Raw genomic sequence first — 54,526 nt, 5'->3', positions numbered from 1 at the left:
ACCGCCGGGTCGTTGGTCTTCTTCGCGGTGACCGCCTCGCCCACCGTCCGCACCGCGGCCCAGACCTGGTAGTCCAAGGGACGCATCAGCCGACCGGAGAGGCGGCGAAATCGGTTCTGCGCCTGCGCGGCACCCCAGGTTTCCAGAACCGGTGACCACGTGGTCGGGGTCAGGGCCTGCGTGCCGCCCACCGGACGCGGATCGACCGTGCGGTAGGGGACGTAGTCGCCCCAATCCCCCTCCTCGTCGGCCACGATCGCCATGTCGTAGTCGAGCCCCCTGGTGAACACCATGGCCTCCGCCCGGGTCGGGGTGTCGCCGCGCGCCTTGGCGAGGGGTCCGAAGGTCCAGGGCTTTTCGGCCGTGATCTTGAGGGCGAATTTCCGAGCGGAGTTGCGCACCGCCTCGGCGTAGGCCTTGTCGGCGTCGGTCGGGCCGACGATCAGGAAGAGCTTCCGCCAGCGCATGACCGTGAGGTACTGCGCGAGCGCATCGGTGAGCATCGCCCGGGACGGCAGGATGTGGAAGACGTTCGCCCGACAATCGGCGCCCCGGAGCCGGTCGTCCGAGGCGCCGGCATTCAAGACGACCGTGCCCGTGTCCTTTACGGCGTCCGACACCGCCAGCACAGCGTCGGCGGGCAGCGCCAGGATGAGGTAGCGCACGCCCTTGGCGACCAGATCCCTGGCGGCAGCCACCGGATCGGGCTTGTCGTCCGTCAGCGCCACCTCGTCCAGGGCGTAGGTCTGTTTGGTAAAACGCCCGGTTGTGTTGTTGTCTGCGATCCCCATTTTGGCGCCGGCCAAGCCCTCATCCTCGGGCGCCGCCTCGGCGTCGTAGGAGGAAGGCGCCGGCTGCGGGTGCCAGATCAAGCCAATATGCGTTTCGATGGGTTGCGGCGGCGGCTGCTGCGCCCGCGCGGCAACCGGTATCAGTCCCAGCAAGACGAGACCCGCGCGCAGCCAGCCCCGCCGTGCGGGCCGCGGGAAGACTGTCTCGGGTGCAGGATTGTGCATAGGCACGGCCTCTACCAGTTTCCGTCCCGACCGCTCAATCGCGGTATTCACTGGGGCTGTTCACGTTCCCGACGTTGCGGGCCACCCCTGTAGAGGTTCCTCGTGGATCAGGCCGATCGGGAAGTACATTGCCAAAGTGTCCCGCCGCCCGACCTATGCCGGACCGAGGTCGCCCGGAGCGGCCGGATCGTCGAGAGGATCGCCCCGCCCATGCGCCAACTGTCCTGTCCTGCGGCGATCGCGTGCGGCCTTGTTGCTTTGGCAAGCGTCCTGCCGGCCGCGGCTCTGGCTGCCGAGAAGGCGGCGGTGTTCCCCGTGGAACTGTTCGAACCCGGCGCCTCCTACGGGGCGAGGGCACGGCCGGCCGATACGAAGAAACTCACGCTGGTGACCGATGAACTGCGCAAGGCGCTGCACGATCAGGCCGGCTTGGAGATCGTCGATACGGCACCGAAGGCCGACATCGTGGCCAAGGAGGGTCCGCTCTACAAGTGCAACGGTTGCGCGGCGGACATCGGCAAGAGCCTGGGTGCAGACCTCGTCGTGACGGGTTATGTGGAGAAGGGGTCCGGCCAGATCTTCAACCTGAACGTCACCGTCGCCGAAGCCGATACCGGCAAGGTGGTGCGCGGCGGGCAGGTCACGATCCGGGCCGACACCGACGATACCTGGGCTCACGCGATGCGCTGGGTGGTGAAGAACCGCCTGCTCGCCGAGCCGCTGCCCGGGAAATCCTGAGGCGTTCCGTCAGATCCTTGAGTCATCCGTGCCCGCGTCGTCTCCTCCGATCCGCCCCCGGCCCCGCCTCCTCGTCAGCGTCCGCGATCCCGCCGAGGCGGAGGCGACCCGGCTCGCGGGCGCCGACCTGATCGACGCGAAGGATCCCGAGCGCGGGGCGCTCGGCGCCCTTGATCCGGCCTGCGTCCGGGAGATCGTGGACCGCGTGGCCGGCGAAGCTGTGACAAGCGCGGTGGCCGACCCGGCGCCCGCTGCCTTGGCGGCTATGGCCGCCACCGGCGTCGATTGGGTGAAGACCGGCCTCGACGCGGATCGCCGGCGCGATACCGCTGCCTTCGCCGCGCTCGCGGCCGCCGCGGGTGGACGCCTGATCGCTGTCCTGTTCGCCGAGGACGGGGCCGATGCCGGGCTGTTGCCGGCTCTCGCGCAGGCGGGCTTTGCCGGCGCGATGATCGACACCGCCGGCAAAGGCGGGCCCCGCTTGCCCGATCTGATCGAGCCCAGGGACCTCGCGGCCTTCACGCAGGCCTGCCGCGCCCACGGCCTGATGAGCGGCCTGGCGGGTTCCCTCCGGGTCATCGACATCGCGCCCCTGGCCGAGCACCGACCGGATTACCTCGGCTTCCGCGGCGGCCTGTGCCGCGACTTCGATCGACGCAACGGCCTCGATCCGCTGCGGATCGCCGAAGCTCTGCGCGCCCTGCGCCCGAACCAGCGGGATGCGGCGTGACGGTCGTCATCAAGATCGGCGGAAGCCTTGAGGCGGATCCGCACCGCCGGCGCGCCCTGCTGGCCGAGATCGCGGACGGGGCCGCGGGACGCTGCATCGTCGTCCCCGGCGGGGGTACCTTCGCGGCGCTGGTACGGGCCGCGCAGGCGCGGGAGGGTTTCAGCGACGCCGAGGCTCATCGCCGCGCGCTGGATGCGATGAGCGACGCGGCCGGCATCTTCCGCGGGATCGAGCCCCGGCTCGTTCAGACCCTGGAACCCTGGGCCGACACGTCATCCGCCACGGCACGCATCTGGAATCCGCGCACCCTGCGCGCCGGGCACCCCGACATTCCCGAGACCTGGGACGTCACCTCCGACAGCCTCGCGCTCTGGCTCGCCGTGCAGGTCGCGGCGAACAGATGCGTGCTGGTGAAATCCGTCGATGCGCCACCCGGGCAGGACGCGGCTGCGCTCGCCGCCCTCGGGCTCGTGGATGCCGCCTTCCCGACCTTCGCGGCGCGCTATGGCGGCCGTATCGAGATCTGGGGCCCGGGTGCCCGGGTCGCGGTGGAGCCGAGGGACGCAGCATGAGCGGGCCCGAGCACATCGTCTTCGTCACCGGCCGGCTCGCGAGGGCCCGTCTGGAGAAGGTGGCAGCAGGCCTCCCGGAAAAGTTCCGTTGGAGCATCGTGGATGCCGGCGTGAAGGTTGCCGCGTTGATGACCGAGGAGATCATCCGGCGCCGCGTCGTATTGCCCGAGGGCGCGACCCGGGTGATCCTGCCCGGCCGCTGCCGCGCCGATCCCGAACACCTCGCTGCGCATTTCGGTGTACCCGTGGAGCGCGGACCTGACGAGGTGGTCGATCTGCCCGCCTGGTTCGGGCTGACTGCCCGGAAGGTCGATCTCTCCCGCCACGACCTCAGGATCTTCTCCGAAATCGTCGACGCCTCGAAGATGAGCGTCGGGGAGATCCTCGCGAAGGGGCGTGACCTCGCGCGCCGAGGCGCCGACGTCATCGACCTCGGCGGCTTACCGGACACGCCCTTCCCCCATCTCGAGGACGCCGTACGGGCCTTGAAAGGCGCCGGCCTGAAGGTCAGCGTCGATTCCTTTTCGCGCGAGGAACTGGCGCGGGGTGCGGAGGCCGGGGCCGATTACCTTCTGAGCCTCAACGAGGAGACCCTCGACCTCGCCTTCGAGACCGAGGCGGTGCCGGTGCTGGTGCCGACGCGCCCCGACGACCTGCCCTCCCTCGATCGCGCCATCGCGCGGATGCGCGAGGCCGGACGGCCGTTCCTCGCCGACCCGATCCTGGAGCCGATCCACCACGGCTTCGTCGATTCGATCGCCCGCTACCACGACACCCGGGCCCGCTGGCCGGATATCGCCATGATGATGGGTACCGGCAACCTGACGGAGCTGACAGAAGCAGATTCGCTCGGCGTTACCGCACTCCTGGTGGGCATGTGCTCGGAACTCGCGATCGGGAATGTGCTGATCGTGCAGGTCTCCAACCACACACGCCGTACCGTCGAGGAGCACGATGCGGCCCGGCGGGTGATGTACGCCGCCAAGGCGGATGCAGCGCTACCCAAGGGCTACGGCCGGGCCCTGCTCGCCCTCCACGACAAGCGACCCTTTGTGCAGACCTCCGAGGAGATCGCCCAGGCCGCCGCGGAGGTCAGGGATGCGAACTACCGGATCGCTGTCGCGGAGGACGGGATTCACGTCTACAACCGCGACATCCACAGGGTCGGCACCGACGCGATGGCTTTCTTCCCCGAGCTCGACGTGGCTAGCGATGGCGCCCACGCCTTCTACCTCGGGGCCGAACTCGCCAAGGCCGAGACGGCCTGGAGGCTGGGCAAGCGCTACGTGCAGGACGAACCCTTGGTGTGGGGCTGCGCCGCAGACGCCGAAATCGAGGACGCCACCGCTTTCAAGAAGGCCGGCCACACCCGCCATTCCGGTCCCGATGCGCCGCCGCCCGGAACCTGGGACGCACGCTTGACGAAGCCGGATGCCGATGCGCGACCACCTGAGACGATTCCGGAGGACGTGGTACGCGCCGCGGCGGAGCCGGAGCGTCCGCGGGATTCGAAGACGAAGCTGGTCTGCGGCCGGCTCGTCCCGGCCGACCGGGCGTGAGCCGATGCCGCTGATCCTGGAAACCATCGTCACGACGCTTTCGCCCGCGGGCGAACTGCACCTCGTACCCTTCGGGCTGATCCATGAGGCGGATGGCTTCGTGCTGGCGCCCTTCCGGCCGTCGCCGACCATTGCCAACCTGGAGGCGAACCCCGCATTCGCGGCCTCCAGTCCCCGCGACATCCGCGTGATCGCGGGCGCAGTGACCGGCCGGCGCGACTGGCCGACTGCGCCCTGTACCGCGATCGCCGGTCGACGGCTTGCCGACAGTTTCGGCCACGCTGAATTCGAGGTGGCCGCGATCGAGAACCACGAGACCCGCCCGCGCTTCCGCGGCCGCATGGTCCATAGCGCCGCGCATGCGCCATTCATCGGTTACAACCGTGCGCAGGCAGCTGTTCTCGAAGGCGCTATCCTTTCGACGCGGCTCCACATGCTGGAACCCGAGAAGGTGTTGACGGAGATGGCCTACCTCGCCATCGCCATCGGCAAGACCGCCGGTCCCCGCGAGCGCGAGGCCTGGGGCTGGATCGAGGACAAGGTGGCGGCGGCCTTCGGCCCCGAGGCCCGGATCCTCGGTCGCGACGACCGCTGAGCGCGGGAGGAGAGAGACAAGATGAAGAAAATTACTTTGGCCCTGGCGGCGACCGCGGCGCTTGTCGCTGCGACCGCGCAGGCCCACGGCCCAACCCGGCGCAAAATCACCGAGTCGATCGAGATCAATGCGCCGGCTGACAAGATCTGGGCCGTGGTCGGAGACGTGAAAAACGCCGACTGGATGCAGAACGTCACCAAGACCGAAGTCACCGGTGATCCGCCGAACAAGTTCAAGCGTGTTCTAACCCTGAAGAACGGCGATCAGATCGCAGAGACGAGCAACAAATACAAGCCTGAGGACAAGATGTTCTCGTATTACATCGACAAGGTCGATGTGAAGGACTTGCCGGCCAACGACTATTCGGCCACGATCACGGTCGAGCCCGAGGGCGACGGCAAGTCGAAGGTCGAGTGGAAGGCGGCGTTCTACCGCGGCTACATGAACAATGATCCGCCGCCCGAGCTCAACGACGAGGCCTCCGAGAAGGGTGTCGGCGACTGGATCAAGGCTAGCCTCGCGAATCTGAAGGCCAAGGTCGAGAAGGGCTCGTGAGCGTGTTTCGGGGCCGGACGGCGTTTGCCGCCGGCCTCACCCTCATTGCGAGCTTGGCCCACGCCGAGCCGGCGCGGGAGGCGATCGTCACCGCGCAACTCGGCGGTGCGGTTGAAGTGGTCGATCTCGCTGCCGGCAAGGTGGTGCGCCGGATCCCCGTGGACGGGGCGCCAGCCGGCATCGCGTTATCGGCGGACCGAAAGCGCGCTTACGTTACCCGGCCCGAGGGGCACGGGATCGCGGTGATCGACCTCGATGCCGGCCGCGTCCTGTCGGAGGTGGCGCTGCCCGGAGGGCCGCTCGGCATCGCGGCGGGTCCACGGGGCGGCACGGTCTACGTGGCCGACTGGTACGGGCACCGGCTGTTCGTGCTCACCGAGCGGGACGGCACATTGGTTCCGGATGGAGAGATCGCGGTGGGCGCGTCGCCCTCGGGGATCGCTGTCGCGCCTGACGGATCGACGCTCTATGTCGCCAACCGCGAGGCCAACACCGTCTCGGTGGTGGAGGTGGCGGCGCGGCGCGAGACCAAGGTCATCCCGGTAGGCCAGCATCCGTTCGGCATCACCCTCGATGCCGCCGCGGGACGCGCCTACACGGCGAACGTGACGAGCGACGACGTCTCGGTGATCGACTTGGCGGCCGGACGGGAGATCGGCCGGATATCGACCGGCCGGCGCCCCTATGTGATCGCCCTCAGCCAAGGTCGAGGCTTTGTCACCGATCAATATGCGGGCAGCGTCACGGCCTTCGACCTGGCTACGCTGAAGCCGATCGCCGACATCGACGTGGGCGACCATCCCGAGGGGATCGGAGCCGACGCGGATGGTCGCCTCTGCGTCGCCAACTGGGGCGACAATACCCTCACGCTAATCGATGCCGCCACGCTGAAGGTGATCAAGACCATCCCGACGGGCGACGGACCGCGCTCCTTCGGCGCCTTCCTGCGCTGATCGCCGCTCGCTCGGAGCCGGACGACGATTTCACGGCCGCTCGATGTATTCGTTGGGGTGGCTGTAACCGTTATGACCCATTAAGCGCACGGTTGAGGGGCTCGCATCGGCGGCTTCGGCGCGAACGGTCGGACGCAGGCTCAGAGCGTCTCGCGTTGCGGCGCCCGCCGGTAGGCCACGCGTGCGACCACCAGGGCGCCGCCGAGCTGCAGGAAACCGGTCTCGCCAAGATCTGGGGGACCGAGATGGGCCTGGATCAGCAACCGTGTCAGCGCATTCAAGATGAGCAGGGCTACGCAGAACGCAGCAGCGGCGAGCAGGCTGGCGACGAACTCGGGCATGGATTCGCTCCCGTGTCGAACGGGATCAACCTAGCAAGCCGCGCGCCAAGGCCAAGCTACCGGGGCATCCCCATCATCGTGCGCCGGAGCCCATCGCGGAAGACTTGGCCGGCACTGGTGTCCGGGCCTGCGCTGGTGTCTTGACCTGAGCCGGAGGCTTGGGGGGCGTGGCCGGCGCCGGGCGCGGCGTCTCGACCGCGAGCCGCTTCACCGGCCAGCCGTCGCTCCAGCGCTCCATATCGGCGAGCCGCGGGTTATTCTTGAGCGATGTGGCGTCGGAACCGGCAAAGGCCGCCGCGGCGGCAAGGTCGAAGGTCTTCCAGAAGCCGAGATAGTCGAGCGCATCGACCCGGGCGAGGTTGACCTGAGACACCAGCGTCTGCTGCTCGCCCGTGAGCGCCATATCGGCGGACCACCGGAAAGGCGGCGGCTTCGCACCGTCCTTCGGCTCAGGACTCGGCTTGATGGCGCCGCCATCGTAGGCGGTATCGACACCAGCGGCTGATGCCAACGTCGCGGTGAGCGCCGGAAACCCATGATCATCCGAGAGGACCCGTACGAACAGCTTCCGCTCCAACGGAACTGCGCTCGCCTCGCGCAGCAGGCGGCGGGCTGCCGCGTCGGCCGCGCGCGTATCCTTGTCACCCACCATGGTGACGAGCATCGTTGATGTGTCGATCTCCGAGAGATCGGCGAGCACGATACCCCGCGATTTCGGCCCGCTGGCGATGCCGCCGGGCGTCACCGCGAAGATCAGCTTCGGTACAGGCAGATCCCGTGTCTTGGCATCTGCGGCCAAGTCCATGGCGAGCGGTGCACCGGCCAGATGACCGATCAGCGCCACCCGGGCCAGATCGGGCTTGGCATCGGCGTCCGACGCGAGATCAGCCAGGGTGGACTTCACGAGCGACTCGGCGATCGCGGGCGCGTCCGCGGGGCGGGTCCGGTTCACCTCTTGAAAGCGCGGCATGATCACGAGCCAGCCCTGGCGGGCCAGATGATCGATCCACCCCCCATAGCTCTGTGGATTCACGATGCCCCAGCCGTGAAGAAACACCACGACGGGCCGGCCTGCCTCGGGGCTGCTCCCCGCTGTGTAAAACGCGTAGCTGCCGGATGCACCGCGCCCGATCAGCCGTTTCACCACCGTCGCTTTTCGATCCCCGACGCTGCCCGGTCCCTCGGCGGGCTGAGGCGGGGGTGCCGCCGCCTGCGCCGACACAGAGCCGGCCAGTATCAGGATCGCGACCGCAGTCAGCGCTTCGCGAAGTACGGTGGGACGCATGAAGGGCTCGATTGAGAAACGCGCTGCACCGGCAGAATGGACAGCGCTGAATAGCAGATTCCCGAGCGTTGGCGACTCGGTGCCTGTCGTTGCCGCAGCCGTTATGCCCATTCACCTCGGCCAGGCCGACAACATTAGCGATGCCGGTTCAACGGAAAGGTGCCTTGAGGTGCGTCAGTGCCTCTCAGCGTGTGCCACACCCGACAGAACCGGGGTGGCAGAGCGCTTCTATCAGGTCCCGTCGAAGGGTCGTAATGTCCGAAACCATGCGGATCAGTCGGCTGGCTTCCGACTGGGCCATTCTGGAAGCGAAATGCTCAACTCACGCGATCGCCGAGCGCCGGGCCTGTGTAATCGAGCCTCTGTGCCAGCATGGCGAGTTCCCGCGGTAGAACATCGTCGCCTTCGCCAAAGAAGTTAAGCAGTTCTTCGCGGACCGTATCCACGATCGACGCCTCACCGGTATCCCGTTCTCCCGGGCGGCGCAGGGAATCGGCGTAGTTGGCAGAGACGATCTTCATGGCAACGCTTGGGGTCCGCTGTTCTGCGAGGGGCTGAGCGCCGCGCTGCAGGAGTGGCGTATAACGACGAAGCTGCTTCAAGTTTCCAGGCCTGGACTGATAATCGTACCCCCCGGGCCGATAATTGACGGCCCGCCAGCGGTGGATGTACGGCCCGCGGCCTGCTCGACCCAGGCCAGGATATCCTCGGCACGCCAGGGCTTCGGGATGAAAGTGGCCGAAACCCTTAGGTCGCTCGGCTGGTCGCCGGCATCGCCGGATGTCAGCAGCACCCGCACCCTCGGCCAAGTCACTCCGATAATCCGGGCCAGTTCGAATCCGCCGATCGGCCCGGGGGTGCGCACGTCGGAGAAGACGACGCTGACCTCGTCGGCCCGGTCGTTCAGAATGGCGAGGGCGCGGTCGGCCGTTTCGGCCTCGATCACGGTGAAGCCCGTATCCTCGAGCAAAGTGGCCGCGAGAAATCGCTCGTCGGGCTGGTCCTCCACGACAAGGATCACGGGCTTCTGGGCGGTCTGCACCGAATCGCTCATGGGCCGGGACACTCTACAAGGGCTGAACGGCGGCCGCCGCAATCGGTTCAACGCTTTATCGCGACGGTGGGCCGGACCCGCGCAGGCACAGGGCCTCCTTTGATCCTTGCATAATCGAGAGGTTGCCGTTGTGTCCTGAGTAACACAGCCCCTCAGGAACGCTTGGATACACCCCGGTGAGGTTCGTCAGCACATCAATTCAGCCGACACCATGCGCTTGCAGAAAGGCAAGCGCGCGGTTCCAGCCATCTTCTGCGGCCTCGCGTCGGTAGCTCGGACGGTAATCCGCGTGGAAACCATGCGGCGCATCCGGGTAGATCACCAGTTCGACGTCCCTGCCGGCCACCTTTGCCCGGTCCCGTGCTTCCTCGACCGAGGCGACGGGGATGCCCGTATCGGCGCCGCCGTACAGGGCGAGCAGGGGCGCCTTGATGTCCGCGGCGACATCGCCGGCCGTGCGCAGCTGGATGTCGGTCCGCTCGCCGCCGAGGGGGCCGTACCAAGCGACGGCCGCCCTCAAATCACGGCGATGGGCTGCGTAGAGCCACACGTCCCGTCCACCACGGCACCAGCCCATCACCGCGAGCCTCTGGGGATCGCCCTTCGCCGCGGAAGCGGCCCAGGCCGCGGTGGCATCGAGGTCGCCGATCCATTGCGCATCGGGTGTTTTCGCGATGACGTCCCGGATGATCGCCTTCGGGTCCGTCATGGTCGAGAGGTCCCCCTGCCGTGCGTAGAGCTCCGGGGCAACGGCGCAGTAGCCCAGCTTGGCGAGCCGACGACAGATGTCCTTGATGTAGTCGTGGACGCCGAAGATCTCCTCGACGACCAGCACGATCGGAAACGGACCTGCGCCCTCCGGCATCGCGCGGTAGGCCGGCATCGGCCCATCGCCGGCGGGGATCTTCACCTCGCCGGCGACGATACCGGCCGCATCGGTATGGATGACCTGCGCCTCGACCCGGGTCGTCGCCAAGGTCAGACCGCTCATCAGGCTGGTCATCACGAAGCCGCGGCGTGACAGGGGAGGTATGATCAGACCATCGAGCCCTGCTGCACCGTCCGTCCCGTCCCGATCCGCCATGGGGGTCACTCCCTCGCTACGCTCACCAGGGGTATCGCGTTTGCGTGCGGACGTCTTCCCATAGTTGAATTGCGCTTGGACCCGCCAAAGACCTCCTTCGCTGGCTCTTCCGGGATTCAACCGCGGCGACAGCGCTCTTGCGGAAGTGGACGCCCGTTCGGGGATGCGAGCGCGTCAGTGCACGGCTTTCAGGGTTGGATCGAAGGACGAGGAGACAGCACCTTCGCTCGCCTCCGGAACGCGACGATCCGGCTCTCTCAAGCCCCAGCGGCGCTGAGGAGGCGGGCGGCGGGCCGGGCTGCCGGGCGAACGCTGGCATATACATCACGCGGCTGCAGCATGTCCGCCAGAGTCACGAAGCTTTCGGCGGCCGGAGAGACCACGGCCCGAATCCCGTAGCCCAACGCGAAGGAGCGGATCAGCTCCGCGTCACGGGGGATGCCGAAGCGGTCCAAGGCGACCAGAAACGCCTCGCGGAACAGGCTGGGGCGGCACCAGCGCTTCTCGGCCATCTGCAGCGGCCAATCCCAAAGGCCCTCGGCCCGCCGTGTCGCGAGTGCTGCGCGCGCTATGAAGTACCCGGTGTCGCGGTGCTCGATCCCGTCAGCCTGCACTGACCAATCATCGTTGCCGAACAGCTCGGCCTCGGCCACGTCGCTCATCGTGTTCTCCGCGCTGGCTCGGCGTTCCGAAGCACCGGAACATTGCCGGAACACTGGCGCGGATCAGAGCGTTGGTCAAGCCGCTTGTTCCCGATGCGTTCACTGTTCGCAGGATCGTGTCACCGGTGGCGGAACATCGCGTGCTCGACCCGGTCACCCGGCTGGATGCCGAGCTTGGCGGCGATCCCGGCATTGAGTTCCAGCACGGCGAGCACGGGGCCGCCCGAGGGGATGATGGCGGTGGACAGTGGCTCGGTGTCGGCCGCGATCCTGCTGATGGTACCGTCCGGCCGGATGAAGACCATGTCGAGCGGGAGATAGGTGTTCTTCATCCACATGGTCACAGGCTCGGCACGCTCGAAATCGAATAGCATGCCGTGATCGGCGGCCATGTGCCTGCGGAACATCAGCCCGCGGGACCGGCTGGCATCGTCGCGCATCACCTCGACGTCGAAGCGCTTCGGCCCCGATTGTGTAACGATCGTGAGCAGCTCGGCCTTTGCGGTGGCGGCGCTGGCGGGGGCCTGCGCACGGGCGGAGGGAATCGGGCCGACGGCAACCAAGCCGAGTCCGGCGACGGCCAGGGCCGCCGCGAGGCAGGATAGAATTTTCACAGGCTCAAGCCTCTCGTGAATGATACGCAGCCGGTGCCGCCGAGCGCTGACATAGGCGAGGACGTTCGCCGGGGGAATCCGTAGGTGCCCGGCGGCCCGGCCCGGTGAAAGGTCCGACAGCCGGCATCGACCGTCAGTGCGAAGCCGGAAGCGCCCCGTCAATCAGCCGAACCTCCGCGGCCATCACGCCCTTCGAGCCGTCGCCGTAGCGGACCAGAACCGCGTCGCCGGGCTTCAGCTCCGCGATTCCGTAGCGGCGCAGCGTCTCCATGTGCACGAAGATGTCCGGTGTGCCGTCGCCCCGGGTCAGGAAGCCGAATCCCCGAAGCCGGTTGAACCATTTCACCACGGCGGTCTCTAGCCCGCTCGTTGGCGTCACAGTCACGTGTGTGCGCGGCAGCGGCATCTCCGAGGGATGAACGGCCGTAGCCTGATCGAGCGAGATCACCCGGAAGGCCTGCCATCCGCGCGGCCGTTCCACCGCCTCGACGACGATGCGCGCGCCTTCGCTGGCGGCCTGGTAGCCGTCCCGCCGCAGGCAGGTCACATGCAGCAGGATGTCCGGCGCACCATCGTCCGGCACGATGAATCCGAACCCCTTGGAAACGTCGAACCACTTGATGTGGCCGGCCACCTCCACGAGGTCCAGAACCTCGTCCTCCCGCAGGCCAGCCTCAAGGGTACGAGCACGGGCTTCCCCGTCAGGGTTGTCCGGCCCGGATCCGCGTTCGTCAGACATGGCCGAGACACCTACCCTGAATCACGCCGCGCACTTTCCCGGCAAGATTAACGAAGTCCTGACTCCCGGGAAGCCCGTTTCGCCGGTCAGCGAGCTTGGCCGAGTTGCAATCTCGATGCCTGTATGCGCGGCGGCAACAGTCGTTCCGACGCCGCCTGGGGGCCTATCGGCCTTTAAGCGCCGGAACATAGGGGCGGATTGTGGAACTCGTGGTGACCGCCGGGCTCCGCACGGCCCACCACCGGTGCGTTTCACGTTTCCGAGAGGGCGCGACCGTCGCGTCTTCGCGGTTTGCCGCGTGGCGTGGTGCCCTTGGCATCGTGTGGGCCGGCATGGTTTGGGTTGCGGGTGATGTCCTCCGACACAGCCGCCGCTCCGCGCCCGTACGCCCCGCCCGCTAAGGCCCAACGGAATCGCCTTCCGGTGATCGATGCGGCGCGGGCGATCGCCCTCGTGGCGATGGCGAGCTTCCACACCGTCTGGGATCTCGGATATCTCAGGCTGACGGCCGAGAACTACGCCGCGACCCGTGCCGGGCACATGGCCGCCGAGCTGATCGCCGGCAGTTTCCTGATCCTCGTCGGCGTCGGGCTGGTGCTCATGAACGGTCGGGGCATCCGGCCGCGGCCGACCCTGCTGCGCCTCGCGCGCGTCGGCGGCGGCGCCCTCTTAGTGACCCTCGGCACGTGGTGGGCGTTTCCGGATGCCTACGTGTTCTTCGGCATCCTGCACTGCATCGCCGTGTCGAGCGTGCTGGGGCTCGCCTTCCTGTTCCTGCCCGTCCTCGTAACGGCGCTCGCGGCAGCGCTGGTTCTGGCGGCGCCGTATCTCGTGCATGCGGCGTTCCTCGACGCGCCCGCGCTCCTCTTCCTGGGCCTCGGCGCGGTAACGCCGCAAACCAACGATTACGTGCCGCTGTGTCCGTGGTTCGGGTTGGTGCTCGCCGGGATCGTCCTTGGCCGGATCGGGCTGCCGACGCTGGCGGGTTCACGTCTGGGTGCCTGGACCCCGCGCTCGGCCCCCGGCCGCGGCATCGCCTTCCTGGGACGCCACAGCCTCGCCTTCTACCTGATCCATCAGCCTGTGCTGCTGGCTGTACTCACCGGTGTCGTGAGCGTGACAGGCGCCGACCCGCATGCCGGCCTGCGGGCGTTCCGCGCCGATTACACGAAGATCTGCACGCGCACCGGCGGGGAGCCGCCACTCTGCCGGATCGCGGCTCGCTGCACCTCGGAGGCCCTGCTCCGGGAGGATCTGTTCCGGGAGGATGGGCGGCCCTTCACCGTCGCCGAGCAGGTGCGCGCCCACGATCTCTCGCAGGCGTGCTACGGGGTCCTGGAACGGGCGCAGGCGGGCGTGGCGACGCCGGATCAAAAACCGTGATCAGGCCGGCGTCAGGCGGTAGAGCGCGGATCCATGGACGGGCAGCGTCGCCGCTACCCCGTTGCTGACAGTCCCGAGGTCGCGACCCGCCCAGAGATCCCGCACCTTGACCGTCCCGGTCAGCCCGAGCTGATCCAGGGGAATGCCCACTTCGCGCGGCTTGCGATCCGGATTCAGCTTGTCGCCCGGATGGAACAGCGCGACGTAGCGGTCCTCCGACCCTTCCGCCCGCGCCGACCAGATCCGCAGACCCCACGCGACGTCATGCGGGCGATTGTCGGTCGAGGCTTGGTTGACCGCGAGGACCTCGCGGTTCGTGAGTAGCGCCAAGGTCGCGTCGTCGAGATGGCGCAGATCGCCGCCCATGATCAGCGGCGAGCGCGCGATCGACCAGAGCGTCATCACCGTGCGTTGTTCGTCGGGGGTGAAGCGGGTGTCGCGCTGTCCGAGCGCGAGGCGTCCGAGCGGCAGCATGTCGGCGTCCGGCCAGGCGCCGGGCCGGCGATACGGCGTCCAGTTCTCCAGCCGGACGAACTGCGCCTCCAGCATCGGCCACTCGTCCCAGAAATCATCGGCGATCCGCCACATCTGCGCGTGGCGCGACACGTGATCTCCCTGAAGCAGGGGCGTCTCGCCGGGGGACAGGCTGAGGATGATCGGCCGGCCGCAGCGCTGGATCGCCGCGTGGATCGCCTCGATCTCGGCGGCGTGCCGGTCGTAGGGGTAGCTCATGTCGTCGACCTTGATGAAGTCGAGCCCCCAGGACGCGTAGAGCTTGAAGACGCTGTCGTAATAGGCCTGGGCGCCGGGCTTCGCCATGTCGACGCCCCACATGTCGGGATTCCAGTGGCAGCCGTTGGTCCGGTCGGCGATGTCGGCGGCCCGGTACGGCGTGCCCAGGATCGGCAGGTTCCTCTCGACGGCCAGCCTTGGGATTCCGCGCATCAGGTGGATGCCGAACCTGAGCCCGAGGTCGTGAATCTGCTGCGCGAGCGGCGCAAACCCCGCCCCGCCGGCGCTGGATGGGAAGCGATTGGGCGCGGGCAGCAGCCGACCGTATCCATCGAGGGTCGGCTGGGGCGTGGCGCTATAATCGTAGCTCGATGCGTTGGGTTCGTACCACTGGATATCGACCGTGAAGATGTCGTAGCCGGCCGGCAGCAGCTTCGCCGCCATGATTTGCGCGGTCTCCAGCGCCTGCGCCTCGGTGATGGTGGTGGCGAAGCTGTTCCAGCTGTTCCACCCCATCGGCGGCCGCAGAGCGAGCTGTGCGACCGCAGCCGATGGGACCGGCGCGGTGTCGCGCGGTGCGGCGATGGGTTCGGATCCCAGGGCGGCCCCTCCGGCCAAAGCAGCGCCGGTGAGCAGCAGGCGCCGCCGGTCGAGGACACTCGATGCCGTCATAGTCATGTTTCCCCCGCTGGAATGCTTCTTCCTTGCGGGGGCAAACTGCGTCAGGCCGCCGCGGCTTCCAACGCCTGGCGGGGGTCGCGACGATTATTTGTCTGACAAATGGGCGGCGACGTTAACCTGGTCGTCCGGGCGGCGCGGCGCGCTCAGTCTTTGGCGCGCTCGACGTAAGCCCCGTCCGCGGTCATGACGACCACGCGCGTCCCGGCCGCGATGTGTGGCGGAACGGTGGTGCGCACGCCGTTCGAGAGCGTGGCGGGCTTGTAGGACGAGGAGGCGGTCTGCCCCTTCAGGACCGGCTCGGTCTCGGCGACCTCGAGGGTCACGCGCTGCGGCAGCTCGATCGTCAGGGGCACGCCGTTGTGGACGGACAGCATGACGGCCATGCCCTCCTGAAGGTACGGCGCGGCATCGCCGACGACGTCCTCAGGCACGGCAATCTGCTCGTAATTCTCGGGGTTCATGAAGTGGAACCCTTCGCCGTCGCTGTACAGGAAGGTATGCTCGCGATCCTCCACGAAGGCGCGCTCGACCTGTTCGGTCGTCCGGTAGCGCTCGGACACCTTCACGCCGTCAGTGATCCGGCGCATGTCGAGCTGGGTCACCGGCGTACCCTTGCCAGGATGGATGTTCTCGGCGAACAGGATCACATAGAGCTTGCCGTCCTTCTCGACGACGTTGCCCTTGCGGAGCGTTGAGGCGATCACCTTCACGGAATTGCGTCCTGCATTGACATGGGGGGCGGCACGCGCCTAGCGCGGGCGCTGCATCTTGGACCTCGCCACTATCGCATCTGCGTCCCGGTTGCCAGCGGGCGGCCGAACGGGCGATGCGAACCGCTGACCGATACTGTCGCGACCTTGAAGCCCGGGCTCGAGGATGAGGATGTTGCCGACCCCCATGACCGGCTCACGCAGCCCGCGTCGGGACGACCCCGGTATCGGGGGCGCCGCGTGACGATACCGGCCTCACCCTGGTGGGCGGCGGATCGCCATGCCGATCGCCGGCCGGCGTTGATCCTGCGCAACCGCCTGCTGGCGGCAACCCGCGGGTGGTTTGCTGAGCACGGCTTCGTGGAGATCGAGGCGGCCTGCCTGCAAGTCTCGCCGGGCAACGAGGCGCATCTCGCGGCCTTCGCGACCGAGGCCCTCGGCGCGTGTGGCGCGCGCGCGCCGCTCTATCTCCACACCTCGCCGGAATTCGCCTGCAAGAAGTTGCTCGCGGCCGGCGAGACGCAACTGTTCACCCTTGCCCGGGTCTTTCGCAACCGGGAGCGCGGACCTTTGCACCATCCCGAATTCACGATGCTCGAATGGTATCGGGCCGGCGCGCCCTATACCAGGCTGATGGACGACTGTGCCGCGCTGCTGAAGCTCGCCGCAGCGACGGCCGGCGTGCGCCGCTTCAGCTTCCGCGGTCGGGACGCGAACCCGTATGCCGACCCCGAGCAGCTGACGCTGGCCGAGGCGTTCGATCGTTTCGCCGGGATCGACCTTCTGGCTACCGTGGCGGGAAGCGGCCAAACGGATCGCGATGCGCTCGCCCGCGCGGCGGAAGGTGCGGATCTGCGGGTCGCACCGGACGATACCTGGGCCGATCTGTTCTCGCGGGTCCTGGTCGCGCGGGTCGAGCCGCATCTCGGCATCGGACGACCGACCATCCTGTGCGAGTATCCGGTGAGCGAGGCCGCCCTGGCTTGCCCGGCGCCGCATGACGGCCGCGTCGCTGAGCGGTTTGAGCTCTATGTCTGCGGTGTCGAGCTCGCGAACGGGTTCGGCGAGTTGACCGACCCCGACGAGCAGCGCCGCCGCTTCGAGGTGGAGATGGCAGAAAAGCTGCGCGTCTACGGTGAGCGCTACCCGATCGACGAGGACTTCCTGAACGCCCTTGCGGTGATGCCCGACGCGTCCGGGATCGCCCTCGGCTTCGATCGGCTGGCGATGCTGGCCTGCGGCGCAAATCGCATCGAGGACGTAATCTGGACCCCCGTGGTGGAGACCCCGGCATGACCTATGCCCTTCGCAGTGCCGAAGATCTCGCCGCCTCCGGCCTGATCTCGCGCGCCGAGGCCGAGGGGCTGGGAGCGGTGCTGGCCCGCTACGCGGTCTCGGTGACGCCCGATATGGCCGAGCTGATCGATCCGTCGGATCCCGACGACCCGATCGCCCGACAATTCGTGCCCACTGTCGAGGAGGTCCGGGTCGCGCCCGAGGAGCGCGCGGATCCGATCGGAGACGATGCCCACGCGCCCGTGACCGGAATCGTTCATCGCTATCCCGACCGCGTGCTGCTCAAGCCGCTGCATGTCTGCCCGGTCTATTGCCGCTTCTGTTTCCGCCGGGAGATGGTCGGCCCGAATGGGCTTGGGACCTTGAGCGATGAAGAGCTCGAAGCGGCTCTGGCCTATATCGCCGGGGATACACGCATCTGGGAGGTCGTGCTCACCGGCGGCGATCCCTTCGCGCTCTCGGCCAGACGCCTCGGCCGCATCGCGCAGCGCCTGGCGGCCATCGAGCATGTGCGCGTGCTGCGGATCCACACCCGGGTGCCGGTGGTCAAACCCGGCAGCATATCCGACGACCTCGTGCGCGCCCTGCACGGCTTCAGGCGCGCGGTCTTCGTGGCGCTGCACGCCAACCACCCGCGCGAGTTTACCGAAGCAGCTCGCGCCGCCTGCGCCCGGCTGGTCGATAACGGAATCCCGATGGTGAGCCAGTCGGTACTCCTGCGCGGCGTCAACGACGATGCCGTCACCCTGGAGGCGCTGATGCGGACCTTCGTCGAGAACCGGATCAAGCCCTACTACCTGCACCACGGGGATCTCGCGCCCGGCACCAGCCACCTGCGCACCGGCCTTGCCGACGGTCAGAGCCTGATGCGCACCCTGCGCGGGCGCCTCTCCGGCCTCGCGCAACCGACCTACGTGCTCGATATTCCGGGCGGCTACGGCAAGGTGCCGGTCGGCCCCGGCTACCTGCGAGACACAGAGGCCGGGCAGACGGTCACGGATCCGGATGGGCGTGAGCACGCCTATCCGCCACACCTCGAGGAAGAAGGCTGACGATGCGTAAGCTCTGGGGACGGCTCACCTCGGTCAACGTGCAGAAGGCCGTGTGGGCGCTGGACGAGGCTGGGCTCGCCTACGAGCGGATCGAGGCCGGGGGCGCCCACGGGATCGTCTCCGACCCGGCATACCGGGCCCGGAATCCCAACGGCCTCGTGCCGACCCTGGAGGAGGATGAATTCGTTCTCTGGGAATCGAACGCGATCCTCCGCTACCTGGCGATGACCTGCCCGGCCCTGGCGCTGCCCCAGGATTCCCGCGCCCGCGCGCATATCGATCAGTGGCTCGACTGGCAGGCGACCACCTTCACGCCGGCGATGCGCGATGCGTTCTGGCAACTCTTCCGGTCTGCCGAGCCGGACCGCACCGTCATCGCCGCCTCCCTGGAGAAGACCGAAGTCCTTGCGGCGATACTTGATGCCCATCTGGCGGATCGGGACTACGTGGTCGGCGACTGCTTCGGCATCGCCGACATCGCGCTGGGCTGCGCGGCGCATCGCTGGTTGAATCTGCCTGCCGAACGGATCGAACGCCCAGCTTTGCGCCGGTGGTATGCGCGCATCGCCGCTCGTCCTGCAGCCGCCCGCTGCCTCGGCGAGCCTATCGCCTGAGATCCCGACGGACTTGCCGTTGGGCGCCCCGGATCCACTTGCAGCTACGACTTGGTAGAGCACCCGGCGCTGACCGGCGTTTTCAGGAACCCCGATGGCGATCGACCCGACCCTGCGCGACGCACTCTCTGCCGTGACACCGGCGAGCCTCGCCCGAGCCCTCACGCGGGCCGGCGTCAAGGCGTTCAGCCCGAGGGGCTTATCGGCCCGCAGCAGCAATAGCGCGATCGGCACCGCCTACACGCTGCGGATGATCCCGGCCCGCGACGATGCCGCTGGCGATCTCGCGGCCGCCATCGATGCCGTTCCTGAAGGCGCCGTCGTTGTGATCGATGCCGCCGCGACCGGTTTGGCGCTGCCGTTCGGAGCGATCCTGTCGGCCCGGCTCGCCCAACGGGGTGCTGCGGGCTTGGTCACCGACGCCGCCCTGACGGAAGAGATCGGCCTGCCGAACTGGAGCGCACCGCCGCGCGGGACCGGTGCGCTCGCCTTGGTCGGAACGCAGCAGCCTGTCGCCTGCGGCGGAGCCGCGATCCACCCGGGGGACATCGTGGTCTGCACGGAGGGTGGAATCGTCGCCCTGCCGGTCGGGATCGCCGAGCGGATCGCCCTGGAGGCTGTCGAGCAGCAGCGGCTCGATCTCTGGATCCAGCGCGAGGTCGAACGGGGTGAAAGCCTCGCGCACCTTCTCCCGCCGGATGCCGCCGCGATGGCGCGCTTTCAAACCGAAACGAAACCGGTGTGAACAGCGTGTTCTTCCCGCTGTCGAAGGCGATCTACTTCCTGATCACACCATCGAATGCGCTGATCTTCACCGCCCTGGCCGGGTTGCTCCTTCTCTCGGCGACGCGGCTCCGGCGTACCGGGATCGGTCTCGCCGCTCTCGGTACCATCGGGCTCGCGGTCGGCGGCTTGGCGCCCCTCTCGGAGGCGCTTCTGTTGCCGCTGGAGCAGCGTTTCCCCGCCTACCCGACGGACGGGGCGGCACCTGCCGGCATCATCGTGCTCGGCGGCGGCATCGAGGCCGGCCTGTCCGAGGCGCGGGCCCAGGTCGTGGTCAACGATGCCGGCGAGCGGCCGATCTATCTCGCCGACCTCGCGCGGCGCTTCCCCGCGGCACGGTTGGTCTTCTCGGGCGGCAGCGGCTTCATCGGCGGCGGCATCGCCGAAGCCGACATCGTCAGCCGGCAGGCGGACGCGATCGGCGTTCCGCGCACCCGCCTGATCCTCGAAAACCGCTCGCGCAACACCCATGAGAACGCAGACTTCTCGGCCGCCCTCGTCCTTCCGAAGCCAGGGGAGCGCTGGCTTCTGGTGACATCGGCTTGGCACATGCCCAGGGCCGTCGGTTGTTTCCGGCAGGCCGGATTCACGGTGGACGCCTTCCCGGTCGATTATCGCACGCGCGGCTGGGGCGACCTGACCCGCTTTAACGGCTTCGCGTCGGACGGCCTGCTGCAGCTCGATCTCGCCGTGAAGGAGTGGATCGGCCTCGTGGTGTATCGATGGGCAGGCTATACGCCCGACTGGTTCCCTGCGCCGGAGCCGACCGAGGGCAAGGCCAGCCGGTAGATACCGCGGAAGTCGTCGGGATCCACGGGCTTGCCCTTGCGCAGGATCGCGATGCGTCCCGCGTGGGCCAGGCGCACCGCGACTCGACGCACCGGCTGCATCAGCGGCCCCCAGCCATCGGGATGCGGGCCGCCCAGAGCCCGGGCGACCTCCGAAGGGCAGACCGTCTTCTGGGCGCCGCGCGCGGCGACGAGGCCGAGCATCGTCGCCTCGATCGCCGCATCGTCCGGTCTCGCGTCGGTCATATCCGTGCCTCTTCCAAGGAAGCCAGGAGCGGACCTTCGTGGGGGCCCTCCCCCGCGTCGAGCAACGCCATGCGAATCTCGGAGGCGAATTGCCGCCGCCACATGATGACCACAACCGCACTCGTCGAGGCGAACAGCACGTAGGGGCTGATGAACCAGCCCAGATAGGCCAGCGCGAAGAAGAAGGCCCGCTGCCCGCGGGCGAAATGCCGCCCGGCGCTGACATTCATGGCGGCGAGCCGGCGCACCGCCCGCAGCATCTCGGTCTCGCTCGCGCCTGAGCCCTTGGACGGCACCGCGCCGAGCAGGATAGCCGCATAGTTGAACAACCGATAGGCCCAGGCGAACTTGAAGAAGGCGTAGACGAAGACCAGCGCAAGCCCGGCTACCTTCAACTCCCAGGTCAGGCGGCTCGCCGGCATGCCGAACGGCAGGGTGGCGAACAGGTTCAGCACGTCGTCGCCAGAGCGCGACAGGGTGAGGACCGAGCCGAGCGCGATCAGGGAGGTCGATGCAAAGAACGCGGTGCCGTTCTGCAGGGACGCGTTGATCTGAGTGTCGACCACCCGGTTGTCGCGTCCGATCACCTGCCGCGCCCAGTTGGAGCGATGGCCGTTCATGATCTGGCTCAGCGAGACCATCCGGCCCCGCAGCCGCCCGACCGAGAGGCCGTACGCCACCCAGGCGACGATGAAATACAGGAGCGCTCCGAGATCGAGCGGCGAGAACGCGGCCCGGCCGGCGAGAAGGTCGGTCATGATCGTGGGATGGCGAAATCGCGGTGGGCTGCGTTCCTTATCAGCCCGAGCGCCATGGCAGAAGCCGCCGGAAGGAGCACGATAGCGCTGCGTATTGATATCTGGGACGGATCCCAGCTGTACCAGACGCGCCGAGGACGGCCGGGGCTCAGCTGCGCAGGATTTCGAACCCTGGCGAGGTGTGAGCCTCCGCGCCATCGTTGACCGCCATGTCTGTCACGCGCGCCCCGGGCGGACCTGACCGGCACAGCGTCAGCATCGCGTCCACCGCCTCGGGCGCTCCGCTGAAGCGCGCTTCGACCGAACCGTCGTCGCGGTTCCGTACGAAGCCTGCGAGGCCGAGCCTGCGGGCTTCGCCCTGTGTCCACACGCGGTAGGACACCCCCTGGACCCGCCCCTGGATGACGACGGAGACCGTCCGTATCGCGTGCATGCGGGCCCAGGTTTGCCTTGAGGGTCCGCGCCGGACGCGCGGACCCGGATTGCCTCACTCAGCGGCGATCGGGCGACGCACGCCCGAATCGACGGCTGCCAGGCGCGTCGCGCCGGTCCGAACGTGGGTCGAGTAGAGCATCAGGCCGGTGAAGGCGAGGCCGCCGACGATGTTGCCCAGCAGCGTCGGGATCTCATTCCACAGGAGGTAGTCCATGACGGTGAGGTGGCCGCCCATGAGGATCGCCGACGGGAACAGGAACATGTTCACCACCGAGTGCTCGAACGTCATGAAGAAGAACACTGTGATCGGCATCCACATGGCGATCACCTTGCCGGGCACCGAGGTCGACAGCATCGCGCCGATCACGCCCGTGGAAACCATCCAGTTGCACATCATGGCGCGGACGAAGAGCGTCAGCATGCCGGAGGCCCCGTACTTCTCGTAGCCGAGCGTCCGCGCCTCGCCGATGCCGGCGATCAGCTTGCCGACGGCGTTCGGCTCGGTGGCGAAGCCGAAGGTGAAGACGATCGACATCATCACCGCGGTCGTGAGCGCGCCCGCGAAATTGCCGAAGAAGACCAATGCCCAGTTGCGCGCGATGCCGGCCACCGTGACGCCGGGGCGCTTGTCGATGAGCGCGAGCGGCGTGAGCACGCAGACGCCGGTGAACAGGTCGTAGCCCAGCAGGTAAAGCATGGAGAAGCCGACTGGGAACAGAAGCGCGCCGACAAGCGGCTGGCCGGTGGTCTGGTTGATGGTGACCGCGAAAGCGGCGGCGAGCGCCAGGATCGCGCCGGCCATATAGGCCCGGATAAAGGTGTCTTTGGTGGCCATGAAGACCTTCGACTCACCTGCGTCGACGGCCTTCTTCACGAAATCGGCGGGCGCCAGATACGACATGCGGTACTCTCCCTCGCGGACGCACGCCAATCGCCGTTGACCGGCCGACGTCCAACGCAATCACGGATAGCTGGCCGGGCACGGTCAGCCCCTTCGACCGCCAGCTCAATCGTGGGCAAGCATATCGCGTACCAGTTGCGAAGCGATCAGGCCGGAAGGCCGCGCGACCAGCTGCCGAGCTCTCGGAGGTAGCGCGGCGGCAGCTGGGCTGCTTGCGCCGCAGCGACAACCGCGTCGAGGTAGCCGGGTCTCGGGCGGCCTGGAGCGGTGGAGCAGCCAAGATAGATCAGGGCGCGCCGGATGCCGTCCGGACACCTGACGGGCAGTGCGGCCTTCGTGTACAGACCGCCCGCCACCCCCTCGTAGCGGTCGAGGGCCGGGATGTCGGCGCTGGCGAGTTCCCACACCACGCCCCAGACGGTGCGCGCGGGATCGCGCACCACCGAGGCGTAACCCTCGCGCATGATGATGAAGCGATAGCCCGGCAGGCGACCGCTACCGATCAGCCGCGAGACCGGGCAGCGCAGAGCCATCGCGGCGGCATCCATGTTGGCGCCGTAGGCGAAGTAGAGGGGCATGCCGTGACGTTTGGCGTTGCTTACTCGCCCGCCGGGGGATCAAGGCGCCGCGCCGCGCGCTCGTTCGCACGCACAGCAGCATAGGCAATCACCAATGTGAGCGCCGGGATGCCGAATGTAACGAAGAGCCAATCGTAATTCACGGCTTCATGCTCCGGAGGGCACGCCTTGCCGCATAATGTAGTGCGCATCCCGTGCACAGCCAAACGACGGTGAAGACCGCATTCTCGATCCGCATCGCCGGTGCGCTCGCGACACCGAAGCTTGCCGCCGTCATCGGGGTGACGAAGCCGATGACAACGTAGGCGACGGCAACATTATTCAGTGCTGTCGCCAGCAGCTTCGTCTGCTCGTTGTGAACCGCACTCACGACGACGGCGAATCGGCTCAGGCGAATTCCAGGATCACCGCGTCGACCGCGAGGCTCTCGCCTTCCTTCGCGTGGATCTTACCCACGGTCGCGTCCCGCTCGGCGCGGAGCACGTTCTCCATCTTCATCGCTTCGACGACCGCGATCGGCTCGCCATTCTTCACCTCCTGGCCCTCGGTCACCAAGATCTGCTTCACCAAGCCCGGCATCGGGCAGAGCACCTGCTTGCCCGAGCCCGCCTGCTCCTTGACCGGCATCAGCGCGGCGAGCTCGGCCTCGCGGCGCGTGTAGACCCGGGCCTCGGCCGCCGCACCGGCATGCTGCAGGAACACACCGTTGAGCAGGCTGCGCACCTGGATCGCCACCCGCTCGGAGCCGATCGTGCCGATCCAGACCGGCTCGCCCGGGCGCCACGCGCTCGCCACCGTCAGGGATTTGCCGTCATCCTGGGTGACCAGCAGATCCTCGCCCTCCGGTACCACCGTGACCGGATAGGACTGACCGGCCAGGATCACGACGCGGTCCCGCTCGAAGGCGAACAGCCCCGGCGCGCGCATCTGCCCGGAGATGCCGCGCTTGCGCTGGTTGAGCTTGTGGTCGATGGCTGCCGCGGCGGCCATCATGCGGTGCGCGACATCGCCCGCGGGTGCCGGCGCGGTAAAGCCCTCCGGAAACTCCTCGGCGATGAAGCCCGTTGAAAGGCGGCCCTCCTGCCAGCGCGGATGCGCCATCAGGGCTGACAGGAACGGGATGTTGTGGCGGATGCCGTCGATCGCGAAGGCGTCGAGCGCCTCGGCCTGCGCGGCGATGGCCTCGGCGCGGCTCGGCGCCCAGGTCACCAGCTTGGCGATCATCGGATCGTAGTGGATGGCGATCTCGCCGCCCTCCTCCACGCCGGTATCGTTGCGCACGATCGCCTTGCCCTGCTGGCCCTCCTCCGGCGGCCGGTAGGTGGTCAGCCGGCCGATCGAGGGCAGGAAGTTGCGGGTCGGATCCTCGGCGTAGACGCGGCTCTCCACGGCCCAGCCGTTCAGCTTCACGTCGTCCTGGGTGATCGGCAGCTTCTCGCCGGCCGCCACGCGGATCATCAGCTCGACGAGGTCGAGGCCGGTGATCATCTCGGACACCGGATGCTCGACCTGGAGCCGGGTGTTCATCTCCAGGAAGTAGAAGGACTTGTCCTGCCCGGCCACGAACTCGACCGTGCCGGCCGAATCATAGTTCACCGCCTTGGCGAGCGCGACCGCCTGCTCGCCCATCTTGCGGCGGGTCTTCTTGTCGAGGAGTGGTGACGGCGCCTCCTCGATCACCTTCTGGTTTCGGCGCTGTATCGAGCACTCGCGCTCGCCGAGGTAGACGACGTTGCCGTGCTTGTCGCCGATCAGCTGGATCTCGATGTGGCGCGGATCGGTGATGAACTTCTCGATGAAGACGCGGTCGTCGCCGAAGGAGGAGGCCGCCTCCGATTTGGCACGGGCAAAACCCTCCGCCACCTCGTCGGCCGAGTGGGCGATGCGCATGCCCTTGCCGCCGCCGCCCGCGGACGCCTTGATCATCACCGGATAGCCGATCTCGTCGGCGATCTGCTTGGCCTGGTCGGGCGATTCGATCACGCCGAGGAAGCCTGGGACGGTGGAGACCTCGGCGGCGGCCGCCGCCTTCTTCGACTCGATCTTGTCGCCCATGGCGGCGATGGCGGCCGGGTTCGGCCCGATGAACACGATGCCGGCGGCTTCGAGCGCCTTCGGGAAGGCCTCGCGCTCGGAGAGGAAGCCGTAGCCGGGATGGACCGCCTGGGCGCCGGTCTGCTTGCAGGCCTCGACGATCTTGTCGATGACCAGATAGGATTCTGCCGCTGCAGCGGGACCGATATGGACGGCCTCGTCCGCCATGGCGACGTGCACGGCGTCGCGGTCGGCATCCGAGTAGACCGCTACGGTCCTGATGCCCATCTTCCGGGCGGTCTTGATGACCCGGCAGGCGATCTCGCCCCGGTTGGCGATCAGGATCTTGTCGAACATCGCTGGCGCACTGCTTCCGAGATCGCCGGACTGCGCACCGGCTTGACTGTCCCGATAGATCAGTTGCGCGACAGACGGAAGCTGCGCCTTTGTCGGAGGCTCAGGCCGCCAGTGCAAAGCTCATGCGCGCGGGCTGGACGGCGTCGCGGATCCGGCGGTTTGCTTCGAGGGCGAAGGCCATCAGCGATTCGGCGCTGCCCTGAGCTTCCCGGACGATCTCCATGGCGATCCGCGCACCGACCGGGCTCGGACCATCCCGGCCGCTGAGCGAAGCGGCGAGCCAGGCGGCCACGTCACGGTCGATGTACCCGGTCGGCCGGGTGCCCCACACGGCGAAATCGACGACCAAGGCCACGAGGAAGTCGGCGAAGGCGTCAGAGCCGATGACCGCGCGCTCCAGGGCGATCAGCAGGTCGGCCTCCTCGCGGGTCATCAGGCCTTCGGGGAGAACCTCGCGCTTGAGGACGAGCAGGTCCTCGTCGCTGATCGTGCCGGTCGAAACGGCATGGTTGCAGAACTGTTGAACGGAAATCATGGTCATGGTCGCCTGCCTCCCCGACCTTTGCTGCGGTCGGCGCTAGTCCCTGTGTGTCTTCAACTTACGGGACGGCTTCCCTGCCAGAAGTTAATGGCCAGATCTGAACGGAAGTTCAGGTAAACACCCCCCAAGCAAGCAGGCTTATTGGGACGTTGACCGGTTGCGTTACCGAACGATGACCGTCGCGCCCACAGGCACGCGATTGTAGAGGTCGACCACGTCGATGTTGCGCATGCGGATGCAGCCCGACGAGACCGCCTGCCCGATCTTCTCCGGCTCGTTGGTACCGTGAATCCGGTAGAGCGTGTCCTTGCCGTGATCCGACAGGTAGAGGGCGCGGGCGCCCAGCGGGTTCATCGGGCCGCCCTGCATGGCGTGGACATGCGGCCAGCGCTTGATCATCTCGGCCGGTGGATTCCAGGCCGGCCATTCCGCCTTGCGGTCGACGGTCGCCTGACCGGTCCAGCCGTAGGCCTCGTCGCCCACCGAGACGCCGTAGCGGAGCGCCTTTCCGCCATGCTGGACGAGGTAGAGCTGACGCTCCTTCGTCTCGACCACGATGGTGCCGGGTGGCTCATGGGTCGGATCGCTGATCTCGTACCGGGCGAAGTGCGGATCGAACTCTGCATCCGGCACGAGCGCCATGAATTCCGCGTCGCGCGCGGAAAGGGCCGGGTCGGGCACGCCCTTGAAGGTGCAGCCCGCCAGGAGACCGGCACAGACGATGATCGGGACGATGCGCATGCGGCCGGGCTCGACGTTCGATCCCGCACCGAAGACCGTTCGGTGACTGGGAAAATCTGAAGACAATCGAACCAAGCCTAATCGTGGCGGGCACGCGGCCGTAGTCCGCGCGTTGCGACCGTGGCACATTGCCGGCTCCTGTTGCAGGCGCGCGACAGGATCGGACCCGGGAGCGACCGTCGTGACCACACTGTACGTGAGCCATCCCGCCAGCTTCGATCACGTCGTGCCCGAGGGCCATCCGGAGCGGCCGGCCCGGATGCGGGCGGTCGAGCGCGCCCTTGAGGATGAACGCTTTGCTGGCCTCGTGCGGGCCTCGGCGCCCCGTGCGGATCTGGAGATGGCGGCCCTCGCCCATCCCCGCAGCTACGTCGACGCGCTGGTCGCGGCGGTACCGGAAGAGGGCATGGTCGGGATCGATTCCGACACGGTCCTGTCCGCCGGCAGCCTGGAGGCGACGCTGCGCGCGATCGGCGGCGCAACGCACGCCGTCGACGCCGTCGTTGCGGGCGAGTGCCGCAACGCCTTCGTGGCCATGCGGCCGCCCGGCCATCACGCGGAGCGGACCCGGTCCATGGGGTTCTGCCTGTTCAACCACGCGGCCATCGCGGCCCGCTACGCCCAGACGAAGCACGGCGCCGGGCGTGTGGCGCTCGTCGATTGGGACGTCCACCACGGCAACGGCAGCCAGGACATCTTCTGGGATGATGGCTCCGTCCTGTACTGCTCGACGCATCAGATGCCGCTCTTTCCCGGCTCCGGCGCGGCCTCGGAGCGGGGCGACAAGGACACAATCGTCAACGTGCCGCTGCAGCCGAACGACGATGGTGAAGTGTTTCGCGAGGCGTTCGAGACCGGCATCCTGTCGCGCCTGGAAATGTTTCGGCCGGATGTGATCGTGATCTCGGCCGGGTTCGACGCCCATCGCCTCGATCCGCTGGCGAATCTCCGGCTCGAAGCCGAGGATTTCGCCTGGGCGACGCGCCGGCTGATGGAGCTGGCGGAACGTTGCGCGGGCGGGCGCATCGTCTCGGTGCTCGAAGGCGGCTACAGCCTCGAAGGTCTCGCCAAGTCGACCGCCGCGCATGTCGACGCGCTGATGGGGCGGTAAGCACGAGCGACGGTTGCGAGGGCGCCGGATCCCGCCGTAGCCTCGGGCTTTCGGGGGAATCAGGATCATGTCAGCGCTGAGCCGCTTCATGTCGCCGGCCGCCAACCGTCGGCCAGGATCTGCGCGATGACGATGGCCGGTTTCCTGGCCTACGCGTTGGCGCTGGGCGTCGCGGCCGCAATCCCGGGCCCGGGGGTCGTGGCTCTCGTCGCCCGGGCGCTGGCTTCGGGTTTCTGGGCCGGAATGGCGTTCGCCGCGGGCCTGATGCTGGGCGATCTGACCTTCCTGGCGGCCGCCGTGTTCGGGCTGACCCGCGTGGCTGAGGCGCTCGGCGACGTGTTCGTTGTGGTCCGGATCGGCGCCGGCCTGTATCTTGGCTATCTGGCGATCCATCTCTGGCGCGCCGCGGCCCGAGCGCAGCCCGTGGCAAGCCGCAGTGCCGACCGCCCCCTCGCGAGCTTCCTCGCCGGTCTCACTGTCACGCTCGCCAACCCGAAGACGATCGTCTTCTACCTCGCGGTGCTGCCGACCCTCCTGGATCTGCGGGCCGTCAGCTTGAGCGACTTCGCCGTGCTCGTCGCCGTTACGGCCCTCGTCCTGGTTGCGGTGATGACACCGTATGCTGCCCTGGCGTCGCGGGCGCGGCATGCGTTGCAAACGGCCGCGTTCCACCGGCGGCTCAATCGCAGCGCCGCCGCCATCATGGCGGGCGCCGCGATCTGGACGGTCGCGCGCCGCGCCTGACGGGCCGCTTACGCCTCCAGCGGCTCGTCGCCCAGGTGCTCGATGCCGAAGCCCGACAGGCCGACATAGGCGCGCGACGAGGTCGCGAGATTGCGGAACGAGACCACACCAAGGTCCCGCAGGATCTGCGCCCCGAGGCCGACCTCGCGCCACTGGCGGGCGCGCAGGGCCTCCGTGCCCTCGTCGGTGACGCTCTTCACCGGGACGCCCGCTGTCCCGTCGCGGAGATAGACCAGCACCCCGCGCCCGGCCGCCGCGAAGCGCTTCAGCACCGCGTCGATCTGCTTGCCGCCGCCGATCACGTCGGCCGCGACGTTGGAGCGGTGGAGGCGCACCAGCACGTCGCGTCCGTCGCCGATCTCCCCCATCACGAAGGCGAATTGCTGGATCGTCTCGAAGGGCGTCGAGAAGACGTAGGCATTCAAGTCGCCATGGTTCGACCGGACGGGGAAATGCCCGACCCGCTCTACCAGCCGGTCCCGAGCCTGCCGGTATGCGATGAGATCGGCCACCGAGACCTGCTTGAGCTTGTGCTTCTCGGCGAAAGCCTCGATCTGCGGCCCCTTCATCACCGTGCCGTCGTCGTTGGCGAGCTCGCAGATCACGCCGACGGGGGGCAGTTCCGCCAAGCGGCAGAGGTCGACTGCGGCCTCGGTGTGACCCGAGCGCATGAGCACGCCGCCATCCCGGGCGATCAGGGGGAAGACGTGTCCGGGGCGCACGAAGTCGCCCGCGCCCATGTTGCCGTTGGCCAGCGCCCGGACCGTATTGCAGCGCTGCTCGGCCGAGATTCCTGTGGTCAGCCCGTGCTTCACATCAACCGTCACGGTGAAGGCGGTGCCGAGCGGCGCATCATTCGAGGCGACCATCGGCGCGAGGTGCAGCCGCCGCGCCTCGCTCTGCGTGATCGGCGCGCAGACGATGCCGCAGGTGTTGCGGATGATGAACGCCATCTTCTCCGGCGTGCAGAGCGAGGCCGCGACGACGAGGTCGCCCTCGTTCTCGCGGTCGTCATCGTCGGTGACGACGACGATCTCGCCCTTGGCGAAGGCCGCGATGGCCTCAGTAACGGTGCAGTGTGGCACGGGCATTCTCGAGACGTTGGAATCGCAACCGGGATCAGGCCTGCTGCCCGACCTGTCCGCGATGGCGCAGGGTGTGATCGGCGAGCACGCACGCCATCATGGCCTCCGCCACCGGCACGGCGCGGATACCGACGCAGGGATCGTGGCGGCCCTTGGTGACGAGGTCCACCTCGGTGCCGTCGCGGGTGACGGAGCGCCGCGGGGTCAGGATCGAGGAGGTCGGCTTCACGGCGAAGCGCACCACCACGGGCTCGCCGCTGGAGATGCCGCCGAGGATACCACCCGCGTGATTGGCCAGGAAGCGGGGGCGCCCATCGTTGCCGGCGCGCATCTCGTCGGCGTTGTCCTCGCCGCGCAGGGCCGCCGCCGCAAAGCCGTCGCCGATCTCGACGCCCTTCACGGCGTTGATCGACATCATGGCGGCGGCGAGATCCGCGTCGAGCTTGCCGTAGATCGGCGCGCCGAGGCCCGGCGGGACGCCCTCGGCCACCACCTCGATGATGGCGCCCACCGACGAACCGTCCTTCCGGATCGCGTCGAGGTAGCTCTCGTAGAACGTCGCCGTCTCGGCATCGGGACAGAAGAACGGGTTGCGCTCCACTTCCGCCCAGTCCCAGCGGGACCGGTCGATGGCGTGCGGGCCCATCTGCACCAGGGCCGCCCGGATAGTGATCCCGGGGATGACCTTGCGGGCCACGGCGCCGGCGGCCACGCGCGCGGCGGTCTCGCGCGCGGAGGAGCGGCCACCGCCGCGATAGTCGCGGATGCCGTACTTGGCATCGTAGGTGTAGTCGGCGTGGCCGGGCCGGTAGCTGTCGCGGATCTCGGAATAGTCCTTCGAGCGCTGATCCGTGTTCTCGATCATCAGCGCGATCGGCGTGCCGGTGGTGAACTGGCGCCCATCGGTGCGGTCGTCCGCGAAGACGCCGGACAGGATCTTCACCTGATCGGGCTCGCGGCGCTGCGTGGTGAAGCGCGACTGGCCGGGCTTGCGCCGGTCGAGCTCCGCCTGGATCTCCTCCGCCTCCAGCGGCAGGCCGGGCGGGCAGCCATCGACCACGCAGCCCAGCGCGACCCCGTGGCTCTCGCCGAAGGTCGTGACGCGGAACAGGTGGCCGAAGGTGTTGTGCGACATGGCCCGGCTGCCTTAGCGCGGGAGCGGCGGGGGCACAAACCGGCGGCCCGATTCCTTCACGCTTCTGGTTGAGCCCGAACCGCGGGATCGATTTGCACGCGCTTCGGCAGCCTCTCAGCGCCCATCCGCCCAACGCGCGTAACGGAGAGCGCCCAAACCCAGGACGAGGGCGGCTACCGGCACGCTGAGCAGAGCGATGACGTCGAGGAGGCTCATCCTTGCAACTCCCTCAGATAGCGCCATGCTGGGTAATGTAGGGTGCCGCTTGTGATCCAGCAAATTACCGACAATCCGACGATGAGCGGCACCGGAAGGCCCGGTGGGCCGGATGTGTAGAGCACTGCAAAGATCGGCGCCAAACCGCCTACCGTGAAGATCGATCCCGCAATTGCGTTGACGTACGTCGCGCTGCGCATCGCTAACCGCCGGGCCCCGGCATGGACCGACCTTCCTCAGTAAGGCCACCCCGCGCCTTCAGCGCCCGGTAGGCCGTGACAGCCACCGCAAGATCGGCCCGCAGCCGCCGCTCATCGCCGAGCGCGTCGCGATCGTAGGTGAGCCCCAGGATATGCGCCGCCTCGTAGCCCTCCGGCAGCTCGCCCGCCGTGCCGAGGCTGATGGTGTCATTTGGCAGCCGGTCGGCGAAATCGGTGAGGCGTGCCCGGAGCATGGCCCCGCTCGTCCGGAGATGATCGCCCGCGCCGGCTCCGTGCTCGCGGATGGCCGCCACCGTCCCCTGTGCCAGCGACAGGTGTACCGCCTCGCGGTGCGTCGGGAAGAGGTAGACGAGGTAGTAGCCTCGGGTCGCGCTGGTGGTAATCGCAGGATCGAAGATCGCAATCCACGGCACGGCGGCCCACTTGGCTCCGCGCCCCGGGCTGCCCTTCACGAGGAAAGGCCCGTCGATCGATGCCAGCGCGCCGCGCAGCTCACCCGGCGCGCCCTTCCGGATCACCGCGGCGAGCGGGTGCCCGGCCGGCGGATCGAGCCGGGCGAGCGGGTATTCCTCGATGATCCGCTGAAGCGCGTAGCCGAGGCTCACGGCCGCGCCAGAACCCCGCCGGTCATGGGCTCGCGAACCCCGGTCGTCGACGGGAACGTAATGGGCAGCCCCTTGAGGGAGCGTACCGCGAGGTAGGCGAAGGCCTGCGCCTCCAGATAAGCCGAGGACCAGCCGATCGCGTCGGCCGTCGTGATCTCGGCGCGCAGATGGTAGTTCAGCAGCCGCACCAACTCGCCGTTGCGGGCACCGCCGCCGGCCACGATCCAGCGCGTCGGGATCTCGGGGGCGTGGTCCAGGGCGCGGGCCACGGCGCGCGCCGTGAAGGTGGTGAGCGTCGCGGCGCCGTCCTCCGTCGAGAGCTGCCCCGCCAACTTGTGCGAGAACCAGTTCCGATCAAGCGATTTCGGCGGCTTTCGGAAGAAGAACGGGTGCGTCAGCAGCCACGCGAGCAGCTGCTCGTCCGGCCGGCCCCGGGCGGCGGTGCGGCCGCCATCGTCGAGGTTCTTGCCCTCGCGCTCCTGCATCCATTCATCGATCAGGGCGTTGCCGGGGCCGGTGTCGAAGGCGATCACGCCGCCCTTCGAGTCGATCAAAGTCGCGTTGGCGACCCCGCCGATATTGAGGATGCCGAACGGCCCGTCGAAGCCCGACGCTTCGGCGAGCGCCTTGTGGAACACCGGCACCAGCGGCGCCCCCTGCCCGCCCGCCTCGATATCGGCCCGGCGCAAGTCCGAAACGACCGGAATGCCGAGCCGCGTTGCCAACGCCTGTCCGTCGCCGATCTGGATCGAGAGGCGCTGGTTTGGCCGATGGATCACGGTCTGCCCGTGGAAGCCGATGACGTCGATCTCGGCGGCATTCAGGCCGTTTTCTTCCAGAAAGCGTTCCACCGCTTCGGCATGGGCCTGCGTGACGAAGGCCTCCGCCTCCGGCAGGCGGCCGGGCCGATCGCCGGGATGAAGCACGGACTCCGCATCCTTCGTGGCCGCACGCAGCAGCGCCTTCTCGTCGTCCGCGTAGCCGCGATATCCGGTCGGCCCCAGCGGCTCCAGGAAATTGTTGTGGCCCTTGACCACGTGCACCCGCTCACCGTCGGTCTCGATCAGCGCGATGTCGACGCCGTCCAGCGAGGTGCCGCTCATCAGCCCGATCGCGCGCATCATCGCCATGCCGTTCCGCCCCGTGCCTTTCGGCCAACGCCCTGCTAAGAGCGCGCCGTATCCTGAACCCAGCGCGAGCTAGCATGCGGGCCATCGGCCTGTCGCGCCAGCACGCGACCCGAGATTGTATCCATGACCGCCGAGAGCTTTGCGCCGAAATCGGATTTTCTCCGGATCCTGACCGAGCGCGGCTATATCCACCAGACCTCCGACCTCGCCGGGATCGACGCGGCGGCCCTCGAAGGCCGGCTGACCACCTATGTCGGCTACGATTGCACGGCGCCCTCGCTGCATGTCGGGCATCTGCTCTCGATCATGATGCTGCACTGGCTGCAGGCCACCGGTGCCAAGCCGATCGCGCTGATGGGCGGCGGCACCACGCGGGTCGGCGACCCGTCCGGGCGCGACGAGACGCGCAAGATCCTCACCGTCGAGCAGATCGACGCCAACAAGGCCGAGATCCGCAAGACCTTCGACCGGTTCCTGCGCTTCGGCGAGGGCACGAACGACGCCGTGATGGTCGACAACGCCGAGTGGCTGACCAAGCTCAACTACATCGAGATGCTGCGCGATGTAGGCCGCCATTTCTCGGTGAACCGCATGCTGTCGATGGACAGCGTGCGCCTGCGCCTGGAACGCGACCAGGAACTCTCGTTCCTGGAGTTCAACTACATGATCCTCCAGTCCTACGACTTCGTCGAGCTGAACCGGCGCTACGGCTGCGTGATGCAGATGGGCGGGTCGGACCAGTGGGGCAACATCGTCAACGGCATCGATCTCGGCCGCCGCATGGGCACGCCGCAGCTCTACGCCCTGACCTGCCCGCTCCTGACCACCTCGTCGGGCGCCAAGATGGGCAAGACCGCCGCGGGCGCCGTCTGGCTCAACCCGGACATGCTGAAGCCCTACGATTACTGGCAGTTCTGGCGGAACACCGAGGATGCGGACGTGGCCCGCTTCCTCAAGCTGTTCACCCTGCTACCGATGGACGAGATCGCCCGGTTGGCGGCACTGGCTGGGGCTGAGATCAATACCGCCAAGACGGTGTTGGCCACGGAGGCGACAGCCCTGATGCACGGCCGCGAGGCCGCAGAGGCGGCGGCCGAGACGGCGCGCAAGACCTTCGTGGAGGGGACGCTCGCGGCCGACCTGCCGAGCGTCACCGTTCCGGCAGCGACGTTGGAAGCAGGGCTTGGCGTGTTGACGGCCTTTGGGCCGGATATCGCCAAGCTGGTTCCCTCGACCAGCGAAGCGCGGCGCCAGATCAAGGGCGGCGGCCTGCGCGTCAACGATGTGCCGGTGACGGACGAGAAGGCCGTGCTCGGCCAAGGCGACCTGACGACGGAGGGCGTCATCAAGCTCTCCTTCGGCAAGAAAAAGCACGTGTTGCTGCGCGTGGCCTGACAGCCGCTGCTCGGCTGGTGCCGTCGCATCAGGCAGACCGGAGGCTCACGTACGCGTGAGCCTCCCCGTTCCGATCCGGCTCGGCCGGCCTTGCAGCGTCGGTGCGAACGACCTCACCGCACCGGGTCTCGCTGACCGCCCGCGACTGATGCTCACGCGTTAGGCATCCAGCCCCTCGTCGATCCGCCGCGCCGCACGCAGCTTTTCGACCCGGGCTACCGAGAATACGGACGCCTCATAAAGAAGCAGCATCGGCAGTGCCAACGAGAGCTGCGAGATCACGTCGGGCGGGGTCAGCACCGCGGCGGCCACGAAGACCAGCACGATCGCGTAGCGCCGCTTCTCCCGCAGGAAGGCCGCGTCGATGATCCCGATCTGGCCGAGCAGCGTGAGGATCACCGGAAGCTGAAACGCGATGCCGAAGGCGAAGATCAGCGTCATGATGAGCGACAGGTACTCATCCACCTTAGGCATCAGCTTGATGGTCGGCTCTCCGGCAACCCCCACCTGCTGGAGCGAAACCGAGAACTTGATCAGCAGCGGCATCGCCAGGAAGAACACCACCAGCGCCCCGAGCAGGAAGAAGATCGGCGTTGCCACGAGGTACGGCAGGAACGCCTTGCGCTCATTGCGGTAGAGGCCGGGCGCCACGAAGGCGTAGATCTGCGTCGCGATCACCGGGAAGGCCAGGAACGCCGCACCGAACACGCTGAGCTTGATGTTGGTGAAGACCTGTTCAAGAAAATGCGTCGCGATCAGCTCGGCATTCTCCGCCCCCACCACCGAAGTGTAGGGGTAGACCAGCACGTTGTAGATGTCGCGAGAGAAGAAGAAGCAGGCAAAGAACATCGCCACGAAGGCGATGAGCGATTTGATCAACCGCGCCCGGAGTTCGATCAGATGCTCGAGCAGCGGTGCCCGGGAGGCTTCGATCTCGGCCTCATCGGCGTCGGTGTTCATTGGACAGCGGCGCCGTTCTTCGTATCGACCAAGCCGTCGTGCTGGACAGGTGGTTCAGGCGGCGGGCCGAACGGATCGTCCACGGAGCCCGGCACCGGGAGCGGCACTTCCGCTGCGGCCGGCGGCGTAGGTGCCTCAGGCGCGGGGATCGGGGGCAGAGCCTCCTGCTCGGCCTTCAGCTGCGCCGTCGCGTCGGCGAGGGAACGGGTCTCCCCAGCGGATGCCGGCGGGCCCAGCTTCTCGGGCCCAACCTTACTCCGACCTTCAACAGCACCCTTCAGCTCGTCGCGGATCGTCTGGACCGGGTTGAAGGTTGATCCGGCACTGCGCACGGTGTTGCGAATGCCATCGACCTCACGCCGAACATCATCGAGTTCGGCCTCGCGGATCGCTTCGTTGAACTGCATCTGAAACTCGCCCGCCATGCGGCGCAGCTTCGACGTGATCTGTCCGACGGTGCGCAGCGCCTTCGGCAGATCCTTCGGTCCGATGACGATGAGGGCGACGCCGCCGATCAGCATCACCTCGCCCCAACTCATGTCCAGCATGTCGTCGACGGTCCTGCTGCCCTTGGGAACCGGACCGAAACCCCGGCCCCGTCAGGCTCTACACCAGCGCACGCGCCATGACAGTCCCCAGGACTGTCGGCTCAGACCGGCTTGCGCTCACCGCCGGGGATGTGGCTCGCCGGGATGGCGGTGCCGGGGCTGGTCTCAGCAGCGTGGGGAATGGTGCGGACGGGCTCGCTCGGGGGCGCCACGGTCTGGCTCACCGGAGGCGTCTCGTCCTCGGCCATGCCCTTCTTGAAGGCTTTGATGCCCTTGGCGACGTCACCCATCAGATCGGAGACCTTGCCACGCCCGAAGAGCAGCATGACGATGACGGCGACGATAACCCAGTGCCAGATACTCATGCTGCCCATGGCAACCTCCTGCGTGCGCCCCGAGGAAGCGGGAGCGGGACGCCACGTCCGGTTGAGGAATTCGGGGCGAACCTAGGGATCGCGCAGCCCGAACACAAGCATGGGCGGTGCCAGGGGCGGTGGAAGGCCGCGGATCAGGCCGCCGCGAGGGCCGCCGCGAACCGCGCCCGCGCTTCCGGAACGTCCAGGTCGTCGCCGGCACGATCAAGCCGCGCCAGGGCGGCGGCGGCCCGCTCCGCGGCTCGTCCCGCGAGGGTCGGTGCGGCTTCGGCTACGGCCGCCATCTCGTCCATCGCGCCGTTGCAGTGAAGCCCGATATCGATGCCTGCAGCGAAGGCGCGCTCTGCCCGCTCGCGGAAGGAGCCGCTCAGCGCCTGCATCGACAGGTCGTCAGTCATCAGCAGCCCGTCGAATCCGATTGCGCCACGGATCACCTCCCGGATGACCGTGGCTGATTGCGTCGCCGGACGCTCGGGGTCGAGCGCGGTGAAGACCACGTGGGCGCTCATCGCCATCGGCAGGTCGGCGAGCGCTTGGAAGGGGCGGAAATCCTGCGCGGCCAGCGCCTCGCGGCTTGCCTCGACCACCGGCAGGTCGTGATGGCTGTCGCAGGCGGCGCGGCCATGCCCTGGAATGTGCTTCATCACCGGCAGGACCCCGCCGGCCATAAGCCCCTCGGCGACCGCCCGGCCGATCCCGGCGACCGAGACTGGATTGGTCGCGTAGGCCCGATCTCCGATGATGTCGTGGGAGCCCGGGGCCGGGACATCAAGGACCGGAGCGCAATCGACGTTGATGCCGACATCCGCGAGGTCGTGCGCCATCAGGCGCGCGCCGAGCCGCGCGATCGTCTCCGCGCTGCCGTTCAGGCGCCCGTATCGACCCCCCGGCGGATAGGCCGGCCAGTGTGGCGGTCCCATCCGCTGAACTCGGCCGCCCTCCTGGTCAATCAGGATCGGCGCCGTCCCCGAGTTGAGACAGTCGCGCAGCGCGCCGGTCAACGCACGCACCTCGTCGGGTGTACCGATGTTGCGCTTGAACAGGATGAAGCCCCAGGGCCGCACGTCGCGGAAGAAGGCAGCCTCCTCAGCAGAAAGCGACTTGCCGGCGCAGCCGAGGATCAGGGCACGGGAGGTCATCGGGACGTCTCGGGACTACTCGGGGGATGCGCGGGACGGCATGCTCGGGCGGGCCGAATCGATGCGTGCAAAGTCGGGCGGGAACGGGGAGCCGGCAAGACGAATCGGCGGCACGGGCAGAGCCCGTAGTGCACGGGGCGTCCGGTGTTGCTGCGGGGACTCGAAACCCGGAGGTTTTGCGCCCCTCCGGAAGAACCACGTCGGCGCGACGATGGGCCGATGATCAGTCGTGCCCGTCCTCATTCGCCCCGTCTGCGCACTCGGCAGACGGGTCACTCCGTCAGTTCTTCGCGACGAAGCACTGACCGCCGGCGCTCTGCAGAGCGCTGCAGAGGCTCGAAGCCTCGGCCTTCTCCAGCGGTCCAACCCGCACGCGGAAGATGGTCTTGCCGTTGACCTCCGCCTGCCGGATCAGCTCGGGCTTGCCAGCGAGCTGGTTGAACTTGCCCTGCATCTGATGCAGCGCGGCCCGGGCCTCCGCGGCCGAGCCGCGCACGCCGAGCTGAACCGCGAAGCCGCCGACGGGACCGTTGCGGAGGGCCGCGTCGTCGGACGTCGTCGTGCTGGCGGTCGTGTCGGGGATCGACACCGCGCCCGCGGTGGCGACGCGCTGGGCGGCTTTCGGCGGCGGCTTCACGGCCACGGGCTTCGGCGGCGGCGCCTCGACCGGTGTCGGAGCCGGCGGAGCTTCCACGGGCGCGGGCATCGCCGGCGGCAGGCTCGCGGCGGCCTGACGGGTCGCCTTCGCCTTCGGGGTGGGCGGCGGCGCAGCTGGCTCGTCCCCCGGGAGCACCATTGTCGGGATGGGGGACGGGCCCGCATCGGCCTGCGTTTCGCGCGCCGGAGGCGCGGGTGGCGTCTCGGGCTTCACCGCGACGGTCCGAACGCGCCGGGGCTCGCCAAACGCCTCGAACGGGCTGTTGCCCGGTGTCGTGCCGGCCTGGCTGGTGCCGGGGGCTGCAGGACCCTGCGCCGCACGCGCCGCCTCGGCCACGTCGACGGGCTGCTCCTCACGGTTCACGATCTTGATCTGGCCGTCCCTCTTGCCCTTCGGGTCGTAGATCTGCCGATTCTGATCGGGGATCTCGACCCCGTCGGCGACCTTTGGCGCCACCTTGAGGGGCGTGGGATCGGCCTGCACCACCGGGACGCCACCTGGGCCGGAGCTGTGCATCCCCTTGTAGGTCAGGGCCCCCGTCACGGCCACCGCGACCACGGCGATGCCGGCACCAACCGAGACCAGACGCCGCCGCGGATTCACACGCTTGAGCGGGCGATCGTCGCCGTACCCGCCCTCGGCGCCGTCCTGGACCGCGTCAGCTGTGTGCGCGTAGGGGGCGTCCTGGTGCGTATCCTGCTCGACCGAGGCGAGGTACTGATCGAAGGCGTCGGCCGGTGTGGCCTTGACCGGCTCGGGGGCGAAACTCGGCTCGACCCGGCCGTTCCAGCCGGCCTGCGGCTGCACCGGCATCGCGGCGCGCATCTGGTCACGGGCTGCCAGGAGGGCGCGGAACGGGTCGTCCTGCCCGACGATCCGGGCGAGCTCCGCAAGCGGATCGGCCTTGGCCGGCCCGCGCGTGGTGTCGTGGTCGAGATCGCGCGCGAGGGCGTCCAAATCGACCTGAGCGCGCGAAGCGTTCGTCATGGCAGCATCCTCACATCAGCGCCGGTCATCGGCCTGGGGGCCTATCGCATCTCGTCCGGCGCGGTCACACCAAGCACCGCGAGGCCCGCGGCGAGCGTGCTCCGAAGAGCTTCGGCAAGCGCCAGCCGGGCCCAGGTCGACTTTCGGTCAGCTGCATTAACAAATCGTAATTGCGGCAAGTCTTTGCCCTTGTTCCAGAAACTATGGAGTGCCGAGGCGATTTCGTAGAGGTGAAAGGCAATCCGGTGCGGCTCATGGGCGGCGGCAGCCGATTCGATGACCCGCGGGTACTGGGCGATGAGACGCATCATCTCGGTTTCGCCGGGATCCGTGAGCAGGTCGAAATCGGCTTCTGCCAGCAGAGCGGACGCGGAGAGATCCGCGTCGGGAAACGCTTCCCGGGCCTGCCGCTGAACCGAGCGCACCCGGGCATGCGCGTACTGCACGTAGAAGACCGGGTTGTCCTTCGATTGCTCGACCACTTTGGCGAGGTCGAAATCCAGCGTCGCGTCGTTCTTGCGGTAGAGCATCATGAAGCGGATTGCGTCTCGCCCGACCTCATCGATGACGTCGCGCAGGGTCACGAACTCACCCGCCCGCTTGGACATCTTAATCGGCTCGCCTGCGCGCAACAGCCGCACGAGCTGGCAGAGCTTGACGTCGAGCGTCGCCTTGCCGTCGCTGACGGCCTTCACGGCCGCCTGCATGCGCTTGACGTAGCCGCCATGGTCGGCACCGAGCACGTCGATGAGCTCGGTGGCACCCGCGAGGTACTTGGCTCTGTGGTAGGCGATGTCGGAGGCGAAGTAGGTGTACGACCCATCGGACTTCAGCAACGGCCGGTCGCTGTCGTCGCCGAACTCCTTGGTCCGGAACAGCGTCTGCTCGCGATCCTCCCAATCCTCGGGGAGCTGACCCTTGGGCGGTGGCAGCCGCCCCTCGTAGACCAGCCCGCGCTCGCGTAATTCCTGAAGGAGTGCCTTGACGGCACCGCTCTGCTGGAGCGTCCGCTCCGAGAAGAACACATCGTGCCGGATGCCGATCGCTTCGAGGTCGGCCCGGATCATGTCCATCATCATGCCAAGGGCGATCTCGCGCACCACCGGCAGCCACTCAGCCTCAGGCTGGTCGAGGAGAGCGCGGCCATGGCTCCGCGCCAATTCGGCGCCTACGGGCTTGAGGTAATCGCCCGGATACAGGCCCTCGCCGATAGCGAAGGGCTCGCCCAAGGCCTCGCGGTAGCGCTGGAAGGCGGAGCGCGCCAGTACGTCAACCTGCGCCCCGGCATCGTTGATGTAGTACTCCCGCGTCACCTTCCGGCCGGCGGCGACCAAGAGATTGCAAAGGGCATCGCCGAAAACGGCGCCCCGCCCATGACCGACATGCATCGGCCCGGTCGGGTTGGCCGAGACGTACTCGACATTGATCGGCCCACCCGGCATCTGCGCCCGTCCGAACGCCTCCGGCGCCGATAGGGCACTGCGCAGGACGCTCTGAAAAATCTCGGGCGCGAGGCGCAGATTGATGAAGCCCGGCCCCGCAACGCTTACCTCGACCACGCGCGGATCGCTCCGCAGTTCGGCCGCAAGCGCCTCGCCGAGGACCTTCGGGTTCGTCCGCGCCTCCTTCGCGAGAACCAGGGCGGCATTGGTCGCGAGGTCGCCGTGCGTCGAATCGCGCGGCGGCTCGACGACCACGCGCCCGAGATCGAGGCCCTCGGGCAGCTGTCCGGCGCGCGTGAGCGCCTCCAGGGCCTCGCGCACGCGGGCCTCGAACAGGGCGAATATATTCATCGGTCTCGGTCTCGCTTGCGGAGGTGGTATCGCCCGACCCGTCCGGCCTGCGTCCGCAACGGCCGTCTAGCAAGGGGGCGGAAGGCTGTCACGGCACCGAAGGGCGGCTCGGTTCGGCAGCAGTTCGCGGCCGGTTGCCGGCGGGGCCGCACGATGTTCCGGGCGCCGAGGACCAACTCGGCTGGACTTGGTCGTTCTCCCAGCGAGCAACGGCTGCCATCGCTGCGGTCTGTGAAAACGCCAGATCCCGGAAAGTTTGATCAAGATCCTGCCGATTGCGCGCTGCAGGCTTTGACCCTCCTCCGGTTGCACCAGACGCTGTAGTGCGCGGATTGAGGCGCTGAGGCTACCGTCATCCGGCCGGCTACGGGTATAGCTGGGGCCTGCCGACAGGGGTGGCCGCAGCCGCCTCCGCGCATGGCTTTAGGCCTTCGTCAGGGTCAGCTCTTTCCAGGCGGTCGGCACGGAATTCGACGGGATGCCCGCTCTGCAAAACCCGGCCCTCACGGTCCGCTGGCCCGGGCAAACCGCACGCATTTCGTCGATGAGGTCGGGACGTCGACGGGACCCATGTTGTCCGCCCGTTTCGATCCAGTTCCGCTGAATGCTTTGCCGTGCATCAAGGATCTGTCAGCGGCAATCCTCGGCTGGGCAAGTCCCAGTGCAGGTCCGGCGTCGTTTCGTAGATCTTACGATGGGCCAGCGCCGCGTAGGTGTCGGTCATGCCGGCGATGTAGTCGGCAACCCTGCGGGCGATCCGCGCCTCCGGGGCTCCGTTAAGCCCGGTGCTCCACTCCTCCGGCATCCGCGATGGGTCGGTGGTGAAGGCCGTGAACAGATCGCGGACAATGGTGTCGGCCTTCCGGCGCACCGCCACCACGCCCGGGTGTCGGTACATGCGCTGCCACAGGAACCGCATGATGTCGGCATCCGCGGCGGCGACCTCCGGCGAGAACGCGATCACCGGCTCGTTGGACCGCCGGATGTCCTCGACGCTTCGCGGGTTGAGAGTGGCGATGCGGCGCCCCCCCTCGCGGATCACATCCTCGACGAATCGGGTGATTACGCGTCGGGCCAGCTCGTGAATCTTGCGTGACGGCTCGAGGCCCGGATGCAGCCCGTCGATCTCGTCCAGGAGGCCGGCGAGGAACGGAACCGCCCGCAGCTCAGGAATCTCGAAGAGGCCGGCGCGGAGGCCGTCATCCAGGTCGTGGGCTGCGTAGGCGATGTCGTCGGCGAGAGACGCGGCCTGCGCCTCGGGGCCGGCCTGGCTCCAGAGATCGAGGGGGTTGAGCGCATCGTATTCGAGGATCGCCGCCGGGATGCCGCGCTCGGCGTAGCGCGGCGTCGGCCGGCCATCCGCGTCGATCAGCGGGCCGTTATGCTTGACGAGACCCTCCAGCGTCTCCCAGGCGAGGTTCAGACCATCGAACCCGGCATAGCGCCGCTCCAGGCGTGTCACGATCCGCAGGGCCTGCGCGTTGTGGTCGAACCCCCCATAGGCGGACATGCAGGCGTCGAGGGCGTCCTCGCCCGTATGGCCGAAACAGGTGTGGCCGAGGTCGTGGCTGAGCGCCAACGCCTCCGCCAGATCCTCGTCGAGCCCAAGAGCGCGCGCCAGAGCCCTGCCGATCTGGCTGACCTCAAGGGTGTGCGTTAGCCGGGTCCGGTAATGGTCGCCCTCGTGATGCACGAAGACCTGGGTCTTGTGCTTCAAACGCCGGAAGGCCGTGGAGTGGATGATCCGGTCCCGGTCACGCTGGAAGTCGCTTCGCGTGGGGGAACCGGCCTCCGAAATCAGGCGACCGCGGGTCCGGGCCGGGTCCGTGGCGTAGGGCGCACGCCACCGCTCGCCGTTAGCCCGCACGGCAACCGCCCACTGTCTCGCGCAATCTGGTCATGGCCTCTCCCCGTCCGACGCGTTGCGGCGCAGGCTCAGGATCCATATCTTGTCGGTGAAGGCGCTCAGGGCAACGGGCCGGCAGCGGCGTCCACCGAACGAATGCGTGGCCAGAGACAGATGGCTGAAATCACCCTCACCGACCGCGCCGCCAAGCGCATCAACGAGATCATGGTCGCCGAGCCCGCCGGCTCGTCGCTGCGGATCAGCGTCAACGGCGGCGGCTGCTCGGGTTTCTCATACGCCTTCGATATCGTCCGGAGCCGCGAGGCGCAGGACATCGCGATCGAGCGTAACGGCGCCACAGTGGTCGTCGATCCGGTCTCTCTGGAATACATGGATGGGTCGACCATTGACTTCGTGAACGACCTGATAGGCCAATCGTTCAAGATCGAGAATCCACTCGCCACGGCATCCTGCGGTTGCGGAACGTCCTTCTCACTCTAGCAACGCTCCTATCGGATAGGGACGCCCGGGGGGCCGTTGCCCCCGTGCGACACATCTCGGGCCTCAGGGAGCCGAGCCGGCGCGCGTGATTGCTTCCCCCGGCAAAACGCGGCACCCGTACGGGATTCGTGTGAACGCTCTGGCCTGGACCCTGTCATGATTGATCCGAAGGCTCGATTCCGCCTCCGGTCGGCCTTGGCGGCGACCTGCGCGCTGGCGCTCCTGGGTCTGGCAATCGCTCCCGCGTCGCTAGCGGCGCAGGAGGGTGCCGTTGCCGTCCAGGATGTGACGGTTACCGATGTGGTCCTGCCCCTAGGCGGCGCGCTCCTCAAGGCGCCGAAGCTGACGGCCAGCGGCACCCGGCTTTCGAAGGATGATCTCGTCGCTATCCTCAGGCCGGACTCGGCCGTGCCGTGGAGCGAGCGGCTGGCGCGGCTCGATGCCGGCAGCCTGACGGTTCCCGTTCTGACCTCCGAGAGTTCCGGCCCGGGGGATAACCACCAGACTGTGACCTACCGCGACGTGGTCGCACGGGACGTCCGAGCCGGCCGCGTCGGTGAACTGACCGCGGCCGGAGCGACCGTCAGCGCGGTCTCGGGGTCGAACCGCGGCTCTGGGACCTACGGGCAGGTGCGGGCGACGGATCTCGACCTCGCGGCGCTGAGCCGCCTTTACACGGTGCCTGGAGACGGAAAGGGGCCGGTTCAGAAGGTCTACGGTACGATCCAGGTCTCGGATGTCACTTACGCGGACGCGCGCGGAACTACCGTCAAGATCGCAAGCTTGAACGGGCGCGACCTCGGCGGACGGCAGATTCCCGACGGCTGGAACGGCGCCTTCGCTATCGTGGCTGCAGGCTTCCAAGAGGGGAACGACCGGCGTGCCTTTGCGGCCGCGGCTGCGGATCTCATTGAGGCGACGTCGCTCGGGAACTTGGAGATGCTGGGTCTAAGCGTCAGCGATGCCGACCCGAAGGGACCATTCCTGTTCGAGATCCGCCGGGTCGCCTACGCGTCCTCGGGTCCGGAGGCGGGCACGCGGCTTGAGGATCTCTCGCTGTCGCGGGGCGCTCTACGGACACAGATCGGCCGCCTGACGCTGCTCGGAACCACGCTGGCGCCCACGGTCGAAGCTTTGAAGGCGATCGCCGCGGAACCTGCCGCCAGTGCCGGACTGTCCGATGCCGAGATGCGCCGTCTCACGCCGCAGATCGGTCAGCTTACCCTGAACGATCTCTCTATCGAACTACCGCCGGAGGCCGCACCGGAGCGTCTGCCCCCTCGGGACGGACGGATTCCTGGCCGGAACTCTGAGGCGAGCCGAGCGAACGGCGGCAAGCCCGCCGATCTAAAGCCCGCCGATCCCAAGCCCGTCGAGCCCAAGTCCGCCGCTTCAACATCCGGCGGTCCCTTGGCGGTGACGGTGGCGCCGCGCCCGGCGCAGCGGATTGCCCTGCGCGAGGCGATGCTCAGCTTCGGCCCCCTCAGCGACGGCGTGCCGAGCAGCAGCCGTCTGACCCTGTCGGGTCTCAGCCTGCCCGCGGGATTGGTGGCCGGCCAGCCGATCGTCGGCGCGCTGCCCGCCTACGGATATCGCGACCTCAACCTCGACGTCGTGGCCGACGCCGCTGTGGACCAGAAGGCGCGCGATCTCTCCGTGAAGGAGTTGATGATCTCGGGTCGGGATATCGGGACAGTTCGTCTCTCGGGGACCCTCGGCGGCATCGGTCCCGAATTGCTGTCCGGCACCCTGCCGGCGGCAACCCTGCTGATGTTCTCGGGCAGCGCCAAGAGCCTCGACGTGACAGTCGAGAATGCCGGTCTGTTCGAGCGGTTCCTGGCAGCGCAATCGAAGGATCTGAGCCTCAAGCCGGAGGAGCTGCGCAAGGAATACGTGACCGCCAGCTTGCTCGGCATCCCGATCATTCTCGGCAATGGCGCGGCTGCCAAAGGGATCGGCGCGGCCATGGGACAGTTCGTGATGAAGCCCGGAACTCTGGAATTGCACGCCAAAGCGAAGGATCCCGCCGGGATCGGCTTCTTCGACCTCGGTGCGGCGCGTTCGCCGGCGCTCGTGCTCGACCGGCTGGATGTAGACGCGAAGGCGAACTGAGACGCGTCCTCAGAGCGCGATGATGTCCGGATAATCGGCTGCGAGCGCCGACCGGGTTGCCTCCGCCCAGGCCCGATCGCGGGTCCGGCGCGGCCGAGCGAGGGGGACATCGGCGATCAGGCTCGCCGGCCGGCGTGAGACGAGGAGCAGGCGGTCCGCGATTTCGATCGCCTCGGCGACGTTGTGCGTGACCATCAGGACGCTCATGTCGGTCTGGTCGACCGTGTCGACCACGAGGCTGCGCAACTCTGCGGCCGCGGTATCGTCGAGGGAGACGAAGGGCTCATCGAGCACCAGGACCCGGGGAGCGTCGGCGAGCGCCCGCGCGAGGGCCACGCGCCGCTGCATCCCGAGCGAGAGCGCTTTTGGGTAGCTGCCGCGCCACGCCATAAGCCCGAGCCGCCCGAACAAGCCATCGAGGTCGCGACCCCGGCGTTCGCGCGGCAGTCCGAGGCGGACATTGTGCTCGACGCTGCGCCACGGCAGAAGCCGCGGCTCCTGGAACACGATCCCCGCCTGCTCCGCGCCGGCGACGCGACCCTCGAACGCCGTATCGAGCCCCAACAGGATCCGCAGCGTCGTGGTCTTGCCGGCGCCCGATGGACCGATCAGGCATACGATCTCGCCGGCTCGGATGCTGAAGGCGAGATCGCGCACCGCCTCCACCGGCTCGCCGCCGCGCGGCCGATACCACTTCGAATCGATCGCGACATGCAAGACAGATTCAGCGCCAGCGGCGGACATGGGCTTCGAGCCGCTGGAGCAGGAGGACATCGATACCGATCATCACCGCCATGAAAACGAGGCTGTACCCGATGATCGCGGCTACGTCGGTGCTCTGAACGAAGTAGTAGTTGATCGCGAACCCGACACCATCTGGCCGTCCGAGCAGCTCCACCACCAGAACGATCTTCCAGGCGAGCGAGAGGCCCGAGCGCGCCGCAGTGACAACGTAGGGCTGCAGTTGCGGGATCAGCACATCCTGAACCCAGGTTCGGTAGTCGAGCCGGTAGGCTCGGGCCATCTCGTCGAGGCCGGGATCGAGGTTCCGGGCGCCCTCCCGCACGATCACCGCGACGTTGGGCAGCTTGTTGAGCACCACCGCCAGGATGGCAGCCGTCTCGGTCAGCCCGACCCAGACATAGGCCAGCACGGTGATGACCAGGGCCGGCGTGTTGAGGAGGACGAGGAGAGGCGTGTCCAGGGTGAGGTCGGTTGCCTTCGAGCGGCCGAGGGCCACGCCCAGGACGATTCCAAGAACCATCGCGATCGCGAACGAGATCGCCACCCGCAGGAGCGTGATACCGATATTGTGTGCGAGATCGCCCCGCGCAGCCTCCTGCGCGATGAAGCTCATCACCGCCAGAGGTGTCGGCAACAGACGCGAATGCGCCTCGAGCGCGGCGGTCTGCCACGCGCCGATCAGCACCAGGAGGGACGCGAGCCGGATCAGCGCGCCCATGCGGTCCCGATGATCCGGAAACGCGTCATGTCCTGATGGCGGGCGGACACCTCAGCCATTGCGGCTGCTGTCATAGTAGAGGTCGGGGGGCAGATTCGAGCCCTTCCCGACGAGGCGCGATCCGCCGAGCCGCGCCATCACAGCATAAAGCGTCTCCGCATCGGCCCGCTCCTCTGCCACGGGCCGGCGCGGAATCCCGGCGAGGAAATCGTGCTTCAACGCCTCGAAGGTGGCCTCGTCCTCCGCGGCCATCAGGGGCCGCACGATCTGCCAAGTCGAGGGATCCTGGGCGAGCATATCCTTGGCGGCACGGGAGGCCCGGGCGAAACCCGCCACGGCCTCCGGCTTCTCCTTCACCGTGGTGTCCTGGAAGAGGTAGCCGATCAGCGCCACGTCCCCCGGGACACCGAGGGCGTGCATGATGTCCTCGACACTGATCAGCCGCCGGAAATTTTTGGCTTGCAGGCGCGCGCCATAGGTCCAGTAGGTCAGCGCGGCGTCCAGAGCCCCCTGCTCCAGCTTCAGCGTTATGAGCGGGGGGGCGCCGTAGGCGATCTCGGCCTCGCGCTCCAGATCGATCCCGGCGACATCTTTGGCCTGCGCCCGGAGGAGCAGCCAACTCTTGTCGAGGGGCCCACCGGCCACGCCGAGGCGCTTGCCGGCGAGGTCCTTCAAACTCTTGATCGGACTGTCGGCCGGCACCATCACGGAGCCCTCCGAAGTGGAATACGGGATGAAGCGAACCGCTTGCCCGTCATTGCCGAGGCGGGCGGCCCAGAGGAGGTCGCCGACGATCGTATCCACCTGCCCGCCGATGAAGCTGATCCGCGCCGCGTCGTTCCCGGCGAGCTTGACGGCGTCGAGCTGAAAGCCGTTGGCCGCGTCGAGGCCGCGAGCCTTGATCACCGCGGCTTCCCAGGTGGAGGTGCCGAAGGGGAGGCTCCCGAGGCGGATCACCGGCGCATCGGCCCGTGCCGCCCGCAGCCCGAGGGTGCCGAGCAAGCTCCCGGCGAGCATCGCGCGCCGTGACAGCATCACGCCTTCTCCCATTGTTTTGTGCAGTCTTCAGCAGGGGTAGACTGGGGTGCGGACTTGTCCCAGCACCATTGGAAAATGGTCATAGGGCTGGCGTGGCTTGGCGTCCACAGCGCCGGCTGCGCTTGCGCCGCACGCGATGCGGCGGCACCCTGGGCCGCACAACCGTTTGGGAGCGTTGAAGGGCCATGAGCGAACCCCGTGAAGGTGCGTTGGACGAGGCGACCGTTGAGGCGCGGCTCAAGGACGAACTGCCCGCATGGCGTCTCGAGGACGGGTGGATTCGCCGGACCTACAAGACGTCGGGCTGGAAGAGCACGCTCATGGTGATCAACACGGTGGGTCACCTCGCCGAGGCGGCTTGGCACCACCCCGACCTGACGGCCTCCTATGCCTGGGTCGAGGTCCGACTGATGAACCATGCCGCCAAGGGCATCACCGACAAGGATTTCGCCCTGGCGAAGAAGATCGAGGAGGTCGTGTCCTGGCAGCCCGGCCTGGAGGGCCATGGGCTCGAAGGCACGCCGACCGATCCGCGCTTCGCCTACATCAAGTACGACAAGTAGCCGCCATCACTGCGGCTCCTTCACGCGGCGACACTCGGTCTTGAGGTAAGCGCTCTTGCCGATCTCGTCGCGCCGCTCGGTGCGGGCGACGATCTCCTGCCAGCCGGTGGCGCAGCCGAGTTCGTTGGCGACGCGGACCTTTCGGACCTCGAGGGCCTGGTCGTCCGTGCAGGCGTCCTGGGCAATGCCGTTGGCGCAGACCAGGACGACGGCGATAAAGGCATTCATGCGGAGGAACCTCGGCTTCTCGGTTCCTTCCTACGCTCGAAGGGCGCCCTGGGTTTCCGGAAGCGCCCGGTGGCGGCCATGGCGGCGGACGCGCTGCTTAGGCGGCCGCGAAACGGTACTCCCGCGGCGTCACGCCGAAGTGATCCTTGAAGCGCCTCGAAAAGTGCGCTTGGCTGACGAAGCCGCAGCCGTAGGCCAGCAGGCCGACGGCAAGATGCGCACAGGCCGGGTCGGCCAGCCGCTTGGCCGCCAGGTCCAGACGAAGCCGCCAGATGTACTCGGCGATGTGCTGGCCGGCTTCGTGAAATACCTCTTGAAGACGCCGGAGCGAAACGCCCATCGCAACCGCGAGATGGCGCGGATCGAGCGCGTGATCATGCAGGTTAGCGGCGATGAAGGCCTTGGCCCGTTGCAGGAGAAGCGTCGCGTTCATGGGCTGCGGGACATCCCGGGCGATGCGCTCGGCGATGCTGGCCACGATCAGATCTACGGCGATCGACGCCATTCGATCGACGCCGTCTGACTCCAGCTGAGGATGCACTTCGACCAAGTCCCTCAGGAAGGTGCTGGCAAGAACGCTGGACGGTAGGTCGGCGCCGATCTCCAGAGACGTGAAGAGCGAAGCGGGGCCCAGAACGCGCTCCAGGCGTTCGCGCGGAACTTCCAGGCAAAGGACGCGACAGCCCATGCTGCTTTCGCTCACCGCTGGACGGCCGTCCAAAACCAGAAGGCTACCCGGATGGCAGACGGTGGAGCGGTCGTTCTGAACGCTGCTGATGGTCCCTGCCAGCGGCAAAGCCACAAGAAGGATGCCGTCGTTTCCGAAGCGCCGGCTCATCTCATGCGTCGTTTCGCCCCTCACTGCATTCTGCGCGTAGCGTGTGATGGCGAGCGGTCCGATCTCGGCAGCCTCGATCCGCGCCTCGAAGGGCTTTTCAGCGCAATCGGTGAGCGTCATGGGCAAGCCCCGCGCGATCACCGTGTCGCGCCAGCGGCTGAAGCGGTTTCGCGGGTGAAGGCCTTCCGTCGTGAAGATGGGCTGCATCGAAATCCACCGCGGAGATGCCGAGCCATTCCGCCGCCGGATAGAGCGGCGCCAATGGCCGATGCAATTTCTGATTGTAGCGATTTCAGGGGAAGCCAATAAGTTTAACAAACGATAATTGTCAATACTCAACAGTCGCACCGGCGCGTGCGTGTGAAATGATACGATGTACCGGCTAGGTGCGCGATTGTCTGAATTTGCACAATATTAAAACGGGTCCCAAAGCGTCCAACTATTCATCGATATTGTCGCGGGGCAGAGCCAGCCACTGGCGGCCAGCTCAGCTTGAGCATTACTGCTAGGATGGAACAGTCAGACTGTGTGCGTACCCGTGCCGCCGGCATTCGGCCGAATCCGGTAGCAGCCGACATACAGGGCGGGCAGGAACAGCAGCGTCAGGACGGTGGCGGCCAGGATGCCGCCGATCATGGCGTAGGCCATCGGCCCCCAGAACACCTCGCGGGCGATCGGGATGAGGCCAAGGCTTGCCGCAGCGGCCGTCAGCAGGATCGGACGCATCCGGTGATGGGTGGCGTCGAACACGGCGTCCCACGGGGCCATGCCCTCCGCCCGGAACTCTTCGATCTGGCTGACCAAGATCACGGCGTTGCGGATGATGATGCCGATCAGCGCGAGGATGCCGAGGATGGCGACGAAGCCCATCGGCTTATCGAAGAGCAGCAGCGCCGGCACCACGCCGATCAGCCCGAGGGGCGCCACGGTGAAGACGAGCATCATGCGCCCGACACTCTGGAGCTGGACCATCAACAGCAGCGCCATCGTGAGCAGCATCACCGGCACGACCGCCGCGATTGGCCCCTGCCCCTTAGCGGATTCCTCGACGGCGCCGCCGGTCTGCAGGACGTAGCCCTCGGGCAGCGCCCTGACGAAGGCGTCGATACCCGGGTGCAGCGCGGTCACGATGGTGGCGGGCTGCGTCGATCCGTGGATCGTGGCGCGCACCGTCACGGTGGGCAGCCTGTCGCGGCGCCACACGATCGGCTGTTCGAGGTCGTAGCCGATCCGCGCGAAGGCGAGGAGCGGCACCACCGATCCGTTGGAGAGCCCGACCTGCAGCGATTGCAGCGTATCGAGCGAGGACCGCTCGGCGGCCCGCGCCCGGCCGATGACGTTCACGAGGTAGATCGAATCGCGCACCTGCGTGATCGATTGCCCGCCCTCGATGCCGTTGAGGATGCCGGCGACGTCCTGGCTCGACACGCCGAGCTGGCGCGCTTTGTCCTGCAGGATCTCGATCCGCAGGACCTTGCCGGGTTCGTTCCAGTCGAAGGTCGGCACGTCGAGGCGCTTGTCGGTGGCCACCACGTTGGCGAGGTCCAGGGCGAGGTGACGCACCTTCTCCATGTTGGGGCCGCTAAGCCGGTACTGGACCGGTCGTCCCACGGGCGGCCCGAGGCTGAGGGGTTGCACCAGCACGTCGGTGCCGACGAAGTCGCGCCGCGCCATATCCTGAAGGCGCGTCATCACGCGGTCGCGGACCTCGAGCGATTTCGTGACGATCACGATCTGCCCGAAGAAGGCGTTGGACAATTGCTGGTCGAGGGGCAGGTAGAAGCGCACGGCCCCCTGCCCGACATAGGACGACCAGCTCATCACGTCGGCATCGTCCTTCAGCTTCGCCTCGAACCGATCCATCTGCGCCCGAGTCTCGGCGATCGTCGCGTTCTGCGGGAGGGTCAGATCGACCAGCAGCTCGGTGCGGTCGGAGGACGGGAAGAACTGCTGCTGCACGTGTCCCATGCCGACGATGGCGGCCGCCATCACGGCGAGGCTGACCACGACCGTCGTCCAGTGCCAGCGCATCGCGATCCGCAAGGCCGCCGTGAACAACCGGGTGAACAGGCCGTCCTTCTCGCTGTGGTGCTTCATGGTCTTGGGAAGGAGCGTCACGCCGATGAGCGGCGCGAACAGCACCGCGACCACCCACGAGACCAGCAGCGACGCGGCCAGCACCACGAACAGCGAGTAGGTGTATTCGCCCGCACCCGAGCCGTTGAAGCCGATCGGCAGGAAGCCCGCCACCGTGACGAGCGTGCCGGTCAGCATCGGGAAGGCCGTGGAGGTGTAGGCGAAGGTCGCGGCCTTCCGGAGCGTGTCGCCCTGCTCCAGCCGCGCCACCATCATCTCGACGGTAATCATGGCATCGTCGACCAGAAGGCCTAGCGCGATGATGAGCGCGCCGAGCGAGATGCGCTGCAGCGTCACGTCCATGATCTGCATGACGACGAAGACGATCGCCAAAACGAGGGGGATCGACACGGAGACCACGAGACCGGCCCGCACGCCGAGGCTGACGAAGCTCACCCCCAGCACGATCACGATCGCCTCGATCAGCGCCTCGGTGAAGCCGCCGACTGCGTGCTCAACCTGCTTGGGCTGATCCGACACGAGGTGGACACCGACACCGACCGGAAGCTTCGCCTCGATCAGCCGCATCCGCTCCTTCAGCGCCTCGCCGAAATGCAGCAGGTTGGCGCCGGGTCGCATCGCGATGGCGAGCCCGATCGCCGGCTTGCCGTCCACCCGGAACAGGGCAGAAGGCGGATCCTCGTAGCCGCGGCTGATGTCGGCGATGTCGGCGAGGCGGAAGAAGCGGTCGTTCACCCGCAGATTGAAATCCTGAAGGGCGGCCTCCGACGCGAAGGAGCCGCTGACCCGCAGCGAGACGCGCTCGGGCCCAGCCTGGACTACGCCGGACGCCGAGACGGCGTTCTGCGCTTGGAGCGCCTTGATGAGCGCCGAGAAGTCGATGCCGTAACCGGCAAGCTTGCGGGTCGAGAAATCGAGGAAGATCGTCTCAGCCTGGGTGCCGATCAGCTGGGTCTTGCCGATATCGGGCACGCGCAGCACTTCGGTGCGCACGCCCTCGACGTAGTCGCGCAATTGCCGGTACGTCAGCCCGTCGGCCGTGAAGGCGTAGATGTTGCCGTAGACGTCACCGAATTCGTCATTGAAGAACGGCCCCTGCACGCCCTCGGGGAATTGCCCCTTGATGTCACCAAGCCGCTTGCGAACCTGATAGAAGGCCGGCTGGATCTCGTCCTTCTTGAGCGTATCGCGGAATTGCACGAACACGGTAGACGAGCCCGGCGTCGTGTAGCTGCGGACGTAATCGAGCCCGTTGAGCTGCTGCAACTCCTTCTCGACCCGGTCGGTGACCTGATCGAGGGTCTCCTTGATGGTCGCGCCCGGCCAATTGGTCTGCACCACCATGGTCTTGATGGTGAAGGGCGGATCCTCCTCCCGGCCGAGGCGGCCATAGGCCATCACGCCCGCGATGAGCGCGACGAACATCAGAAACCAGACGAACGAGCGGTGCCCGAGCGCCCAATCGGAGAGATTGAAGCTTTTCACGCGAACCCCCGTGCCGCCGACTCAGACGGCGTCGTCCGTCAGCCGCACCGGCTGGCCGTCCTTGAGCGAGTGGACGCCGGCGACCACGACCCGGTCGCCGGCCTGCAGACCGTCGATGACGGCGATGCGGCCCTGATCTGCACGGTCGCGGTCCTCCGCCACCGTCACGTCGCGCCGCGTCACCGACTTGCCGTCCGGCGCGACCACCCAGACCGAGCGGCGGTCGCCCTCCTCTAGCAGCGCCGAGGGCGGCAGCAGGAAGCGGCGGCGGACCTTGTTGGCCAGCGCCACATCGATGGTCGCGCCCAGCCTGAAGGCGGGGCCGGGGTCGTCCAGCGCGATGCGGATCCGCTTCGAGCGCGTGCCCGCTTCGGCGAGGGGGGCGATCTCGCGCACCCGGCCGGTCGTGGTCAGCTCCGGTGCGCTCTGGAGCGCGACGGTGAAGCGGCAATCCGGCGGCAGGGCACCGACATAGGCTTCCGGAATGTCGACCACGGCCTCGCGCACATCCGGCCGGGCAACCGTGACCACGCCCTGGCCGGCACTGAGAACCTGCCCAACCTCCGCGAGGCGCTGCGTGACGACGCCGTCGAACTCGGCCTTGAGCTCGGTGTAACCCATCTGGTCGCGGGCCTTCTGCAGGCTCGCCATCGCCTGATCGACCCGGGCCCGCGCGGTGTCACGCCGGGCGACCGCCTGATCCAGGGTGGCCTGCGAGACGCTGTTTCCGGTCATCAGACGGCGCGTGCGCGCCTCGGCGGCCTCCGCGTTCTCGGCCTGGGCGCGGGCATCGGCAAGGTCGGCCTCGGCGCGGGTCAGGTCGAAGCGGGTGACGATGGTGTCGAGGGCGGCCAGGCGCTGCCCCTTCTTGACGAGGTCGCCGACCGTCACGTCGCGCGCCACCATCCGGCCGGGAATCTGGAAGCCGAGCTGGGCCTGGTAGCGCGGTTCGATCGTCCCCGCGAAGGGCCCGAGGGTGATTGTGTCGCTCGGCTCGGCGACCTGGGTCAGGACGGGCCGGATGGGAGCCTGTGTCTCGGCCTTGTCGCCGTGGTCGGTGCAGCCGCCCAGGAAGGCGAAAGCCCCGACGAGGAGGAGGATACGCGCGCGCATCATTGGCCTGCGATT

58 protein-coding genes (2 of these 58 cut by a window edge) are annotated in these 54,526 nt (G+C 67.7%); 19 read left to right on the top strand and 39 right to left on the bottom strand.

Annotation, left to right across the window (positions count from 1 at the left end; genetic code table 11):
* A protein-coding gene (locus BLQ49_RS12260; RefSeq protein WP_091716163.1) for an ABC transporter substrate-binding protein crosses the window boundary here: on the bottom strand, positions 1-1,016 show its 5' portion. 220 nt of this gene lie to the left of the window's left edge; the window shows 1,016 of its 1,236 coding nt (coding positions 1-1,016); its start codon is at positions 1,014-1,016; its stop codon lies beyond the left edge, outside the window.
* A gap of 210 nt (positions 1,017-1,226) precedes the next feature.
* Here BLQ49_RS12260 and BLQ49_RS12255 point away from each other — a divergent pair, with 210 nt between their 5' ends.
* Genes BLQ49_RS12255 through BLQ49_RS12225 form a run of 7 tightly spaced genes read left to right on the top strand, consistent with a single transcriptional unit; the run spans position 1,227 to position 6,718 of the window.
* The gene (locus BLQ49_RS12255; protein WP_091716162.1) at positions 1,227-1,754 is read left to right on the top strand and encodes a DUF3280 domain-containing protein; all 528 of its coding nucleotides are present in this window, start codon (positions 1,227-1,229) and stop codon (positions 1,752-1,754) included.
* 28 nt (positions 1,755-1,782) lie between these two features.
* Positions 1,783-2,484, top strand: a complete 702-nt coding sequence (locus BLQ49_RS12250; protein ID WP_091716160.1) for a (5-formylfuran-3-yl)methyl phosphate synthase — start codon at positions 1,783-1,785, stop codon at positions 2,482-2,484.
* Complete coding sequence (locus BLQ49_RS12245) at positions 2,481-3,056, top strand: amino acid kinase family protein (RefSeq protein WP_091716158.1); 576 nt, start codon at positions 2,481-2,483, stop codon at positions 3,054-3,056. Before BLQ49_RS12250 ends, BLQ49_RS12245 begins: the two co-directional genes overlap by 4 nt.
* Entirely contained in the window at positions 3,053-4,615 is a 1,563-nt protein-coding gene (locus BLQ49_RS12240) for a DUF6513 domain-containing protein (RefSeq protein ID WP_091716157.1), read from the top strand. The genes BLQ49_RS12245 and BLQ49_RS12240 overlap by 4 nt, the downstream gene beginning before the upstream one ends.
* Positions 4,616-4,619: 4 nt before the next feature.
* Positions 4,620-5,210 (top strand): DUF447 domain-containing protein, encoded by a 591-nt coding sequence (locus BLQ49_RS12235; RefSeq protein WP_091716155.1) that lies wholly within the window; start codon positions 4,620-4,622, stop codon positions 5,208-5,210.
* Positions 5,211-5,231: 21 nt separating this feature from the next.
* Positions 5,232-5,765, top strand: coding sequence for an SRPBCC family protein (locus tag BLQ49_RS12230; protein WP_091716154.1), 534 nt, complete (start codon positions 5,232-5,234; stop codon positions 5,763-5,765).
* A complete protein-coding gene (locus tag BLQ49_RS12225; protein WP_091716152.1) occupies positions 5,762-6,718 on the top strand; it encodes a YncE family protein in 957 nt (318 codons plus the stop codon). The genes BLQ49_RS12230 and BLQ49_RS12225 overlap by 4 nt, the downstream gene beginning before the upstream one ends.
* A gap of 140 nt (positions 6,719-6,858) precedes the next feature.
* Here the strand turns inward: BLQ49_RS12225 and BLQ49_RS12220 are convergent, their stop codons facing one another.
* The 8 genes from BLQ49_RS12220 to BLQ49_RS12185 form a co-directional block, all read right to left on the bottom strand.
* Positions 6,859-7,059 carry a hypothetical protein gene (locus BLQ49_RS12220; protein WP_091716150.1) on the bottom strand — a complete coding sequence of 67 codons (201 nt, stop codon included), beginning with the start codon at positions 7,057-7,059 and terminating at the stop codon, positions 6,859-6,861.
* Positions 7,060-7,132: 73 nt separating this feature from the next.
* Positions 7,133-8,344 (bottom strand): alpha/beta hydrolase family protein, encoded by a 1,212-nt coding sequence (locus BLQ49_RS12215; RefSeq protein WP_091716149.1) that lies wholly within the window; start codon positions 8,342-8,344, stop codon positions 7,133-7,135.
* 317 nt (positions 8,345-8,661) lie between these two features.
* A complete protein-coding gene (locus BLQ49_RS12210) occupies positions 8,662-8,865 on the bottom strand; it encodes a hypothetical protein (RefSeq protein ID WP_091716147.1) in 204 nt (67 codons plus the stop codon).
* A gap of 77 nt (positions 8,866-8,942) precedes the next feature.
* Entirely contained in the window at positions 8,943-9,398 is a 456-nt protein-coding gene (locus BLQ49_RS12205; protein WP_091716145.1) for a response regulator, read from the bottom strand.
* 199 nt (positions 9,399-9,597) lie between these two features.
* A complete protein-coding gene (locus BLQ49_RS12200) occupies positions 9,598-10,482 on the bottom strand; it encodes a dienelactone hydrolase family protein (RefSeq protein WP_091716144.1) in 885 nt (294 codons plus the stop codon).
* Between the two features lie 257 nt (positions 10,483-10,739).
* Entirely contained in the window at positions 10,740-11,144 is a 405-nt protein-coding gene (locus tag BLQ49_RS12195) for a hypothetical protein (protein ID WP_091716142.1), read from the bottom strand.
* A 119-nt stretch (positions 11,145-11,263) separates the two neighbouring features.
* Positions 11,264-11,758: a DUF192 domain-containing protein gene (locus tag BLQ49_RS12190; RefSeq protein ID WP_208859045.1), complete on the bottom strand. Its 495-nt coding sequence runs from the start codon at positions 11,756-11,758 to the stop codon at positions 11,264-11,266.
* Between the two features lie 133 nt (positions 11,759-11,891).
* Positions 11,892-12,497 (bottom strand): cold-shock protein, encoded by a 606-nt coding sequence (locus tag BLQ49_RS12185; protein ID WP_244507552.1) that lies wholly within the window; start codon positions 12,495-12,497, stop codon positions 11,892-11,894.
* Between the two features lie 351 nt (positions 12,498-12,848).
* On the opposite strand from BLQ49_RS12185, the gene BLQ49_RS12180 reads away from it, so the two are divergent.
* Positions 12,849-13,880 (top strand): acetyltransferase domain-containing protein, encoded by a 1,032-nt coding sequence (locus BLQ49_RS12180; protein ID WP_091716141.1) that lies wholly within the window; start codon positions 12,849-12,851, stop codon positions 13,878-13,880.
* On the opposite strand, the gene BLQ49_RS12175 is transcribed toward BLQ49_RS12180, so the two are convergent.
* Positions 13,881-15,284: a glycoside hydrolase family 27 protein gene (locus BLQ49_RS12175; protein ID WP_091716139.1), complete on the bottom strand. Its 1,404-nt coding sequence runs from the start codon at positions 15,282-15,284 to the stop codon at positions 13,881-13,883. It lies immediately after the preceding gene.
* A gap of 152 nt (positions 15,285-15,436) precedes the next feature.
* Positions 15,437-16,003 carry an elongation factor P gene (gene efp / locus BLQ49_RS12170; RefSeq protein WP_091716137.1) on the bottom strand — a complete coding sequence of 189 codons (567 nt, stop codon included), beginning with the start codon at positions 16,001-16,003 and terminating at the stop codon, positions 15,437-15,439.
* Between the two features lie 240 nt (positions 16,004-16,243).
* Here efp and epmA point away from each other — a divergent pair, with 240 nt between their 5' ends.
* The 5 genes from epmA (at position 16,244) to BLQ49_RS12145 (ending at position 20,537) form a co-directional block, all read left to right on the top strand.
* Entirely contained in the window at positions 16,244-17,299 is a 1,056-nt protein-coding gene (epmA, locus tag BLQ49_RS12165; protein ID WP_091716216.1) for an EF-P lysine aminoacylase EpmA, read from the top strand.
* Entirely contained in the window at positions 17,296-18,351 is a 1,056-nt protein-coding gene (locus BLQ49_RS12160; RefSeq protein WP_091716135.1) for a lysine-2,3-aminomutase-like protein, read from the top strand. Before epmA ends, BLQ49_RS12160 begins: the two co-directional genes overlap by 4 nt.
* Before the next feature lie 2 nt (positions 18,352-18,353).
* Positions 18,354-18,965 (top strand): glutathione S-transferase family protein, encoded by a 612-nt coding sequence (locus tag BLQ49_RS12155; RefSeq protein WP_091716134.1) that lies wholly within the window; start codon positions 18,354-18,356, stop codon positions 18,963-18,965.
* Between the two features lie 94 nt (positions 18,966-19,059).
* Positions 19,060-19,710: an RraA family protein gene (locus tag BLQ49_RS12150; RefSeq protein WP_091716132.1), complete on the top strand. Its 651-nt coding sequence runs from the start codon at positions 19,060-19,062 to the stop codon at positions 19,708-19,710.
* Positions 19,711-19,715: 5 nt separating this feature from the next.
* A complete protein-coding gene (locus BLQ49_RS12145) occupies positions 19,716-20,537 on the top strand; it encodes a YdcF family protein (RefSeq protein ID WP_091716215.1) in 822 nt (273 codons plus the stop codon).
* Here BLQ49_RS12145 and BLQ49_RS12140 read toward each other — a convergent pair.
* From BLQ49_RS12140 to BLQ49_RS12100, 9 genes are all read right to left on the bottom strand, one after another.
* Positions 20,480-20,782, bottom strand: a complete 303-nt coding sequence (locus BLQ49_RS12140; RefSeq protein ID WP_091716130.1) for a DUF3253 domain-containing protein — start codon at positions 20,780-20,782, stop codon at positions 20,480-20,482. The two genes, BLQ49_RS12145 and BLQ49_RS12140, sit on opposite strands and share 58 nt — an antisense overlap.
* Complete coding sequence (locus BLQ49_RS12135; protein ID WP_091716129.1) at positions 20,779-21,540, bottom strand: DUF599 domain-containing protein; 762 nt, start codon at positions 21,538-21,540, stop codon at positions 20,779-20,781. Before BLQ49_RS12135 ends, BLQ49_RS12140 begins: the two co-directional genes overlap by 4 nt.
* Positions 21,541-21,688: 148 nt before the next feature.
* Positions 21,689-21,973 carry an acylphosphatase gene (locus BLQ49_RS12130; protein WP_091716127.1) on the bottom strand — a complete coding sequence of 95 codons (285 nt, stop codon included), beginning with the start codon at positions 21,971-21,973 and terminating at the stop codon, positions 21,689-21,691.
* Between the two features lie 54 nt (positions 21,974-22,027).
* Positions 22,028-22,876, bottom strand: a complete 849-nt coding sequence (locus tag BLQ49_RS12125) for a formate/nitrite transporter family protein (RefSeq protein WP_091716126.1) — start codon at positions 22,874-22,876, stop codon at positions 22,028-22,030.
* Between the two features lie 146 nt (positions 22,877-23,022).
* The gene (locus BLQ49_RS12120; RefSeq protein WP_091716124.1) at positions 23,023-23,454 is read right to left on the bottom strand and encodes a gamma-glutamylcyclotransferase family protein; all 432 of its coding nucleotides are present in this window, start codon (positions 23,452-23,454) and stop codon (positions 23,023-23,025) included.
* 139 nt (positions 23,455-23,593) lie between these two features.
* Positions 23,594-23,824, bottom strand: coding sequence for a hypothetical protein (locus tag BLQ49_RS12115; RefSeq protein WP_091716122.1), 231 nt, complete (start codon positions 23,822-23,824; stop codon positions 23,594-23,596).
* 17 nt (positions 23,825-23,841) lie between these two features.
* Complete coding sequence (locus tag BLQ49_RS12110) at positions 23,842-25,845, bottom strand: acetyl-CoA carboxylase biotin carboxylase subunit (RefSeq protein WP_091716120.1); 2,004 nt, start codon at positions 25,843-25,845, stop codon at positions 23,842-23,844.
* Between the two features lie 100 nt (positions 25,846-25,945).
* The gene (locus BLQ49_RS12105; protein ID WP_091716119.1) at positions 25,946-26,386 is read right to left on the bottom strand and encodes a hypothetical protein; all 441 of its coding nucleotides are present in this window, start codon (positions 26,384-26,386) and stop codon (positions 25,946-25,948) included.
* 162 nt (positions 26,387-26,548) lie between these two features.
* The gene (locus BLQ49_RS12100; RefSeq protein WP_091716117.1) at positions 26,549-27,127 is read right to left on the bottom strand and encodes a L,D-transpeptidase; all 579 of its coding nucleotides are present in this window, start codon (positions 27,125-27,127) and stop codon (positions 26,549-26,551) included.
* 181 nt (positions 27,128-27,308) lie between these two features.
* On the opposite strand from BLQ49_RS12100, the gene BLQ49_RS12095 reads away from it, so the two are divergent.
* Complete coding sequence (locus tag BLQ49_RS12095; protein WP_091716115.1) at positions 27,309-28,238, top strand: histone deacetylase family protein; 930 nt, start codon at positions 27,309-27,311, stop codon at positions 28,236-28,238.
* Between the two features lie 126 nt (positions 28,239-28,364).
* A complete protein-coding gene (locus tag BLQ49_RS12090; protein WP_091716114.1) occupies positions 28,365-28,982 on the top strand; it encodes a LysE family translocator in 618 nt (205 codons plus the stop codon).
* Between the two features lie 8 nt (positions 28,983-28,990).
* On the opposite strand, the gene ribB is transcribed toward BLQ49_RS12090, so the two are convergent.
* The 4 genes from ribB to BLQ49_RS12070 form a co-directional block, all read right to left on the bottom strand.
* Positions 28,991-30,067, bottom strand: a complete 1,077-nt coding sequence (ribB, locus tag BLQ49_RS12085) for a 3,4-dihydroxy-2-butanone-4-phosphate synthase (RefSeq protein ID WP_091716213.1) — start codon at positions 30,065-30,067, stop codon at positions 28,991-28,993.
* A gap of 34 nt (positions 30,068-30,101) precedes the next feature.
* On the bottom strand, positions 30,102-31,202 hold the full coding sequence (gene aroC, locus BLQ49_RS12080; RefSeq protein WP_091716112.1) for a chorismate synthase: 1,101 nt from the start codon (positions 31,200-31,202) through the stop codon (positions 30,102-30,104).
* Between the two features lie 418 nt (positions 31,203-31,620).
* Entirely contained in the window at positions 31,621-32,244 is a 624-nt protein-coding gene (locus tag BLQ49_RS12075; protein ID WP_091716110.1) for a DUF3578 domain-containing protein, read from the bottom strand.
* Positions 32,241-33,374 (bottom strand): anhydro-N-acetylmuramic acid kinase, encoded by a 1,134-nt coding sequence (locus tag BLQ49_RS12070; RefSeq protein WP_091716108.1) that lies wholly within the window; start codon positions 33,372-33,374, stop codon positions 32,241-32,243. Before BLQ49_RS12070 ends, BLQ49_RS12075 begins: the two co-directional genes overlap by 4 nt.
* A gap of 123 nt (positions 33,375-33,497) precedes the next feature.
* Here BLQ49_RS12070 and tyrS point away from each other — a divergent pair, with 123 nt between their 5' ends.
* On the top strand, positions 33,498-34,769 hold the full coding sequence (tyrS, locus tag BLQ49_RS12065; RefSeq protein ID WP_091716107.1) for a tyrosine--tRNA ligase: 1,272 nt from the start codon (positions 33,498-33,500) through the stop codon (positions 34,767-34,769).
* A gap of 159 nt (positions 34,770-34,928) precedes the next feature.
* On the opposite strand, the gene tatC is transcribed toward tyrS, so the two are convergent.
* From tatC to BLQ49_RS12030, 7 genes are all read right to left on the bottom strand, one after another.
* Entirely contained in the window at positions 34,929-35,729 is an 801-nt protein-coding gene (gene tatC / locus BLQ49_RS12060; RefSeq protein ID WP_091716105.1) for a twin-arginine translocase subunit TatC, read from the bottom strand.
* Positions 35,726-36,277, bottom strand: coding sequence for a Sec-independent protein translocase protein TatB (gene tatB / locus BLQ49_RS12055; RefSeq protein ID WP_091716103.1), 552 nt, complete (start codon positions 36,275-36,277; stop codon positions 35,726-35,728). The genes tatC and tatB overlap by 4 nt, the downstream gene beginning before the upstream one ends.
* 101 nt (positions 36,278-36,378) lie before the next feature.
* Positions 36,379-36,651, bottom strand: coding sequence for a twin-arginine translocase TatA/TatE family subunit (locus BLQ49_RS12050; protein WP_091716102.1), 273 nt, complete (start codon positions 36,649-36,651; stop codon positions 36,379-36,381).
* A 134-nt stretch (positions 36,652-36,785) separates the two neighbouring features.
* Positions 36,786-37,790, bottom strand: a complete 1,005-nt coding sequence (gene nagZ / locus BLQ49_RS12045; protein WP_091716100.1) for a beta-N-acetylhexosaminidase — start codon at positions 37,788-37,790, stop codon at positions 36,786-36,788.
* Between the two features lie 280 nt (positions 37,791-38,070).
* Positions 38,071-39,435 carry an SPOR domain-containing protein gene (locus BLQ49_RS12040; RefSeq protein WP_091716099.1) on the bottom strand — a complete coding sequence of 455 codons (1,365 nt, stop codon included), beginning with the start codon at positions 39,433-39,435 and terminating at the stop codon, positions 38,071-38,073.
* 41 nt (positions 39,436-39,476) lie between these two features.
* Complete coding sequence (gene argS / locus BLQ49_RS12035) at positions 39,477-41,228, bottom strand: arginine--tRNA ligase (RefSeq protein ID WP_091716097.1); 1,752 nt, start codon at positions 41,226-41,228, stop codon at positions 39,477-39,479.
* A 619-nt stretch (positions 41,229-41,847) separates the two neighbouring features.
* Positions 41,848-43,095, bottom strand: a complete 1,248-nt coding sequence (locus BLQ49_RS12030; RefSeq protein ID WP_091716096.1) for a deoxyguanosinetriphosphate triphosphohydrolase — start codon at positions 43,093-43,095, stop codon at positions 41,848-41,850.
* Between the two features lie 153 nt (positions 43,096-43,248).
* Here BLQ49_RS12030 and BLQ49_RS12025 point away from each other — a divergent pair, with 153 nt between their 5' ends.
* A complete protein-coding gene (locus BLQ49_RS12025) occupies positions 43,249-43,575 on the top strand; it encodes a HesB/IscA family protein (protein ID WP_091716094.1) in 327 nt (108 codons plus the stop codon).
* Positions 43,576-43,731: 156 nt separating this feature from the next.
* The gene (locus tag BLQ49_RS12020) at positions 43,732-45,687 is read left to right on the top strand and encodes a hypothetical protein (RefSeq protein ID WP_091716093.1); all 1,956 of its coding nucleotides are present in this window, start codon (positions 43,732-43,734) and stop codon (positions 45,685-45,687) included.
* Positions 45,688-45,696: 9 nt separating this feature from the next.
* Here the strand turns inward: BLQ49_RS12020 and BLQ49_RS12015 are convergent, their stop codons facing one another.
* From BLQ49_RS12015 to BLQ49_RS12005, 3 genes are read right to left on the bottom strand one after another with little or no spacing between them, the layout of a single operon-like run.
* Positions 45,697-46,431, bottom strand: a complete 735-nt coding sequence (locus BLQ49_RS12015) for an ABC transporter ATP-binding protein (RefSeq protein ID WP_091716091.1) — start codon at positions 46,429-46,431, stop codon at positions 45,697-45,699.
* Complete coding sequence (locus tag BLQ49_RS12010; protein ID WP_091716089.1) at positions 46,412-47,149, bottom strand: ABC transporter permease; 738 nt, start codon at positions 47,147-47,149, stop codon at positions 46,412-46,414. Before BLQ49_RS12010 ends, BLQ49_RS12015 begins: the two co-directional genes overlap by 20 nt.
* Before the next feature lie 51 nt (positions 47,150-47,200).
* Entirely contained in the window at positions 47,201-48,184 is a 984-nt protein-coding gene (locus tag BLQ49_RS12005) for an ABC transporter substrate-binding protein (RefSeq protein WP_091716087.1), read from the bottom strand.
* Positions 48,185-48,372: 188 nt separating this feature from the next.
* Here BLQ49_RS12005 and BLQ49_RS12000 point away from each other — a divergent pair, with 188 nt between their 5' ends.
* On the top strand, positions 48,373-48,750 hold the full coding sequence (locus BLQ49_RS12000; RefSeq protein WP_091716085.1) for a 4a-hydroxytetrahydrobiopterin dehydratase: 378 nt from the start codon (positions 48,373-48,375) through the stop codon (positions 48,748-48,750).
* A gap of 6 nt (positions 48,751-48,756) precedes the next feature.
* On the opposite strand, the gene BLQ49_RS11995 is transcribed toward BLQ49_RS12000, so the two are convergent.
* The 5 genes from BLQ49_RS11995 to BLQ49_RS11975 all read right to left on the bottom strand — a co-directional run.
* The gene (locus tag BLQ49_RS11995) at positions 48,757-48,978 is read right to left on the bottom strand and encodes a hypothetical protein (RefSeq protein WP_091716084.1); all 222 of its coding nucleotides are present in this window, start codon (positions 48,976-48,978) and stop codon (positions 48,757-48,759) included.
* A 97-nt stretch (positions 48,979-49,075) separates the two neighbouring features.
* Complete coding sequence (locus BLQ49_RS11990; RefSeq protein WP_091716082.1) at positions 49,076-50,023, bottom strand: helix-turn-helix domain-containing protein; 948 nt, start codon at positions 50,021-50,023, stop codon at positions 49,076-49,078.
* Positions 50,024-50,335: 312 nt separating this feature from the next.
* A complete protein-coding gene (locus BLQ49_RS11985; protein ID WP_091716081.1) occupies positions 50,336-53,398 on the bottom strand; it encodes an efflux RND transporter permease subunit in 3,063 nt (1,020 codons plus the stop codon).
* A 21-nt stretch (positions 53,399-53,419) separates the two neighbouring features.
* Entirely contained in the window at positions 53,420-54,514 is a 1,095-nt protein-coding gene (locus tag BLQ49_RS11980) for an efflux RND transporter periplasmic adaptor subunit (RefSeq protein ID WP_425283992.1), read from the bottom strand.
* A protein-coding gene (locus BLQ49_RS11975; RefSeq protein ID WP_091716212.1) for an efflux RND transporter periplasmic adaptor subunit crosses the window boundary here: on the bottom strand, positions 54,511-54,526 show its 3' end. It continues 1,085 nt past the right edge of the window; only the last 16 of its 1,101 coding nucleotides appear in the window; its start codon lies beyond the right edge, outside the window — the gene reads right to left on this strand; it ends in the stop codon at positions 54,511-54,513. The genes BLQ49_RS11980 and BLQ49_RS11975 overlap by 4 nt, the downstream gene beginning before the upstream one ends.

It is taken from the genome of Methylobacterium phyllostachyos (genome assembly GCF_900103445.1).
GTDB lineage: Bacteria > Pseudomonadota > Alphaproteobacteria > Rhizobiales > Beijerinckiaceae > Methylobacterium > Methylobacterium phyllostachyos.
This window is presented reverse-complemented; position numbering and strand designations above follow the sequence as displayed.

What these genes read in the sequence shown, in the direction of transcription:
- tatB (WP_091716103.1), bottom strand. Translation starts at nt 36,277, where the DNA reads ATGCTGGACATGAGTTGGGGCGAGGTGATGCTGATCGGCGGCGTCGCC.
- BLQ49_RS12020 (WP_091716093.1), top strand. Translation starts at nt 43,732, where the DNA reads ATGATTGATCCGAAGGCTCGATTCCGCCTCCGGTCGGCCTTGGCGGCG.
- BLQ49_RS12215 (WP_091716149.1), bottom strand. Translation starts at nt 8,344, where the DNA reads ATGCGTCCCACCGTACTTCGCGAAGCGCTGACTGCGGTCGCGATCCTG.
- BLQ49_RS12010 (WP_091716089.1), bottom strand. Translation starts at nt 47,149, where the DNA reads ATGGGCGCGCTGATCCGGCTCGCGTCCCTCCTGGTGCTGATCGGCGCG.
- BLQ49_RS12140 (WP_091716130.1), bottom strand. Translation starts at nt 20,782, where the DNA reads ATGACCGACGCGAGACCGGACGATGCGGCGATCGAGGCGACGATGCTC.
- BLQ49_RS12255 (WP_091716162.1), top strand. Translation starts at nt 1,227, where the DNA reads ATGCGCCAACTGTCCTGTCCTGCGGCGATCGCGTGCGGCCTTGTTGCT.
- BLQ49_RS12230 (WP_091716154.1), top strand. Translation starts at nt 5,232, where the DNA reads ATGAAGAAAATTACTTTGGCCCTGGCGGCGACCGCGGCGCTTGTCGCT.
- BLQ49_RS12135 (WP_091716129.1), bottom strand. Translation starts at nt 21,540, where the DNA reads ATGACCGACCTTCTCGCCGGCCGGGCCGCGTTCTCGCCGCTCGATCTC.
- BLQ49_RS12025 (WP_091716094.1), top strand. Translation starts at nt 43,249, where the DNA reads ATGGCTGAAATCACCCTCACCGACCGCGCCGCCAAGCGCATCAACGAG.
- BLQ49_RS12155 (WP_091716134.1), top strand. Translation starts at nt 18,354, where the DNA reads ATGCGTAAGCTCTGGGGACGGCTCACCTCGGTCAACGTGCAGAAGGCC.
- BLQ49_RS12125 (WP_091716126.1), bottom strand. Translation starts at nt 22,876, where the DNA reads ATGTCGTATCTGGCGCCCGCCGATTTCGTGAAGAAGGCCGTCGACGCA.
- BLQ49_RS12195 (WP_091716142.1), bottom strand. Translation starts at nt 11,144, where the DNA reads ATGAGCGACGTGGCCGAGGCCGAGCTGTTCGGCAACGATGATTGGTCA.
- tyrS (WP_091716107.1), top strand. Translation starts at nt 33,498, where the DNA reads ATGACCGCCGAGAGCTTTGCGCCGAAATCGGATTTTCTCCGGATCCTG.
- nagZ (WP_091716100.1), bottom strand. Translation starts at nt 37,790, where the DNA reads ATGACCTCCCGTGCCCTGATCCTCGGCTGCGCCGGCAAGTCGCTTTCT.
- BLQ49_RS11995 (WP_091716084.1), bottom strand. Translation starts at nt 48,978, where the DNA reads ATGAATGCCTTTATCGCCGTCGTCCTGGTCTGCGCCAACGGCATTGCC.
- BLQ49_RS12235 (WP_091716155.1), top strand. Translation starts at nt 4,620, where the DNA reads ATGCCGCTGATCCTGGAAACCATCGTCACGACGCTTTCGCCCGCGGGC.
- BLQ49_RS12205 (WP_091716145.1), bottom strand. Translation starts at nt 9,398, where the DNA reads ATGAGCGATTCGGTGCAGACCGCCCAGAAGCCCGTGATCCTTGTCGTG.
- BLQ49_RS12130 (WP_091716127.1), bottom strand. Translation starts at nt 21,973, where the DNA reads ATGCACGCGATACGGACGGTCTCCGTCGTCATCCAGGGGCGGGTCCAG.
- tatC (WP_091716105.1), bottom strand. Translation starts at nt 35,729, where the DNA reads ATGAACACCGACGCCGATGAGGCCGAGATCGAAGCCTCCCGGGCACCG.
- BLQ49_RS12100 (WP_091716117.1), bottom strand. Translation starts at nt 27,127, where the DNA reads ATGCGCATCGTCCCGATCATCGTCTGTGCCGGTCTCCTGGCGGGCTGC.
- BLQ49_RS12050 (WP_091716102.1), bottom strand. Translation starts at nt 36,651, where the DNA reads ATGGGCAGCATGAGTATCTGGCACTGGGTTATCGTCGCCGTCATCGTC.
- BLQ49_RS12070 (WP_091716108.1), bottom strand. Translation starts at nt 33,374, where the DNA reads ATGGCGATGATGCGCGCGATCGGGCTGATGAGCGGCACCTCGCTGGAC.
- BLQ49_RS12120 (WP_091716124.1), bottom strand. Translation starts at nt 23,454, where the DNA reads ATGCCCCTCTACTTCGCCTACGGCGCCAACATGGATGCCGCCGCGATG.
- BLQ49_RS12110 (WP_091716120.1), bottom strand. Translation starts at nt 25,845, where the DNA reads ATGTTCGACAAGATCCTGATCGCCAACCGGGGCGAGATCGCCTGCCGG.
- BLQ49_RS11990 (WP_091716082.1), bottom strand. Translation starts at nt 50,023, where the DNA reads ATGCAGCCCATCTTCACGACGGAAGGCCTTCACCCGCGAAACCGCTTC.
- BLQ49_RS12175 (WP_091716139.1), bottom strand. Translation starts at nt 15,284, where the DNA reads ATGACGGCATCGAGTGTCCTCGACCGGCGGCGCCTGCTGCTCACCGGC.
- BLQ49_RS12160 (WP_091716135.1), top strand. Translation starts at nt 17,296, where the DNA reads ATGACCTATGCCCTTCGCAGTGCCGAAGATCTCGCCGCCTCCGGCCTG.
- BLQ49_RS12015 (WP_091716091.1), bottom strand. Translation starts at nt 46,431, where the DNA reads ATGTCCGCCGCTGGCGCTGAATCTGTCTTGCATGTCGCGATCGATTCG.
- BLQ49_RS12240 (WP_091716157.1), top strand. Translation starts at nt 3,053, where the DNA reads ATGAGCGGGCCCGAGCACATCGTCTTCGTCACCGGCCGGCTCGCGAGG.
- BLQ49_RS12150 (WP_091716132.1), top strand. Translation starts at nt 19,060, where the DNA reads ATGGCGATCGACCCGACCCTGCGCGACGCACTCTCTGCCGTGACACCG.
- BLQ49_RS12185 (WP_244507552.1), bottom strand. Translation starts at nt 12,497, where the DNA reads ATGTCTGACGAACGCGGATCCGGGCCGGACAACCCTGACGGGGAAGCC.
- BLQ49_RS12180 (WP_091716141.1), top strand. Translation starts at nt 12,849, where the DNA reads ATGTCCTCCGACACAGCCGCCGCTCCGCGCCCGTACGCCCCGCCCGCT.
- BLQ49_RS12040 (WP_091716099.1), bottom strand. Translation starts at nt 39,435, where the DNA reads ATGACGAACGCTTCGCGCGCTCAGGTCGATTTGGACGCCCTCGCGCGC.
- BLQ49_RS12090 (WP_091716114.1), top strand. Translation starts at nt 28,365, where the DNA reads ATGACGATGGCCGGTTTCCTGGCCTACGCGTTGGCGCTGGGCGTCGCG.
- BLQ49_RS12210 (WP_091716147.1), bottom strand. Translation starts at nt 8,865, where the DNA reads ATGAAGATCGTCTCTGCCAACTACGCCGATTCCCTGCGCCGCCCGGGA.
- aroC (WP_091716112.1), bottom strand. Translation starts at nt 31,202, where the DNA reads ATGTCGCACAACACCTTCGGCCACCTGTTCCGCGTCACGACCTTCGGC.
- BLQ49_RS12105 (WP_091716119.1), bottom strand. Translation starts at nt 26,386, where the DNA reads ATGACCATGATTTCCGTTCAACAGTTCTGCAACCATGCCGTTTCGACC.
- BLQ49_RS12000 (WP_091716085.1), top strand. Translation starts at nt 48,373, where the DNA reads ATGAGCGAACCCCGTGAAGGTGCGTTGGACGAGGCGACCGTTGAGGCG.
- BLQ49_RS12005 (WP_091716087.1), bottom strand. Translation starts at nt 48,184, where the DNA reads ATGCTGTCACGGCGCGCGATGCTCGCCGGGAGCTTGCTCGGCACCCTC.
- BLQ49_RS12200 (WP_091716144.1), bottom strand. Translation starts at nt 10,482, where the DNA reads ATGGCGGATCGGGACGGGACGGACGGTGCAGCAGGGCTCGATGGTCTG.
- BLQ49_RS11980 (WP_425283992.1), bottom strand. Translation starts at nt 54,514, where the DNA reads ATGATGCGCGCGCGTATCCTCCTCCTCGTCGGGGCTTTCGCCTTCCTG.
- argS (WP_091716097.1), bottom strand. Translation starts at nt 41,228, where the DNA reads ATGAATATATTCGCCCTGTTCGAGGCCCGCGTGCGCGAGGCCCTGGAG.
- BLQ49_RS12220 (WP_091716150.1), bottom strand. Translation starts at nt 7,059, where the DNA reads ATGCCCGAGTTCGTCGCCAGCCTGCTCGCCGCTGCTGCGTTCTGCGTA.